This window comes from Cupriavidus sp. GW821-FHT07C08 (assembly GCF_059419025.1).
Genome location: NZ_JBWKQZ010000004.1, coordinates 1 through 57,671 on the forward strand (window position 1 = coordinate 1; position 57,671 = coordinate 57,671).

Consider the following 57,671-nt stretch of genomic DNA (forward strand, 5'->3'; position numbering starts at 1 on the left):
CATCTCTTTCTGCGCTCGTGATTCTTCAAATAACGCTTCTCCTCACGAATCGGAGGACTTAATCAGCATTGCCTTAGTGTTGCGCCACCGCGTCGGCGTCATCCCGAACTGCGCCGTGAACCAACGGACGAACGAGCCATAAGAGGAGTATCCGAGCGACTCGGCAATGCGGCCCAGCGAGAGGCTTCCGTTGTCCATATAGTGGATGACAAGATCGCGCCGCACGCTATTGACCATGTCGGAGAAGACCGCTCCGGTTCTTTCGAGCTGGCGCTGCAGCGTGCGCACGTTCATTCCCACGCCTTGAGCAACTTGCTCGATGGTAGCGCGCCCTATCGGAAGCATCAGATAGATCGCCTTGCGCACCTTGAGCACAACTGACGGCTCGTTAGCCCCCGGCAACCCTTCAAGCAAGCGTTGGGCATGGCGTGCCATGACGGGGTCGGCAATAGGGTTGGGAATCTCCAGGTCGGCAGCTCGGCAAACCAGACCGTTGAACGAGCTTGCGAACTCCAGCTTCCCCCCGAAGATGCGGCGGTGCAGCCGCAGATCAGGTGGGGCGTCATGGGTGAAATGGACACTAAGAGGGTGCCAGGAGGTGCCCAGAAGCGTGCTACACATGCGTGACAGTGTGCCCAGTGCCAGCTCAACTGACTGTATGGATGGGCCGGCGTCATCCGCGACGACGTCCTCCCGGACGAAAACCTTCTTGCCGACCTCCTCGATCCGGATGACCAGGAACTCATTCATCAGGTGCCGAAACTGAATCAACGTTCCGACAGCGTCGCGCAGGGTCCTTTGATGCGTGAGCAAAACGCTGACGACACCGAGATCAGACAGTTGCCACAGATCCGCCATACGCAGCCCGAATGTCGGACATTGCGTGATCCGCGCTGACTCTTCCAGCAAGGTAACGGCACCACTCCCGGAAATCCAGTGGTCCGGGTCCGCAAGCATCGCTCTGCTCAACCGCAATTTCCGTAGCAACGGCTGCGGTTCCAGGCCCAATTGCTGCGCAACCTTGAAGTAGTTCCTGAGCACGCCAGTGCGAATCAATGTGGCCATCGTTTCTCCGTTACCCGGGGAGTAACCCGGATCCGTTCGTTCAGGGGAAACCCGGGTATTCCGAATATTCTGTCATGAAATGAGACATGAGTGTCATGAAATGAGAGAAAGCGACCGCCCCGGGATTACTAGACTAATCCCGGTTCGAGCTCAACAGTTCGTTGCGGCGCCGATAGCTACCCCCCTATAAAGGAGAACGAAATGCAATTTCTGGATGATTCGCTGCACCCGGAGAACATGGACAAGGTCGTGATCACGGTGGCCCCCTACGGTCCGGAGTGGATGCCGGAAGATTTCCCCGAAGACATCCCTGTGACCATGGAAGCGCAAGTCCAGAAGGCCGTCGATTGCTATGAGGCAGGCGCCAGCGTGCTGCACCTGCATGTGCGCGAACCGGATGGCAAGGGCTCCAAGCGCCTGTCCATGTTCAACGAACTGATCGCCGGCGTGCGCAAGGCGGTGCCGGACATGATCATTCAGGTCGGCGGCTCGATTTCGTTTGCACCGGAAGACGATGGCCAGGCTGCCAAGTGGCTGTCGGACGACACCCGACACGCACTGGCCGAACTGGACCCGAAACCGGACCAGGTGACGGTAGCGCTCAACACCATCCAGATGAACATCATGGAGTTGATCTATCCGGAATTCTACGAAGGCACGTCCCTCGCCAATCCGGCTACGTACGATGCCTACCGTGAAATGATCGTTCCGGCAGGCCCGACCTGGGCGGAAGAACACTTGCGCCGCCTGCAGAATGCCGGCATCCAGCCGCACTTTCAGTTGGTTGGCATGCACGCGCTCGAAACGCTGGACCGCATGGTGCGCAAGGGGGTCTACAAGGGCCCGCTGAACCTGACCTGCATCGGCATTGGCGGCGGCCACCATGGACCGCATCCGTACAACCTGTTCGACTTCATCCAACGTGCACCGGATGGCTGCACCGTTACCGCCGAGTCGTTGTTCAAGAACGTACTTCCGTGGAACACGATGGCGTTGGCGATGGGTATGCATGTGCGTTGCGGCATTGAGGACACCCTCATCGATCAGCATGGCAAGCGCTTCACCTCGGTGCAGCAGGTGCAGCAGCTCGTGCGAATCGCCAAGGAGTTGGGCCGCGAGATCGCCGATGGCAAGGAAGCGCGGGAAATCTACCGTATTGGCACCTGGTACGACGATGTCGATGAAACCCTGACCGCCAACGGCATGACCCCGAACCGCAAGCCTGGTGTCAAGAACGTGCCGCTGCGCCGCGCAGCCTGAGTCGACTACGGCACAGACGAGAAGTCGGTCCAGTTGATGTGTGCACTCCAGCCTGGATTGCGACAACTGGATCGATCTGCTTTGTCTTGTTCGCTCCTGCTGACGTCAGTCATGAGGAGCAAGTCTGAGCGCCCCTGCTCATGCCAGACACACCTGTCACTCGCACAGCCACCGCATACGACGCCGTAACAACACATACGCAAAGGGCCAAATGACCTCGAACATCATCCGGCTTGCACGCCGTACCTGCCTTGCAACGCTGTTGTCCGCCCTGCCCCTCTCCAGCGCGCTGGCGGAAGGGGATTGGCCCAATCGCCCCATCCGCATCCTCGTTCCAGCTCCGGCGGGGGGCGCGTCCGACATGATCGCACGTACGATTGCGGAGAGCATGCGCCAGAGCCTCAGACAATCCGTGGTGGTTGAAAACAAGCCCGGCGCGGGCGGCATCATTGCCACGGACGCAATGCTCGGCGCGCCACGCGATGGCTACACATTCGTGCTGTCTCCCAACTCGCTAGTGACGGAGAACCCGTACAGCTACAAGTTCCGCTTCGATCCGTTCAAGGATGTGGTACCGGTCGCTGAAGTGGCCAGCGTGCCGCTGGTGCTGGTCGCCGACCCTCGTCTGCCGGTCACCAATGTCAGCGAGATGGTGGCCTACGTGAAGGCACATCCAGGAAAGGTCTCCTACGCGTCCTACAGCCCGGGTACGCTTTCTCACATCAAAGGCATGCAGTTCAACAAGGCGGCCGGGCTGGACATGGAGCACGTCGGCTACAAGGGCTCGCCCCCTGCGCTCACCGACCTGATGGGCGGCCAGATTCAGTTCATGTTCGACGGCATGGGCACCGCGCTTGCGCTCGTGAAACCCGGCAAGGTCCGTGCGCTGGCGGTGACATCGGCCGAGCGTTCGCCGTTCCTGCCCGATGTGCCGACAATGGCGGAAGCGGGCTATCCAAATCTCAGCCAGATCATGGGCACCAGTGTCTGGTCCACGCCAGACGTGCCGGCTGCCATCCGCAGCAGGCTGCAGCAAGAGCTACTCAAGGCCATCTCATCCCCTTCGGTGAAGAGCCAGCTTGCGGCACTTGGAATGAACCCAGGGAGTCCCACGCAGACGACAGCCGATCTGGAGAAGACGCTCAAGCGGGAGAACGAGCGGACAGGTCAGGCACTACGTGCCATCAACTACAAGCCCTCCTTGAACTGACCGCCATGCACGACGACAAATACACCGGTACAAGCCGCCTGCCAGCCACGCCCATCAGCGACAGCTTGCGCGCGAGCGGCTATTGGAATCCGGAGTGGAACAGCTTTACCGAGCTCGACCCCATCTGGACCGAGAAATTCCTCGACATGGCCATGCATCCGATGACCAAGGGGCTGATAGAGCCAAAGGTCTGGGAGTTCATCTCCATAGCCGTCGATGTATCCTGCACGCACATGTACGGTCCTGGTACGCGGCGCCATATCCGCCGCGCGCTCGAGCTCGGCGCCACCAAGGAAGAGATCGCCGCTGTCCTTCAAGGCGTTAGCGTTCTAGGCTTGCACGCGAACAGCATGGGTGCGCCGATGCTGCTCGAAGAAGTCGCGCGCTTTGACGCGCATTCTCAAAGCAAGAAGTGAATCTCTTCCATCCAAGGCAAAGCATGCCAGTCAGCCTCATGTGCTGACTGGCATGCTTTCGGGTCTTCAGCGTTTTCCAGGAAAGGGTCTCATCTCGTTTGACAGCAACAACACCAGACAAGGCGGCAGGCGCCATGTCTGGCTGCAATAAACACAGCAGTCCGCCCTCGCCAACTGGCACCGGGCTCGCCATTGCAGCGTGCCCGGCTTGCTGACGCTTACTCGACCGCGATGCCTTTGTCGCGGATCACCTTGCCCCACTTGGCATAGTCCTGCTGGATGCGCTGGGCCATCTGTGCCGGCGCCTGGTATTTGGCAATGGCACCGGCCTTCAGCAATTTGTCCTGGACATCCTTGTCGGCCAGGATCTTGCCGACCTCGCCCGAGACGCGGTCCACCACCTCTTTGGGCGTTCCCGGCGGCGCCAGCAGGCCGCCCCAGGACACGGCGTCGTAGCCCTTGAAGCCTTGCTCGGCAATGGTCTTGACGTCGGGCAGCATGCTCACGCGCTGCGGCGAGCCGACCGCGATGGCACGCAGCTTGCCCGCCTGGATGTGCGGCAGCGCGGCGACGAGGTCGGCGTACATGATCGGGACCTGGCCACCGAGGGTGTCGCTGATCGCGGGCACGCCGCCCTTGTAGGGCACGTGCTGCATCTCGAAGCCGCCCATCTGCTTGAGCAGTTCCATGCTCAGGTGGCCGAAGCTGCCCGCGCCGGAGCTGGTGTAGTTGAGCTTGCCCGGCTGTGCCTTGGCCTGTGCGATCAGCTTGGGCAAGTCCGTCACGTTGGGCAGCAGCGTCGGGTTGACCACCACCACGATCGGCAGGTCATAGACGGTGGCGACGGGCGTGAAGTCCCTGGTCGTGTCGTAGCCCGCCTTCTTGTACAGGTGCGGCGCCAGCAGCGTGGGCGTGGCCAGCATCATCAGCGTGTAGCCGTCGGGCGCGCTCTTGGCCACCTGGGCGGCAGCGATGGAACCCGATGCACCGGCGCGGTTCTCCACCACCACCGGTTGCTTGAGGCGCTCGGCCAGCTTCTGGCCGACGATGCGCGACGCCGTATCCGTGGGCCCGCCCGGCGGGAACGGCACGACGAGCTTGATCGGCTTGCTCGGCCAGGATTGCGCGAAAGCGCTGCCGACCAGCAGCGGCACCGCGGCCAGGGCCAGGATGGCACGACGCCGGGAGTGGACCATACGGGTGAAATTTCGAGTACGCACGATTGTTGTTCCAGTTGAATCAGTGCAAGGGAACCCAAGCCCCCCTTGCCGGGCAGGGCTGCGCGGACGTTCATGTGCGTCCGCGCGGCACGAATGCTCAGGCCTGCTGCGGTGTCTCGGGCAGCGTCAGCACGCCGCGGGCCTGCAGTGCCTGCAGCTGGTCATCGCTCATCTGCAGCAGGTTCTGCAGTACCGCCCGCGTGCCCTCGCCCAGCGTCGGCGGCGCGTTGCGGATCGGCAGGCGCTGGCCATCCAGGCGGTAAGGGGGCGCGAACACGTGCGTGCTGCCTGCCACGGGATGGGGCATCTCGCGCAGCAGGCCGCCCTCGCGGGTCCGCTCGCTGGTCAATGCCTCATGCAGTCCCGCCACCTTGCCGCAAGGAATGCCGCAGGCCGTCATGCGCTCCAGCAGCAGGTCGCGCGCAAAGCTGCGGATCAGGCCCGTGATCAGCGGGGTCAAGGTCTCGCGGTTTTTGGCGCGCTCCACATTGGTGGCATAGCGCGGGTCCTCGACGATGTCCGGACGCTCGATGACCTGGCGGCAGAACTTGTCGAACTGGCTGTTGTTGCCCACGGCGATGATCAGCGGGCCATCGGCGGACTCGAACATGCCATAGGGCACGATGGACGGATGGGCATTGCCATAGCGTGCGGGGTCGCGCCCGAGCAGCATGGCGTCCAGGCCGTAATAGCCGGTAACCATCAGCCCGCAGTCGTACAGCGCCATCTCGATCAGCTGGCCCTTGCCCTTGCGCTCGCGGCGGAACAAGGCAGCCAGCACCGCCTGCGCGGCATACATGCCGGTCATCAGGTCCACCACCGCTACGCCGAACTTCAGCGGCGGCGTGTCGGCTTCGCCGTTGAGCGCCATGAGCCCGGCCTCACCCTGGATCACCAGGTCGTAACCGGGACGCTTGGCCTCGGGGCCGCTGGTGTTGTAGCCGGAAACCGCGCAGTAGATCAGCTCGGGCTTGATGGCCTTGAGCTGTTCGTAGCCGAGGCCCAGCTTCTCGGCCCCGCCGGTCTTGAAATTGTGGATGACCACGTCGAACTGCGGCAGCAGGTCGTAGACAATCTGCACGCCTTCCTTGCTCTGCAGATCCAGCGTGATGGACCGCTTGTTGCGGTTCATGCTGTTGTAGTAGGTGGTCTCGGTCTTGCCGATGCGCATGCCCCAGTCGCGCGTGTCGTCGCCGCGGCCGGGGTGTTCCACCTTGACCACCTCAGCGCCGAAATCGGCCAGGACCTGGCCACACAGCGGTCCCGCAAACACACGCGACAGGTCGAGTACGCGCACGCCCTCAAGCGGGAAGTCGATGCCTTGGGATTGGTCAGGCGTCTGCATTGTTTGTCTCCATGGGCTGTTTCGAGGCACGAGCCGTCTGTGAATAATCGAAGCTTATGTCGGGCTGGCGTCACGCGAAGCCGGCAGGGCTGCCGCAGCGCAGCGCCCTGGATGCGGTGCCGGAATCGCGAATGTCGGTGCCGGCGATGAAGACTGCAGTGCATCGCCGACGACGCTGCGACAGAAGGAAGCGGAAGCTTCCTCGGACGTGGGCTGGTCCCCATCGCGGTCAGCCTAGCATTCTTGCTTGGAAAACACCGCTATACAATCCCGATTCAAATTGACAAAATGTTCAATAAAATTTGACAGTGAATCGGGCCCGCTGAGGCGCCCTCCGTCGGCGACCTTGACTCGAAGTTGTGCTTACTTGAGCAAGAAGGCGGTTCGGATTGCACCGTCCTCTCCTCCGCAGGTCAGGGCTGGCTCTTGGGGGCCGACGCTGGGTGGCTACGCGTGGCCGCTGCCGAAGCGCCTTGGCCGCCTGCACGCCCCATAGTACGGTCGACGTCGCCGTGAGCTGCGCTCTTGTCCTTCTTGGCGCTCTCGCCGGAGGCACCGCTGGCGGCCTGCCCAGACGGCTCCGCGCGCCTGCCAGTGTCAGTCCCCGGGGTTGGAGGGGAGCCGTAGCGGCCGCCCTGGGCCCAAGCCGCAACAGCCGTAAGCAAAAGGGCGGCGAGGAAGGCTAGCTTTTTCATTGCTGTCTCCGTTCATGTGAGATAGCGCGCTAAGAGATAGAGGCGTATTGGATTCTCAAACCTTTTTCACGTAAGAGTTGCACCAACCGTTTGCTGCGACCTGCTTATTACCGAAAATGGGACAGGGTCCCCACGCGTCGCCGGCTTTTCCTTGAAACAATTGGCAGTTGCTGCACTTCTGGCTTGCCTCGTGCTTCGGAAATTTGGCCTTATCGACCTTCGTTGTTTCGTGCTTGTATCCTAGTGAGACGGCTTGTGGATCCTTCTCGTCAAGCTTGCCCGCTTGTGCATTTGCCGGGGACTCGATGCCACCCACTGCGGCCGCAACAACGCCCGATATACCCTTCAAAAATGTTCGTCGAGTAGTCATCGCAGCACCTCCAGTCAAGACATCGTTGGTCAGCTTGTATTCGCCTCCCATCCTTTCACGCTAGACGTTCGAGCGGCAAACACAAGCCATGAGGCACGCTTTGCTTCGAACCGAAAAGTGCAGCGCAAGCCGCTGCCACCGGCATGACCCAGCGTTGCCCCCTGGGGACAGCGCCGCGGCGGCAAACTGCATTGCATGAACGCCGGGCCGCGCGGGTGGCATCCGCTCCATCCCTTGCCATCGCCCTGCCCCAGCCGAAACATGGTTCAGGAAAGCACCGCTTGTAAGCCGGAGGTTAAAAAGCCAGGTCTCATACAGACTTAACAATTCGTCATCTTGCCAACGAGACAAGTTGCCTAAGCTGAGGCGAGCCGTCTGCAATTGGAGGAGGTCCTCATGCATTGCAATCACAAGCTTATCCCGTTGCTAGCCGGAACCGCGCTCTGCGCAGCCTTGACGGTCAGCCACCCCAGCCAGGCGGCCACGCTGGTTTCCGGCCCCAGCCCATTTGCCGGATGCACCGTTGGCGGCGGCACCGGCATCAATTATTTGAATGCAGAGGTCGAACCTTATCTGGCCATCAATCCCGCCAACCCCACCAATTTCATTGGCGTGTGGCAGCAGGACCGCTGGTCGGATGGCGGCGCACGTGGTCTGGTTGCCGGTTCCTCCTTCGATGGCGGCAAGACCTGGACGCAGACGGCCCTGCCGTTCAGTGCCTGCGCCGGCGGGCTCGGTTACGAGCGCGCCTCCGACCCGTGGGTGTCGATCGGGCCCGACGGCACCGCCTATGCGATCTCGATTTCGTTCAACCGCTCCAACAACAGCAACGCGGTCGGCGCCGCGGTCTCGCGCGATGGCGGCAAGAGTTGGCAAAACCTAAGTGTCATCATTGCGGATAACGAACCCTCTTCGCAGTTCTTCAACGACAAGGAATCGGTGACGGCCAATCCGGTCACCCCTGGCGTTGCCTACGCCGTATGGGACCGTCTCGAGCAGCCGAATGCCAATCCGTATGCCAATTTGCACACCGCCGCCTTCCGCGGACCCGCGCTGTTCTCCAAGACTGTCGACGGCGGCCTGACCTGGAGCCCGCCGAAAGTGATCGTGAACACCCCGTCGCGGCAGCAGACCATTGGAAACCAGATCGTGGTCAACTCGCAGACCGGCACGCTCTACAACTTCTTCAACCTCATCAGGCCGCCCTTCAATATCACCGCGTCCAAGCTCGCGTTCGTCATGTCGACCGACGATGGCGCCACCTGGAGCAAGCCTGACGTCATCGCCGACATGCGCACGGTGGGGGTGACGGATCCCAATACCGGCGAAGCAGTGCGCACCGGGGACATCATTCCCGAGCCCGCCATCGACCCGGCAACCGGGCAACTCTACGTGGTGTGGCAGGATTCGCGCTTCAATGGCGGGCTGTACGATGAGATCGCCATGTCGACATCACGCGACGGCGGCCAAACCTGGAGCACTCCGATTCGCGTCAATACGCCTACCGGACGTCCCGCATTCACGCCGTCCGTGCGAGTCAATTCTGCCGGAATCGTTGCTGTTACCTACTACGATTTCCGCAACCTGGCCACCGGCAACACCACCACGCTGCCGACGGACTACTGGCTCACCACCTCGGGCAACGGGGGCGCTTCGTTCGGCGGCGAAGTCCATCTGGCCGGTCCCTTCGATATGAAGACGGCGCCGGCGGCATCGGGCTTCTTTGTCGGCGACTATGAAGGGTTGGCGACAATGGGAAATGCCTTTGTGCCCTTCTTTGTCCAGGCGAACTCAGGCAATACGGCGAATCGCACAGATGTGTTCGTGGTGGCTCCGTAACAGTAACCTGCATCATCGCTGCCTGCCTCTCCTGGCCGACGCCAGGTGAGGAGGAGGCGTGGTTGCAACGATGCCTAGAAAGCCGGCGCTGTCAACTTGCTGGTAGTGAGCCGAATCTGAGGCAGGCTGGTACCACTGCACAGAAATCAGGGGCGCGAAGTACGGCCCCCCATTTCTTCGAAGTACTCGCGCCCCTTCACGATGCACTGCTGCTTGGCATCTTTAGATTCTTGTACGCCCTTCTGCCGTCCTATTTCCCGTCAATCCATTGAAAGCTGTGCTTGGGCCTGCTGGCGGATCCCCCATGCTTGCGAATTGCGTTTCCCCGCTTTAGCAGGGGGAGGCTTCCCACCGTGGAGGGAAGCTGTCAGGCTCGCCAATTGCGGCCCACGCAATGCGGATTTGCGAACGCCGGAGCCGCCAATGGGCTTGCGCGCCTTAGCACGGGTGCGGCTGCGCCGGGTATTTATAGGACAGGATTTTTTTAGGGATGAATCAAGCGATCTTGCAATATCTGACCGAGCGCCACTGCTCCTCGCAATGGCGTGACGTGCTGACGGCATTGGCCGAGGAACTCTCGGGGGTGATGGACCCGCCCAGCCTGCGCGCCTTCATGTGGCGCGTTGGCGTGCGGTTTGCCCAGCGGTTTGATCCGGGCAACTGCGCCACGCTGGCCGAACTCGAGCGGGCGCTTGCGCAGATCTGGCTGGACGTGGACTGGGGATGGGCCAGCATCGAGGATGCTGGCGGCGCGCTGGTGATCCGGCATTACTGCGCGCCGCTGCAGGCAGCGCTCGGCGAGTCATCCGGCAGCTGGTCGCCGGCATTCCTGGAAGGGGCCTACCAGCACTGGTTTCGCATGCTGGGTTCGTCCGACACCCTGAAGGTCAGCCAAAGTTCGCCGATCGATGCTACCGGGTGCCTGGAATTCCGGTTTGGCCGTTGAGGCGATGCGGGCCCGCCCTGCCAGGCCGCCCCTCCAGCAACAGCACTCCTCTCCGTGAGTCAGAACCATGAGCCAGTTAGACGACCTGTCCCAGCTGTTCCAGCGCTTTGGCGGCAAGACGGAAACCTATAAAGAGATCGTGCGCGAGGACGCCGCGGCGCAAGCGCGCGAGCGTTGGCCGCTGTTGTCGGCGGTGCGGGTAGACGCCGCCGGCCTCGTGCCGCCAGTCCATGCCACCGCACAGCCTGCGGCGGCACCCGTTTCGCCCGTCGAGCCGCCGGCCATGACGGCCGCAGTAAGGCCGATGGCAAAACCGGTCATGGCGCCCGCGATGGCGCCGCGCTTCCGCACGCCCGAAGGCATGCCGCCCGCTTCAGGGCCGGCACCTGGCCTCGCATCCGGTCTCACGCCTGCTGCCGAGCCTGCGGCAGCCTCCAGTCCGGCCGCCATCTGGACGCCCACACCCCAGCCCGCCGAGCCGGAGCGGGCAAGCCCGATCCAGCCTGCCCAGCCGGTCGCGGCCGGCACCGAACTGTCGCGCGTATTCGGGCGGCTCGAAGGCCGCCCGCAGCCGGCTCCGGCCAGCGAGCGGGTGCCCGCCCGCCGTTCCTTCCTCGATCGGCTGAATCGCTCGTGAAAATCATTGCTGTTGTCTCGGCCAAGGGCGGTGTGGGCAAGACCACGCTGTCGGCCAACCTCGCCGAAGCCCTGGCCATTGCCGGCGAGCACGTCCTCGCCGTCGACCTTGACCCGCAGAATGCACTGCGCCTGCATTTCGGCATGCCGCCGCACGAGGTGTCGGGCCACGCGCGCGCCACGCTGGCAGGCGAGGCCTGGCAGCAGAGCATGTACCGCGGCCGCTCGCGCGTGGTGCTGATGCCGTTCGGCGCGCTCAACGAAGCGGACCGCTCCGCCTTCGAGGCCCATCTCATCACCCATCCTGGCTGGCTGCGCACGCAGCTCGGCACGCTGGGCCTGGGGCGCGACGACGTGGTGGTCATCGATACGCCGCCGGGCCCTTCGCCCTACATGCGGCAGGCGCTGTCGTGCGCGCAGCTTTGCGTGATGGTCTCGCTGCCGGACGCCGCTTCGTACGCCACCATGCCCCTGATGGAAGACCTGATCCGCAACTATTGCGAAGGCCGTCCCGATTACCTTGGCCATGTGCTGGTCATCAACCAGGTGGACGTGAGCCGCCAGCTCGGCAAGGACGTGGTGCAAGTGCTGCGCGCCCAGCTCGGCGAGCGCGTGCTGGGGGTGATCCACCAGGACCAGGCCGTGGCCGAGGCGCTGGCCTACGACCGCAGCGTGCTCGAGTACAACCCCCATAGCCAGGCCACGCACGACCTGCAGCGCTGCGCCGCGTGGCTGCGCCGCGTCATGGCGGCCCATGGAGAAGCCGCGTGAAGCCAGACCAGTCCATGCGCTCGCCCAACGCGTTGTCGGCGGCCTTGCAGCGGTTCGGCAATGGCTTCGTGGAACTGCCGCTGTGGAACAGCAGGCCGGTAAGCGTCCTGGCGCTGGTGCTGTCGCTGTGCATGTTTGCGCTGGTGGTTACGGTGCCGCTGGAATTCTGGCAGCAAGCCGGCTTTGTCACGGCCTGCATCGTGCTGGCCATGTGGCTGAACCGGGTCAAGGGCCATCTCGCCACCCTGATGATGGTGGTGCTGTCGGTCGCGGTGTCCAGCCGCTATATGTACTGGCGGCTGACGGAGACGATAAGCCTGGGCAACTGGGTCGACGCGGCGTTCGGCATCGGCCTGGTGCTGGCCGAGCTGTATGCCTTCGTGGTCCTCCTGCTAGGCTACTTCCAGACGGCCTGGCCGCTGAAGCGCCGGCCGGTGCCGATGCCCGCGGACAGCGCCACCTGGCCCACCGTCGACATCTTCATCCCCACCTACAACGAGCCGCTGTCGGTGGTGAAGCCCACGGTGTTCGCCGCCATGTCGATGGACTGGCCGCGCGACAAGATCAACGTCTACGTGCTCGACGATGGCCGCCGCGAGGAGTTCCGCGCGTTCTGCGAGAAGGTGGGCGTCACCCACGTGACGCGCAACCACAACCGCCACGCCAAGGCCGGCAATATCAACGAGGCGCTCAAGAACACCCACGGCGAGTACGTGGCGATCTTCGACTGCGACCACATTCCCACGCGCTCCTTCCTGCAGATCTGCATGGGCTGGTTCATCAAGGACCGCAAGCTGGCCATGCTGCAGACGCCGCACTATTTCTTCTCGCCCGATCCGTTCGAGAAAAACCTGCGCACTTTCCAGGAGGTGCCCAACGAGGGCGAGCTGTTCTACGGCCTGGTGCAGGACGGCAACGACCTGTGGGACGCCACCTTCTTCTGCGGCTCGTGCGCCATCATCCGCCGCGCGCCGCTGCTCGAGGTGGGCGGCATTGCGGTGGAGACCGTGACCGAGGACGCCCACACCGCGCTCAAGCTGCACCGCAAGGGCTACGGCACGGCCTACCTGGCGATTCCGCAGGCGGCGGGGCTGGCCACCGAAAGCCTGTCCGGCCACGTCGGCCAGCGCATCCGCTGGGCGCGCGGCATGGCGCAGATCTGCCGGGTGGACAACCCTTTGCTAGGCCCGGGCCTGTCGCTGCCGCAGCGGCTGTGCTACCTCAACGCCATGCTGCACTTCTTCTACGGGCTGCCGCGGCTGGTGTTCCTGACCGCGCCGCTGGCCTACCTGCTGTTCGGCGCGCACGTGATCCAGGCTTCGGCGCTGACCATCGCCATCTTCGCGCTGCCGCACATGCTGCACGCGAACATGACCAACTCGCGCATCCAGGGCAAGTTCCGCCATTCCTTCTGGAACGAGGTCTACGAATCGGTGCTGGCGTGGTACATCATGCGCCCGGTGCTGGTGGCCTTCGTCAACCCGGCGGCCGGCAAATTCAACGTGACGCCCAAGGGCGGCGTGATCGAGGAAGCGTACTTCGACTGGGTCATCTCGCGCCCCTACCTGGTGCTGCTGCTGTTCAACCTGCTGGGCGTGGTGGTGGGCCTGCTGCGGCTGTTCGTGTGGCACCAGGAGGCCACCACGGTGGTGCTCAACCTGGCCTGGACCTTCTACAACCTCATCATCCTGGGCGCGTCCATTGCCGCGGCCAGCGAGACGCGCCAGATCCGCGAGGCCCACCGCGTGGCGATGAAGCTGCCGGCCACGCTGCATTTCGGCGACGGCCGCGCCGTGGTCTGCGAAACCATGGACTTTGCCGAAGGCGGCATCGGCATCCGGCTCCCGCACGGCGTCGAGGCCCAGGTGGGCGAGCCAGTGCAGATCTCGCTGTACCTGCAACACGACGAGCACATGTTCCCCGCCAGGGTGGTGTTCCAGGGCGAGTCGCACACCGGACTGGTGCTGGCGGAGATGAGCCCGCGCGAGGAGATGGCCTTCATCCAGTGCACCTTCGCCCGCGCCGACGCCTGGATCGATTCGTGGGGCCGCAAGCGCCCGGACGCGCCCGGCATGGCGGCCGGCCAGATCCTGCGCATCGGCCTGCTCGGCTTCCATAACGTGATGTTCCACCTGAGCCGCGAGATGCGCCGGCTGCTGCGCCGGCCCGAGCCCGGCGCTTCCGCCAATTGACCAGCCAGAGCCGTCACGCGCCGCGCCCCCGTCGGGGCTGCGGCGCACCACACGCAACGGACCACTGGCACAAGAAGAGAATGCGTTTGAACCAGACACCACGCCTGCCCGCACTCACCCGCATGGGTACCCTGTTCGCGCTCGCCATGCTGGCGGTGCACCCCGCTGGCGCACAGCGCCCCGCCCAGCCCGATATCTTGCGCGACACGGTTGCCGCGCAGGCTGCCGGTGCCGGTGCCGGTCTTGCGGCCGCACCCGCCGCGCCGCGCAGCGGCAGCCGAACCGTGCAAATCCCCCTCAAGCAACTCGGCGCCGACGCCCCGTTCCAGTTGCGCGGGGTGGACGCCATCAACGGCGTGCCGTTCTCGATCCGGGCCGACGAAGTGGTGACCGCGGCCAGGCTCAAGCTGCGCTATACGTACTCGCCCGCGCTGATCCCGTCGCTGTCGCACATCAACGTCATGGTCAACGGCGAGGTCGCTGCCACCGTGCCGGTGCCCAGGGAAACCGCGGGCACCAGCCTGGAGCGCGACCTCACCATCTCGCCGCGCCTGATCACCGAGTTCAACCGGCTCAACCTGCAGCTGATCGGCCACTACACCACTGAGTGCGAGGACCCCTTCCACTCCAGCCTGTGGGCCACCGTGGGCAACAGCAGCGTGCTGGAGCTGACGCTCGCGCCAGTGGCGCTTGCCAATGAGCTCTCGCTTTTGCCGCTGCCATTCTTCGACCGCCGCGACGTGGGCCGCCTCAGGCTGCCCTTCGTGTTCGCGGGCCAGCCCTCGGCCGCCACGCTGGAAGCCGCCGGCGCGGTGTCGTCGTGGTTCGGTGCGCTGGCCGGCTATCGCGGGGCGTCGTTTGCCGCCTCCCTCAATCAGGTGCCCGCCAGCGGCAACGCAGTGGTGTTTGTCACCAACGATGAAAAGCCGGCCGGCGTGGCGGTGCCGGCCATCAACGGCCCGGCGCTCGCGGTGGTGCCCAATCCCGGCGATGCCAACGCCAAGTTGCTGCTGGTGATGGGCCGCGACAGCGCCGAGCTCAAGACCGCCGCGCGCGCACTTACGCTGGGCGCGCGCGCTCTCTCCGGCCAGAGCGCCACCATCAGCAGGCTTGACGAGGGCGCGCCGCGCGTGCCCTATGACGCGCCCAACTGGATCCGCAGCGACCGCCCGGTTCGTTTCGGTGAACTCGTCGAGGTGCGCGACCTCAACGTCTCGGGCTACAGCCCCGACCTGGTGCGCGTGAACTTCCGCCTGCCGCCGGACTTGTTCGGCTGGCGCAGCAAGGGCATCCCGATCGAATTGAAGTACCGCTACACACCGCGCCCGGCGCTGGACAAGTCCACGCTCAACATCAACGTCAACCAGCAGTTCCTGCGCGCCTACGCCCTGCGCCCGGTCAAGAACCCGGACGGCCGCGCCAGCCAGCTGCTGGCCAAAGTGTTTGCGGACGGCTCGGTGCCGGTGGATGAACGTATCGAGCTGCCACTGTTCATGCTGCCCGCGCAGTCGCAGCTGCAGTTCCATTTCTACTACGACTATCTCAAGCAGGGCGCCTGCAAGGACGTGCTGATCGACAACGTCAAGGGCGCCATCGATCCCGACTCCACCATCGACGTCTCCGGCCTGTCGCACTTTATCGCGCTGCCGGACCTGGCGGTGTTCGGCAACAGCGGCTTCCCCTTCACGCGCCTGGCCGACCTTGCCGAGACCGCGGTGATCCTTCCGGACAAGCCCGGCGCCGAGGACTACTCCGCCTATCTCACGCTGATGGGCCGCATGGGCGAATCCACCGGCTACCCCGCCACCGGCGTGGCGGTGGCCGGCGCGGCCCAGGTCGGGAAGATGGCCGCGCGCGACCTGCTGGTGATCGGCACCACGCAGAACCAGCCGCTGTTCAGCCAGTGGGCCGAGCGCATGCCGGTCTCGCTGGCGGGCAATGAAAAACACTTTGCGCTGACCGACATCGTCTCCACCGTGACGGGCTGGTGGAACGGAGCCGACGGCACGCGCAACCGTCCCGTGGAGACGCGCCTGTCGCTCACCAGCGCCAGCACGGACGCCGTGCTCAGCGGCTTCGAGTCGCCGCTGGCGTCCGGGCGCAGCGTGGTGGCGCTGGCCAGCAATGCGCCCCAGGGCCTGCAGGCGATGACCGAGGTGCTGCTTGATCCCGAGCAGGTGAAGCGCGTGCAGGGCAGCCTGGCGCTGGTGCACGGCAAGGAGGTCGAGAGCCTGGCGGCGCAGCAGAACTACCATGTGGGCAAGCTGCCGCCGTGGACCTATGCGCAGTGGTGGCTGTCGCGGCGGTCGCTGACCATGGTGCCGATGATCGGCGGCGCCGCGCTGCTGCTGGCGGCCTTGCTGTTCGTCTCGTTGCGCGCGCGTGCTAACCGGCGCAAGCGGGGAGAACCCACGTGAACGTCAACCAGCCGCGCCGCCGCTGGCTGGCGCGCCTGCCGGGGCTTGGCGCGATGGCCCGGCTAGCACCGCTGGCCGCCCTGCCGGCGCTGGGAGGCTGGCCGACGCTGGCGGGCGCCGCTGCGCCCTCCTCCTGCCCCTGGCCGCTGTACCAGCACTTCCTGTCGTCGTTCGTGCAGGCCGACGGCCGCGTGCTGGACCCGTCCACGCGCGAGCAGCACAGCACCTCCGAGGGCCAGTCCTACGGCATGGTGTTCGCGCTGATCGCCAATGACCGCACAACCTTCGACCGCCTCTGGCAATGGAGCATCGCCAACCTCGGCGCGGGCAGCCTGCAGGACAAGCTGCCGGCCTGGCAATGGGGCCATCGCACCGACGGTTCGTGGGGCGTGATCGACGCCAACTCTGCCTCGGACGCCGATCTGTGGTTTGCCTTCGCGCTGCTCGAGGCGGCCCGCGTGTGGCGCCAGCCGCGCTATGCCGGGCAGGCACGCGCACTGCTGAAGCTAGTCGCGCGCGAGGAAGTGGTGTCGCTGCCGGGCTTCGGTGCCATGTTGCTGCCGGGGCCGCAGGGCTTTGCTGAAGGCAAGGAAGACGGCGCGCGCCAGTGGCGCCTCAACGCCAGCTACCTGCCGGTGCCGTTGCTGCGCCGGCTGGCCGGCGGCGATCCGTCCGGGCCGTGGGGCACGCTTGCCACGCAGGCCGGGCGCCTGGTCGAGGCAGTGGCGAGACAGGGCATCGTGCCGGACTGGTCGGCATATCGCACCGACCAGGGCGGCACGGGTTTCCTTACCGACCCCGTCAACGGCGACGTGAGCAGCTATGACGCGATCCGGGTCTACCTATGGGCCGGCATGACGCCGCGTGGCGATGCCGCCGGGCGTGTGCTGATGAAGGTGCTGGCGCCGCAGGCGCAGCGCATGGTGGGGCGCGCCACCCCGCCCGAGCGCATGCGCGCCGGCAGCGGCGCGCTCGAGGGCGAAGGTCCGGCCGGCTTCTCCGCCGCGCTGGTGCCCTTCCTGCAGGCGGCCGGATCGCCGGCCGCCGCGGCGCAGCGCGCGCGCGCCGAGGCGATGCTCGGCGCGGCAGCCGCGGGCAAGCCCGCCGCCACGTATTACGACACCGTATTGGGACTATTCGGCCTCGGCTTTGCCGAAGGCCGCTACCGGTTCGCCCCTTCGGGGCAACTCGAGCTGGAGTGGGGGAAAGCATGCTGATCCGCAAGCGCCCGGCCATGAACGGACGCGCGACCATTTCCGTGCGGGCGCCACGCGCCCGGCAACTGCGCGCGAAAACGCTCGTGCTGAGCCTGCTGACCGCGTTCAGCGCAGCCGCCGCCGCCCAGGAGGACCCGGTCAAGCTGCTGGTGGACCAGGGCAAATACTGGCAGCAACGTGGCCGCAGCGACCGCGCCGCCGAAGCGTGGCAGAAAATCCTTCGCCTCAATCCCAACCAGCCCGAGGCGCTGTACGGCATGGGCGTGGCCGAGGCCGAGTCGGGGCGGGCCGATGCGGCGCGCACCTACCTCGAGCGGCTGAAGCAGGCCCAGCCCGGCTCGCCGCTGGTGGCGCGGCTGACGCAGCTCATCGCCAGCGGCGGCACCGGCCAGCAGCTCGAGCAGGCGCGCCAGCTCGCGCGCAGCGGCCAGAGCGAGGAAGCGGTCAAGCGCTACCAGCAGGCCGCCGGCGGCGCCGCGCCGCAGGGCAACCTCGCGCTCGAGTATTACCAGACCCTGGGCGGCACCGCGCAAGGCTGGGAAGAGGCCCGCAAGGGCCTGGAGCAGCTCGCGCGCGCCAATCCGTCCGACCACCGCGCCCAGCTCGCCCTGGCCCAGCACCTGACCTACCGCGAATCCACCCGGCGCGAAGGCATCCGCGGGCTTGAAGCGCTCAGCAAGAGCCCCGACGTGGCGGGTCAGGCGCGCGAGAGCTGGCGCCGCGCGCTGACCTGGCTGGGAGGGCGCCCGGCCGATGCGCCGCTGTACCAGGCGTGGCTGGCCAGCCATCCCGACGATGCCATCATCCGCGCGAAGCTCGACGCGGTCAGGATCCAGCCGCCGCCACAGCAGGATGGCGCGCGCGTGGCCGGCGCCAGCGTGAGCCCGGTGCGCCAGCTTGTGCAGCAGGGCTTCGACGCCCTCGACGCGGGCAATCTCGAACGCGCCGGCGAGCGCTTCCAGAGCGCGCTGGCGCAGCACGCCGACGATGCCGACGCGCTCGGCGGCATGGGCGTGCTGCGGCTCAAGCAGGAGAAGTTCGCCGAGGCGGTGGACTATTTCGAGCAGGCCACCAGGCGCGGCGCGGGCGGCCGCTACCGTGCAGCGCAGAACAGCGCCACCTACTGGTTGCTGTCCGAGCAGGCCAGCGCAGCGCGCAACACCGGCAACCGCGCCGAAGCGCGCCGCCTGCTCGAACGTGCCATCAAGCTGGACGCGCGCGAGCCCTCCGCTCAGGTCGCCCTGGCCGACCTGATGGCCGAGGAAGGCCAGTACGCGCAGGCCGAGGCCGCCTACCGCCGCGTGCTCAAAAAGCATCCGGACAATCCCGACGCCACGCGAGGGCTGGTGGGCGTGCTGTCGGCGCAGAACAAGAGTGCCGAAGCGCTGGCCATGGTGCAGAACCTCACGCCAGCCCAGCAGGAGAAGGTCGGCTCGCTCGGCAAGCTGCGCGCCGACGAAGCGCGTGCCCAGGCGCGTGCCGCCCTGAAGCGTGGCGACACCGCCGGCGCGCGCCGCGCGCTCGAAGACGCCATGGCGGCCGATCCCACCAACCCGTGGGTACGCCTGGACGCGGCGCGCGCCTTTGCCTCGGTGGGCCAGAAAGAGCAGGCGCGCGGCATCATGGACGGCCTGCTGCTGTCCAACCCCGACATGCCGGACGCACTCTACGCCAGCGCCCTGTTGTCGGCCGAGACCGGCGACTGGCAAGGCGGGCTCGATGCGCTCGAACGGATCCCGCCGCAGAACCGCACGCGCGACATGGGCACACTGCAGCGTCGCCTGTGGGTGCACGCCGAGGCCGCGCGCGCCGCCGAGCTGGCCGCCGCCGGCCAGCAGCGCGCCGCGCTGGCCGTGCTGCAGGAGGCCGAGCGCTATGCCCAGCAGGATGCCGACCAGCTTGGCGCGCTGACACTGGCCTACGCCGATGCCGGCGACGAGGTGCGCGCGCTGTCGCTGATGCGCAGCGTGATGAGCCGCACACCGCGCGCGGACGTCGGCATGCAGCTGCAGTACGCCGCCATCCTGCTCAAGACCAGGCAGGACGTAGAGCTGGCCGGCGTGCTGCGCCAGCTGGCGGGCGCCAGCATGAGCCAGCCCCAGCGACGCGACTACGACGACGTGCGCGTGGCCTATATCGTGCGCCAGGCCGATGCGCTGACCGAAGCCGGCGACCTGGTCGCGGCCTACGACACGTTGGCCCCGGCACTGTCCGAGCGCCCCGGCAACGGCGCCGTGCGCGCGAGCCTGGCGCGCATGTACGCGCAGGCCGGCGAGAACAAGAAGGCGCTCGCGCTGTATGAAAGCGTGCTGGAGAAAGACCCGCGCAACCTGGACCTGATGCTGGCCGCAATCGGTACCGCCGCCGCCGCCAAGGAGTTCAGCTGGGCCGAAGGCACCTTGCAGATGGCGCTGGCGCAGGCGCCCAGGTCGCCCAAAGTGCTGACCGCCGCCGGCCGCCTCTACCGCGCGCAGGGCAAGACGTCGCGCGCGGCCGACTATTTCCGCGCCGCGGTAGCGGCCGAGAACGCCGCCGGCGCCGCGCCCGGCGCCCACCCCGACGCCTCTGGCTTCGACCGCGTCCCTGCGAACCCCTTTGTCGGCCTGCCGGGCCAACGCGGTAGCTCGCAACTGCCGCCCCCAGGCTCGCCGGCACCTTACGTGGCCGTGCCGGCGCCGACCGCAGCAGCGGCCCTGCCCCCGCCGGTGATGATGCATACCAGCGCGCGGGCCTACAGCCAGCCATATATCCCCGCGCCGCTCGGCACGGCGCCGGCCACGGGAGCATTGGCCATCCAGCCGCAGGCCTCCTACCCGCAGCCGGCCAGCGCATCGCCGCGCGCGCCGGCCGCCAGCAGCGCCACGCGCGGCAAGACCACGAAGGTCGTGGCTGCTGCGCCTGCCTATCCTGCCGCGCAGGCGCAGCAGCAGGCCGCGCAGTATCCGGCGCCGTTTCCGAATGCGGCGCCGTACCAGGTGCCACCATACCCGGCAGCGCAATACCCCGCTGCCCAGACAGTGGCCGCAGCCGACGGCTACGGCGCCGCATCCGCCGTGCCCGCCCGCCAGCCGCTCGGCGCCCAGTCGCGCGCGCCGTGGTTGGCCGACACCGATTCGCAGGCCAACCCGACCGGCCCCAGGACAGCCCGGCAGGAGCTTCAGGAAATCGAGTCCCAGCGCACCGCCACGCTCGCGGGCGGCCCCATGCTGCGTGGGCGCAACGGCGATTCCGGCATGAGCCAGCTCACCGAGCTGCAGGTCACGGCCGAGGCCAAGATGGCGGCGGGCAACGGCAAGCTGGTGGCACGCGTGACGCCGGTGGCGCTGGATGCCGGTTCGGTCGGCGGCGATTTCAACAACGCCTCGCGCTTTGGCGGCGGTCCGCTGGCTTATGGCGTGAACGGCGCGGCGGTCAACCTGAACGGCAGCCCGCTGAAATCCACCTCGGCGGGCACGCAGAACGCCTTCGGGGTGGCGCTCGGCGTGGCCTACGAATCCGACCGTTTCAATGCCGACCTGGGCAGCACGCCGCTGGGATTCCGCTACACCGATGTCAACGCCGGTGCGCGCCTGAACCTGCCGCTGACCCAGCGCACCACGCTGTCGCTAGGCGCTTCGCGCCGGCCAGTGACGGACAGCCTGCTGTCCTATGCAGGCGTGCGCGACGAGCGCACGGGCCAGCAATGGGGCGGCGTGATGAACAGCAGCGCGCGTGCGGACGTGGGCTGGGACGACGGACTCTTCGGCATCTACGGCTACGGCGGCTATGGCCTGCTGACCGGCCACGACGTCAAGCGCAACACACGCTGGGAAGGCGGCGGCGGCTTCTACCTGCGCGTGATCGACACCCCGGACCAGCGCCTGATGAGCGGCGTGAACTTTACCTCGATGGGGTACGCGGAGAACCTGCGCTACTTCACCTTTGGCCAGGGCGGGTACTTCAGCCCGCAGACCTACTTCGCGGTAACAGTGCCGATCTCGCTGTCGGGCCGCACCGGGCGGCTGGCCTACAACGTGCGCGGCGCGCTTGGCGTACAGGCGTTCAGCGAGGATGACTCCAACTACTTCCCGACCGACGCGGCGGCCCAGTCGGCGGCCAATGCCGCGGTGGCCACGGCCAACGGCAAGGGCCTGGCCAACGCGACCAGCGCAGTCTACCCGGGCCAGTCCAAGACCGGCCTGGCCTACAACCTGATCGGCTCGATCGAATACCAGGCGGCGCAGCAACTCTATGTGGGCGGCCTGGTGGGCATCGACAACGCGCGCGACTATCGCCAATGGTATGCCGGCGTCTACGTGCGTTATGCGCTGCAGCGCCAGACCGGACTGATCACGTTCCCGCCGGTGCCGCCGCAATCCGCGGTGGGCCCGCTGCCGTTCTGATTGCGCCGCGCGGCCGGCGCGGCGTCAATGATCGGAAAGCAGCCGCAGCCGGACAGACGGCTGCGGCGGGTGCTCAGGCCTCGGGATGGCGGCGTTGGGGAGCCATTCGAGTCCGGGGCAATCGCCTGGAATCCCCTACTTCGAAGGGATCGGCATAGCCGACGAGTCGGTAGAATCAGGTTGCAGCGCACAATAAACCCTTGCGGCTCGAGCGTGGGCCGCTCAAGACAAGGCCTGCGCACCCATTCATGAGCGGAGCCTGCAAATGAAATTTCCATCCCTCTTGATACTCGTGCTGGTTGCCGGGGGCGCCCATGCCGGCCAGCATCTTGGTGTGGCCAGCCACGGCCAGACTGGTGGCACGCAGTACGGCGGTGCCAGCTACGGCTCTGGCCAAATACAAAGCTACTCCGCGGGTGGCGTGAACGCCGATATTGGGAGGCGCTATAGCGGGACAGCAGGCGGTTCCCAGTTTGGAGACACGTCGTCTGACAGAAGCGGAATGACAAATTCCCAGCCGCGTTCACCATCTCTGTACCCGTCCACGGGCAGTTCAACACTCCAGCAGCCAAAGGCTCCGAAATGAAGAACCCGCCCGGCGACTCCGCTGGCCATCTTGCCTTGACCTGCTGCGCCTCATCGCGGCATATGCCGTCGTGCTATATCAGCTTGCCCCAGCCTCCACCGCCCGCCGATTGCTTTGAGCGCAGTTTCTTCTGGCTGCGCTAAGCTGCGCCATCTTCTCTCCCCTAAGAGACCATGTGGAACGCAATCAGCGATGTCGGCGATGCCGCATTGACGCTACCAGTCGCCATTTCATGCGCAGTCTGGCTGGGAATATCAGCTCCCCGCCTGGCCATCCGCTGGATACTGCTTCTGTCGGCCGGCATGGCACTCACCGGCATCACTAAAGTCCTGTACGCGGGATGCGGGTTCGAGATTTCCTCGATCGGATTTCGCATGATCAGCGGGCATACCACCCTGTCGACCGCTGTCTGGACCGTCGCCATCGCACTCCTTTCCCGGGGCATGGGAGGCAACGCGCGCATCGGCGCCATCGCCGGCTTGCTTGTCGGCCTGCTGACTGCTGTCGCCAGGGTCTTCGATCACGCGCACACGGTTCCCGAAGTCATCGCGGGCTGGCTTTTGGGCGCTGCAATTGGCGCGCTCTTTGTTCGCGCTTTCACGCGCTCTGAATTCAGACCATTTCGACCGGTTGCCGCCGCTGCTGCGCTCATCCTCGTCACCACCGCGGCGTATGGAAACCACGCGCCCTTCCAGACCATGATCGAGGCACATTCACGAGGGCTGTGCGCACGTGCATTCCCCGCAGTTTCGGCCGCACGCTAACATCAAGTGGGGAGGGATTTCGGGGTCGGAACTATTCGCTTGCAGTCCCTTACTCAGGGGGGATCTGCGCACCCTACGAGTAGGTAGAATCAGGTTGCAGCGCACAATAAAACAGGGATGCGCTTCGCTCTGGGTCAACCTCACCGGTAAGCCGCGATGCTCTATTTGCTAGCGTTCGTCGCCTTCGAGGCGGCATGGTTCGTTCCATTCCGCATTGTGTTCAGGTCTGCGCGATTCAGCGCGCTATATGCCTATCTTTCCTTGATCCCGATTCTTGGGCCGCTGATCTGTATCTGGATACTCGCCGCGCGACCATGGCCGCTCAAGAGCAAGGTTGTGCGCACGTATTCCTGAAAGGGAAAGCCCCCAAAGGCGCCTTGGCGAAGGGGAAGCCGCTGGTGCGGAGGACCTGGACTTCAGCGCCAGAAAGAAGGTGCCGAGATAGGCCAGTTCAAATCGTCGCCTGCATGCTTTAGCGCCTGCATTACACGAAATTCCGACAACTGCTCGAGGCGAAATGCCAGCGGGCTAGCATCGAACTGCGCCGACGGATCAGGGAGATGCCCAAGCCGATCATTGATGACGAGTTGTGGAAGCTGATTGAACCACTAAACATTCAGAAGGAACACCGGATATGGACAACCGCGTTACCAAGGCCGTCTTCCCCGTCGCGGGACTGGGCACCCGCTTCCTCCCCGCCACCAAGGCGAGCCCGAAGGAAATGCTGCCGGTCGTGGACAAGCCGCTGATCCAGTACGCCGTGGAAGAAGCCATGGCCGCCGGCATTACCGAGATGATCTTTGTCACGGGCCGCTCCAAGCGCGCCATCGAGGATCATTTCGACAAGGCCTACGAACTGGAAGTGGAACTCGAGGCCAAGAACAAGCAGGCGCTGCTGGACGCGGTTCGTTCTATCAAACCGGCCAACGTCGAGTGCTTCTACGTGCGCCAGCCCGAAGCACTGGGCCTGGGCCACGCGGTGCTGTGCGCAGCCAAGCTGGTGGGCGACGCGCCTTTTGCCATCATGCTGGCCGACGACCTGATCGACGGCAATCCGCCGGTGATGAAGCAGATGGTCGACATCTACAACCACTACAACTGCTCGGTGCTGGGCGTGGAAGAGATCGCGCCGGAGCAGAGCCGCTCCTATGGCGTAGTCGACGGACGCGAATGGGACGAGGGCGTCATCAAGATGTCCGGCATCGTGGAAAAGCCCGCGCCGGAAGATGCTCCCTCCAACCTGGGCGTGGTCGGCCGCTATATCCTGACGCCGCGCATCTTCGACCACCTGCGGCAGCTCAAGCCGGGCGCCGGAGGCGAGTTCCAGCTCACCGACGCCATCCAGTCACTGCTCGGCCAGGAGCAGGTGCTGGCCTACCGTTACCAGGGCACGCGCTACGACTGCGGCAACAAGCTGGGCTACCTGAAGGCCACTGTCGAGTACGCGCTGAAGCACCCGGAAGTCGGCCCCGACTTCCGCCGCTACCTGGAGCAGGGTGACCATCATCTGGCTGACAGCTTGGTTGCCTAACAAAGCTGCCTGTCACTGAGTATGGTGAGGGGGCACCCCCTCACCTCTCTCACACCACCGTCCGTGCGGCTCCGCATACGGCGGTTCACAAACAAGACTGCAAGCGTCGCTGTGTATCCAGCAGCGATGCCAGCCCCCATACAATCACGATTCAATACAAAGGGCGCGCGGATCCCGGTCTGCTTCTGCAGCGTCTTCGGAAACATGGCGACTCTTCAGGCGGCTGTGCATAGCCTCGCATTGCTTCAACATCGTTGCCCTGGGCGCCTCTGCTGGGCTGGCAATGCCGGCCTCGGTGGCAACGCGCAGATATGCTTGCCGGAAGACCACGGCCACGGTAACGATGAGCGTACCGATGCCCAAGGCTCGAACTGCAAGCCAGGTGTATTGCGGCATAGCGAAATTGGCTTGGTGACAAACAGGAATCAACACTACTACCTGGCCAAGCTACTCGCGCCTCCCAACCCTTCTATGTCTGTTGAAAGAGAAGGACCGAGTCTGGATCGCGATTTCAGAACCCGGAGAAGCGAATGCCGATCGAGCCGTAGCCGTAGTACCGGTCCAGCTTGCCCGCGGTCGTGGCGTTATAGAGGAACGGGATGGTGCCGACGAAGTTGTACAGCGACGCCTGGCCGCGCAGGAACACCTCCACGTTCTTCACCACCGCATACGATAGCTCCAGCCCCAGCGTATGGTTCGAGCGAATCGGTGAGTAGCCATAGGTTTTAGCACGGCTATCGACATTGCTGCGCAGCAGGTATTGGAACTGGTAGCCCAGCCGCGCGGTGAAGTTGTCATACTTCCAGCGCCATGAGCCGCCCAGGTTCAGGTAGCCGGCGGTGTAGTTGAAATCGTCGTTGAAATTGATCCCGAACTGGCTGGCGTCGACTGCGAACGAGGCCGACTGGAGGGTGGTATTGCCAGCGCGGCACGGTGCGGCCAGCGCGCCGTTGGCGATATTGTCAGAGCCGATGGCGACGTTGAAATTGCAATTGCCCCGCTGCAGCCCGGCATTGAGGTTCCCGATGGTCACACGGCTGATCCCGAGCCCGACGAAACCCGTGAGCTGGTTGCGCTCGGTCAGTTCGCCAGAGAAGATGACGTCGGCCTGGCCCTGGACGTCATTCGCGTTGTTCACCGTGAGGCTGTTGAAGGTCGTGTTGCGAACCGTGACCGGCGTCGAGCGGTTCAGGCTCCCGGCGTGGTCTCCCCATAGCGAGAAGCGCACCATGACGCGATCGCGAGCGCCGGGCTCGGCCAGCGGATCGTAGTGCATCGCCAACATCCAGCTGTCGATCTGGTTGTGGTCTTGTCCGTAATCGATACCGCGGCGCCAGTAGGTGGCCGACCCAGACCAGTACGGCGAGAACTTGTAGCCCAGCATCAGCTTGCCACCGCGATAGTCGCCGGCGTTGTCCGACACGGGGCCCTGCTGCCCGCGCAGGTTGAAGACATCCACGGTGCGATTGACCATGTCGTAGCTGGCCTCCACCCGCACCGAGGTGAACTCGCCCGTGGCGGGCTCGGCCTGCATGAACACGTCGTCCGGAGCGGCGCTGGCCGCGCCCGCGCACGACAGGCCCAGCATCAGGGCGCAGGCTTGCTCCAGCCGGCGCTTGCGAAACAGCTGCATAGAAAACTCCGAGGCCGCGGGGCAAGCCTCATTCGTGGCGCGTCCCCAGGGACTCGACGCAGACACAAAAAGAACCCGGCCACCCATGGCATCGCCCTGAGGCATGCGTCCGGATGACCGGGGGCATGGCCTTCCCCATCCTGGCGGAAGGCAGCACTACGCGCCGGTCACGGGTTGAGCGTAACCGTAGTCTTGAGGCCGTCGCCGGTCACCTTGGCCGCGTCGGTCCTCACCGACGCCGTCTTGGCGTTCTCCACGTTGCCGTCCACCAGCGCGCCCAGCTTCACGTCCTTGCCGCTAATACCTGTCAGCGCAAACGTCACGGGGAACGTGCTGGGCGACTTCGGCGTGAGGGCGTCAACCTGCGCCTGGCTCAGCGCGCCGGCAGACTTGAGCTTGCCGAGGAACACCGTGAACGGCAGGTTCAGCGAGCCGCCGTTGGCGCTGTCGAACAGGTTGTCCGCCACGCCATTGGTCAGGCTTGCGGCAGCCGACACGTTGCCGCTGATCTCGAACGAATAAGTCGTGTTGGCCGGCACCACCACATCAACCAGTTGCGACCCGTTGAACGTCAGCGTCACGTTCTCGATGATGACGTCGACCTGGTTGCCGCCGTAGGTATAGCTCAGGCCAGCGCGCACTTGCGACGGGTCGCCATTGAAGGCATCGCCATTCTGCGTCAGCGCGACCTTGATCGAGCTCAGCGTGCCGCCCGTGACCGAGATCGTGTCGGTGATCGGGTAAGCCTGGCCGTTGATCGTCAGGTTGGACAACAGGACGTAGTTGGTCAGCTTGACCGCGTTCGCCACGTTGTTGATCGCGGTGCTGTCCACCGCGCTGCCCAGGTTCGAGGCTGCCTGCTGGATCTCGGCGGTATTGCCGGTCGACACGGCATCGCCGAGCGCGGCCAGCTTGGCCGCGTTCGACGCATCGGTCAGCGCGGTTGGCGTCACGGCCTTGACCAGCGCCGTGGTCGTGGAGGACTGGGCGCTCTCGGTCACGACGTTGATCGATCCGCTTGCCTTCAGCTTCGACAACGTATCGGCCGGGCTGCTGCTCAGCGCGATGTCGTTCAGCGCCGTGCTCACGCTCGACACCTGGCTCGTGATCAGCGGGGCGGCCAGTGCGGCCACGTTGGCTGCCACGGCGGTAATGTTCGACTGCAGGTTCGCGGGCAGGCCGCTCTGGGCGTTCTGCACAGCGCCCGACACCACGCTCGTCACCAGCGCGCTGCTGGCCAGGTCAGCCGTGCCCGACGCGCCGGCCACGGCGCTGGCGACCGCCTTGGCAGCTGCTGCGGCCGCAGCCTCGGCGGTCAGCGTGCCACCCGTGGCAAGGCCCGTCAGCGTCTTGGCGACCTGGTCGACCAGTTGCTGTACCACGACCGCCGCCCTGAGCGTGGCCGCGTCTTGCATCGGGTCCAGCGTGGCCAGGTCCTTGCCTGCCAGGCCGAGCTTCTCCGCCAGTGCAGCGGCCTGGGTCGGGCCGAGTTGCGCCACCAGCGTGGTCAGCGGCGAGATCACCGGTGTCACGCCCTCCTTGTATGTCACCGCCGGTGCCTGCAGCACCCCGGTGAACGGCTGGTTAGTACCGATATCGGTGCCGCCGGTCACCTTGAGCGCGCTCGTGGCGCAACCTGCAGGGAAGGTGAAGTCGCCGGTTGCATTCGTCGTCGTGGTCTTGTTGCTGCAATCGAGGAAGGTGACCGTCGCGCCAGACAGGTAGAAGTCCACCGCCTTGCCGCTCACGGTGACGGAAGGCTGGGACGGCGTCGGCGAATCGTCGCCGCCACCGCAAGCAACAAGCGTTGCCGCGGCGGCAGCCATGATGCCGAGGGTGAAGATGTTCCGGGTTTTGGTTTGCACGCTTCTCTCTCCTGAGATCGATACTTCGGTACGTCGATACATGGTGGGTAATCCTGCGACGGAATACTGCCGCACACAGTCTCCGGCGCCCTACGCTGCCCTGTCGTGCCACGCTTCGGCTCGCAAGCGGTTTTTTACTGCAGCAGCTTGCAGATCGCGCCAGCACACAGATAAACAAATCCCCAAATCTGTGTCACCCCTACTTGGCGGGGGATAGCCTGTCCTTGCGCGCAGCCTCGTAAGCCGCACTGCAGCATCGCCGACGCACGCCCGCCGTGACTCACTACGGTCTCGCTAACAGGCGTCTGCACCAGAGCAGAGCGCAGGGAAATCGCCCGGTCCCAGCCAGCCGGCAATGTATTGCCCCATTGCGTCAAGCAACACGTCAGACGTCAGTCCTGCTGCGCCGGCCAGTGCCGGGCAGATGATCCACGTGGTGCCGTCGTGCTCGAGCACGCGCAGAGTCTTGGGCAAGTCAGCGGGCTGCAGGATGTGGTCGGCGCCGCGCACATTCCCGAGCGCGAACGCCTGCACGAAATCGTCGGCGTGGCGCTCGCCCAGGCATACCACCACTTTTGGCTTCCAGAGCCGGCGGATCCTGTCGATGAAGGCGAAGCGCTGACCGTCGCGGCAAAGCTCGAGGTAACGCTGCCTGGGCACAAGCTCCGGCTGGCCGCGGAACGCCGTCGACCACGGTGTCTGGTTAATCAGGCGCGCTGGCAGCGGAAACAGGCTGAGCTTGAACTCCGCGCCGTGCGGCGCGTACAGATGATGTTCGAAGTAATGCTTCCAGTCCCGCTCGCCCAGGGGCGTGTTGAAGAAATGTGCGCGCGCTGCGGCCATGATCCTTGCAATCTTCTGGTGAGACTGCCAGCGCTCCATGTGGTCGCGGTGCTTGTGGCGGTACGCAGCGTCCCACGCACTGGCTTGCGCGTGCGGAACTAGCGGCGCCACCATCGACACCGCTCTCGGATGCGGTGAACTGTCGCAAAACCATACTGGCGCGTCCGGATTTCCGCCTTCCATCCCTACATACGACGCGAAATACTCTTCCAACTGTTCACGCGTAAACACTGTATTCGGTTCTGTTTTCATGCCTCTACCGCGTGGGTGAGTAAAGGATGCCAAAAGGCTGAGCCCCCGCTCAGCGATTTGTTGCACCACACAAACTAGGCAGCGGCCGGATTCTGCGCGCGAATCAGCGTGTTTTCTCCCCCCATTCGAGGGATACGTTGTCATCTCGTTTCCCTTCGTGAGCGGGGTAACGTTCAACGCAATATCACGGCAATCACGCGCGCGAGGCCTCAATAAACTCGTAGCAAATCAAGCTACAAGCGTGCCCGCCTGTCACACGTACGTCGTGCGTTTGGGTTAAAGTCGCCCTCGTGTGCCAATGTTCTGTTCTGTACCGGCCGGTAACCAGTCACCAAGCTTCGCGTCATCGATAGTGTCAAACGTCCCTGCCTCACCGCGCCACGCTACCCAGCTCACGCGCGCCGAACCCGAACGCTTGCCGCACAGCCACTTCGATGTAGGTGCCGATGGATCGCAGGCCGCCAGGGGTCAGATACTTGCGTGGCGACAACGCGTTGGGCACGTCATGGACCTGAAAGTCACGCGCGATAGCCTCCTTGCGCGCTTCCACGCAGCCATCGACCGCTACCTGATCGCGGACATGTCTTTCACGGACTGCCGCTGTGACGGCGTCACACTGCAACGCAGCCTCGCGCGTATCTCGACTGACTCGGCACGGCATCACGCGATACAGGTCTTCGTCGAAGGCAGCGCCGGCGTAGTGGTGGGTGAGCGCCGCAATCCGCAGGCGCGCCAGGGAGGTATTCTGCTGACGGACCTTGGGCAGCCGATTGAGATGCGGCGCGAGGCAACACGCGCGCTCTCATTCTTCGTCCCGCGCATAACGATGGATGCCATTTTCATGGAAGCCGAGGCCGCGCACGGACGTATCGTGGAGACCGACACACCGTTGAGCCGACTGGCCGTCGCACACGCCGTCGCGCTCAGTCGCGATCTGCCAACCATGACACCCGAGTCCGCCGTGCACGCCATGAACACCGGCGTGGAGCTGCTGGTCGGGGCCCTGCGGCGAGGCGTGGGCCTGGACGGCAGCACTCGCGCCGCGGTACGCAGCGCCGTACTGGCACGCGCCCGTCGGCTGATAGACGCCGATCCCGGCCAGGCCGGGCTGTCGCCCACCAGGCTGCTGTCAAAGCTGGAAATCTCGCGAGCCACCCTTTACCGCTTGTTCGAACCCGAAGGCGGCGTGCAAGCCTATATCCGCAAGAGCCGGCTGCGGGCCGCCGCGCAGGACCTGGTGCGCTACCCTCACCTGGCTGTCAACGACATCGCCTACGGGCTGGGCTTCAACAGCCCGTCCGACTTTACGCGCGCATTCCGCCGCACCCTCGGCATGTCACCGCGCGACCTGCGGGCCTACGCGACTGACGCCGGCAACCGTGCCTTCTGGCAAGCCGCGAACGCAGTCCAGGGCAAGGATTATCAGCAATGGATGCAGCGTCATGCCGCGTGATGACACCGCGGCCGCAGTCGCCAAACGGTGTCACACCGAGGCTTCGGGCTCTTCCTGTCGGTGCCGATCGGGCTCTTCTGGCCGTATCTGGAAATCGGCGATCGTCAGCCACTGGCTGATGAAGTGCCCCATTGCATTTAACAGGACGTCTGATCCCAGGCCGGCAGCGCCGGCCACCGCCGGGCAGATAACCAGGCGCGTGCCCTGGTCCTGGTAGACGCGCAGTACCCGTGCCTGGTCAGCCGGCTTCAGGACATGCTCAGTGTATGGCTGGCCGCGCATGCCAAACGCGTGCAGGTAGTCATCCTCGTGACGCTCGCCCAGGCAGATCACCACCTTGGGGCGCTGGCGCCGGCGCAATGCCTCGATGAAGCGGAAGCGCCCGCCATTGCGGCACAGTGACAGGTAGTTGACCTTGGGATTGAGTTCGGGCTGCTGACCATACAGCCGCTTCCAGGGCAGCCCGTTGTCCGCGCGAGTCGGCAGCGGAAACAGGCTCAGCTTGAATTCCCAGCCGCGCGCACGGTAGAGATACTCGGCAAGATAGCGCTGCCAGCTGCAGTTATCGCGCCGGGCGAACAACACCATTTCCCAGGCCGCCGACATGATGCGCGCGATGCGCTGGTGCGTCTGCCACCTTGCCATATCGTGTGCGTGAGCGACCCGAAAGTGCGCGTCCCAGGCGTTCGGCGCTCGCTGCGGAGCCAGCGGCGCCGCCAGCGGCAAGCCCGCCGTGGTAGGTACATGATCGCAAATCCAGACCGCTGCCGCCGGATTGCCGCCCTCCATCCCCACGAAGGAAGAAAAATAGGCGTCCAGCTCATCGCGGGTAAAAACGTTCCCTTTCATGTCGTATTGCATCCTGCGGAAGATTGCCGTGATACCGGCTCGAGATCGGCACTACCGCGTTGCGCAATGCCGACGCAAGACTATAGCCGTGGCGGCCCCTCGCACTTGACCATGCGTCTCAAAACGGAAGAGAGCGACGTAAAGGTGCCACACAAACATCGCCCCACTTTCCCTTCTTACGCAGGGTACCGACGGGTCACGCTGCACCGCACTATTCGCACCAGAAACACGAAGCACACCGGCGCCACCAGCGCGCCGGCAGGAAGAGAGCGTTGCAGTTCCAGGGACGGCACTCAAGGATGCGGCCAGTGGCCGGTCACTAGCTGACCGCAGCCACGCCATGGAACCGACTGCCGCAAGGCAGTCCCGCACGACTCTGCTTTGTCCGCGCCAAGAGCATGCACACCAAGATGCATGCCAGCGACGAGCCTGGGCCGCCACTGTGCGCAGCCTGCAAGTTCGGAGGAGAAAAAAAGGGCATGGGCACTCGCTTGAGCGCCCATTACGCGAACGCTTCGGGGGAAGCCATGGGTATCTATCGCGATATGTTTGCCAGGCATCACGATCAGCTCGCGCTGATGGTACGCCTGCTCGACGCCGGTGCCATCTGGCTTGCAGCAATACTGGCCAGCGAAGTGCGCTTTGCCAGCGCGCACGCCCCGATCCACCTGTTCGTGCAGTATTTCGGCTGCGCGATCGCCTTCATCGTGTTGCCCGGGTTCGACCTCTACAGCTCATGGCGTGGCCGCAGCCTGTTCTCGCTCGCCACGCGCCTGCTGTCCGCCTGGAGCCTGGTCTGGCTGATCAGCATTCTGCTGACCTACCTGCTGCACCAGGCCGACGCCCTCTCCCGCTTGTGGATGGTTTACTGGTACGCCTTCTCGCTGGCCGGCCTGCTGGGCCTGCGCGTGGCCAGCCGCGTCGTGCTCAACCTGTTGCGCATCACCGGCGCCAACAGCAAGCGGGTGCTTATCGTTGGCTATGGCCGTACCGGACAGGAGATGTACCGCCGCGCGACCGCCAGCCACGCCACCGGATTCAAAGTCAGCGGCATCTACGCCCCCGAAGGCGAGCCCACTCCGGAAGGACGCCGGCGCATCACCGATAGCGCCCAAATCCCCGAGTTCGCACGCGACCAAGGGATCGATGAGATCTGGCTGACCCTGCCGATGAGCGAGTTCCGCCTGATGCAGGAGATCAACTTCTCCCTGCGCAATGACTTCATCGACATCAAGTGGATGCCGAGCGTGCTCGACTTCGACCTGCTCAACCACAACGTCGGCAACTTCCTCGGCATGCCTGCGGTTGAAATGAACAGGCCGCCCGCGCTCGGCGTGCGCGGCACGATCAAGGCCATCTTCGACCGAACCTTTGCCGCGCTCGTACTCATCGCCCTGTCGCCGCTGTTCCTGATCATTGGCATCCTGATCAAGCGCGACTCCCCGGGCCCAGTCTTCTTCAAGCAGGAGCGCCTCGGCATGGACGGCCGCGTCATCCACGTCTACAAGTTCCGCAGCATGAAGGTCCACGCCGAGCATGGCACCGTCACGCAGGCCACCAAAGGCGACAGCCGCATCACGCCGATCGGCGCCTTCCTGCGCCGCACCAGCCTGGATGAGCTGCCGCAGTTCATCAATGTGCTCAGGGGCGAGATGAGCGTGGTTGGCCCCAGGCCGCATGCCATGGCGCATAACAATATGTACAAGGAGCAGTTGGACTTCTACATGATGCGTCACCGCGTCAAGCCCGGCATCACGGGCTGGGCGCAGATCAACGGCTACCGCGGCGAGACCGACACCCTGGACAAGATGGCCAAGCGGGTGGAGCACGACATCTTCTATATCCGGAACTGGTCGTTCTGGATGGATGTGAGGATTATTTTCTGGACGGCGTTCAAGGGGTGGACGGGGCGGAATGCGTATTGAGCGCACAACGCAACAGCTCAAGTTCAACTCATCGCTCCGAGCGCCAGACCTGTGACACTTTAATGGCTAACGTCGATCGATTAGCCACCCAGTGTGGTTCGCCCCCGTCTCGCCTCATTTTCGCAGAGTCCATCTACGGGCTCGCTCAACGCATACACGCCCCGTCATTGCAGCGGATGCTCGCGGACTTGCTCAGCATCAGTGGGGCTCACTTCTTCAATTTCCACAATTACGGCTATGAAACGCACAATTGGCCTAAGCTCTGATCCCGCGACAGCATCCAAAAGCTTCCGTGCCTGGCATCGTGCCTGCCGCCAAACCATGCTCGCGAGGGCAGCCAGCGTGCCATACGCCAGGTCGTTGGGAGTCGTGCGATGAAACCCCTGACAGGAGGCAAAGTTATCGGTGCATTCATACACGCAATTACGTGGGATGATGCTATTGAATCTATTCGCAGTTGGGCAAAGTCCAGAGAATCAAAGTACGTCTGCATATGTAACGTCCATTCAGTCGTCAGCGCGCGCTCCAATCGTGAGTTTGCGCGTGCAATTCATGATGCGGACTTAACGACCCCAGACGGTGCACCAATCGCCTGGATGCTCCGGCGATTGGGATTTCGTTCGCAGGAGAGAATCAACGGCCCGGATCTAATGCTCCGCTATTTCGCATCTGCCAAAAGTCCAAGTGAATCCATTTTCCTATATGGTGGGCAGCCAGAAACACTGCGACTTCTCGAAGAGCGAATAATGCGCGATTTTCCGGCCCTAAAAATAGCGGGAAGCTACAGCCCGCCATTTAGAAGACTATCTAAAACCGAAGACCACGAAATCATCGAACGCATTAATAAAAGCGGAGCGAACACCGTATGGGTGAGTCTCGGATGTCCGAAACAAGAGCAGTGGATGGCGGATCATAAAGGCCGGATCCATGCCGTGATGATCGGAGTAGGCGCAGCATTTGATTACCACGCCGGCACCATCACCCGGGCTCCAGAATGGATGCAAAAAAACGGCCTTGAGTGGCTCCACCGCCTCTGCAGCGAACCGAAGCGCCTGTGGAAGCGCTATCTGGTCACCAACACCCTCTTTCTAGGCTTCGCTTTAGGGCAACTAATACGCGGATCCCTGGGGGCGACCCTCAATAACCAATAGGCGCCGGGGCTCGTCTCATGAAGGCCCGTCCAACATGATCGATCCCGTACAGCCTGCCCCCCGCTTGGCTCCTCAAATTCGCACTTGCAGTTGACCCATCATGGGTACCAGGCCGAATCGATGAATCTCCCCGGGGTTGCGAACAGGACCGCGACTTCTTGCCAAGAAGACTATACCGAACCAAACAGAGCATTTGCCGGATCCCAGCGGTTCCATCAGCTCGCACAATATCCGGCAAGCCTTTTCCATCCCGCGCCTAGCAGGGTGCACGCCTTATGGTGAACTTGGTAAATATGGAATCCAAAATGCGCCCGCCACAGAGTGTCAAGATGCTCGGATCGGGGAAAGTCGCGAGTCAAAACGGCCCCAGCAATATGCAGGGCGTGCAATATGTTCGCGCAATCGCCGTATGCTCTGTCGCTCTATTTCATGCTTCAATGGTGCTGAGTTTCGATCGGTATTTTGGAGAGATACTGCTTAACGGCTGGCTCCATGTCGGCACCTCAGGCGTCGATATGTTCTTTGTTGTAAGCGGTCTGATTATAACTGTGGTGTCTCTAAACAGCGACATGAAAACCCCGCGCATGACTATATCAGATTATTTCGCGCGTCGATTTGCGCGGATCATGCCGTTTCTATGGGCCTGCATTCTTATTTACGCTGCGGTACGTTATCTTGGGGCTGGGAAATTCGAGGCGGCCCCATATTTGAATGCTATGTTTCTGTGGCCGCTCGGCGAGGTGAGGCCGAACGTTGTTTGGACCCTACGGCATGAGGCACTTTTCTATATCATTTTCGCCATCGCATTTCTTGGAAGCAAGAGAAGGCTCTACGTCCTTGTTGCATGGTGCCTATCTCCAATGTGGTTCATGATCTTCGGCTACCCTGAGCGATCTGGCGCAACGGCCGAATTGGCAAAATTCGCCTTCAACTCCGTCAATCTAGAGTTTGGCTGCGGCGTCATCCTCGGGGCAATATATTACAAGATCAGTGAGGCTAAGAACCAAGGCTACCGTGTGGCACCCCTAGTAATGGCCATCGCTCTCATGGCTGCGGTTGGTTTGATCTATTGGTCGAAATGGCATGCCAGTGTTTTCGCCGTAATGTTGTCGTCGTCGTTGCTGGTTGGAGTCTCCATGCTCGCACCTGAATCGGATGGCCGCTTTGCGAAAATCATCGCGTCTATCGGGGACGCATCATACTCGATATATCTAGCCCACAACTTGGTTTTTTTGATTGGCAGCGAGGTATGGATTCGCCTGCTAGGTCGTAAATCTTATATGCCTGCGTTTATTATTCTTTTCATTTCTGCGATCGCAGTTGGCGTAGCAATCCATTATTTAATCGAACTACCAATAGTTAATAGGGCCCGCGCCATCACAGATAGGCTACTTCAAGGGAATCGGCCGCGTGCAGCAGCATAACACCGCCTAGAGAAGCCGAAGCCGAGAAGTCTTGTGCCCCAGCCCACTTATGCATAGCCACTTCCGCTAAGGAATCGCTGATCAATGAGGTTTGCGCTTGATGTTGCACAAGCCAATGACTTCGGCTTTCGCCATGCGGGAGAGATGGGAACCGACTCAAGCCGTTTTTCTCTCTTTTCGCGCCTTTCCTGGCGCGCGTTGCGCGCTCAGGACGGATTGCGCCCCTCTGAGGCCAGCAACAGCTTCCTGGCGAGCACAAGATTCGCCAGACCAAACAGGCTGAACAACTGCGCCGTGTTCTTGACCAGGCCCTTGTAGCGAACCTTGCGATGACCAAACAGAATTGAAATGAACGCGTCCCCACCTGTGAGGCGGTGGTTAAGATGGATCCTCACGGCCAACGGCATTGAGGTGGCCAAGTGCGAAGATGTGCATATTTCCCAGGCAACCGGAGGATCGAGAAATGAACTGTACGGCCGTGGGTGTGGATATCGCAAAGACCGTGTTTCAGGTGCACTACATCGACCAGGCGACAGGGGAGATTGTGAACAAGCCGATCAAGCGAGCCAAATTTCTCGAGCACTTTTCGAACCGTGCTCCCTGCCTGATCGGAATGGAAGCATGCGGCGGTGCGCACCACTGGGCAAGACGCCTCATAAAGATGGGCCACCAAGTCAGGCTGATGCCAGCAGAGTTCGTTAAGGCGTTCAACATCCGCAACAAGAATGATGCTGCTGATGCTCGGGCGATTTGGCTGGCGGTGCAGCAGCCAATCAAGGCGGTTGCGGTGAAGACTGAGATGCAGCAGGCGATGCTGGCACTGCACCGTATGCGTGAGCAGTTGGTGAAGTTCCGCACCATGCAGATCAACGCGTTGCGCGGACTACTGACAGAATACGGAGAGGTGATGGGCAAAGGACGAACTGCCTTGGATAAGGCGATACCGGAAGTGCTCGCCCGAGTGGCCGACCGCTTGCCGGCGGCGCTTATCGACACATTGCGCGAGCAGTGGAACGGGCTCGCAAGGTTAGACGGACAGATAGCCCGGCATCGAGAGGCGAATGCGCGAATGGGTCAAAGAGGACAAGGCAGTGAAGGCGATTAGTGAGATCCCCGGCGTGGGCCTTCTGACCGCAACTGCGGCGATTGCGATGATCGGTGATGCGAAGACCTTTCAGTCAGGGCGTGAATTTGCGGCGTGGGCCGGCCTCGTGCCCAAGCAGACAGGATCGGGCGGCAAGGTGAATCTGCATGGGATCAGTAAGCGGGGGGACACGTATCTGCGCACCCTCCTGATCCACGGTGCACGATCGGTGATAACGCACGCAAAGAAGCCCGGCGCATGGGTCGAGCAGATGAAGAAGCGGCGGCCGGCGAATGTGGTGATCGTGGCGTTGGCCAACAAGATGGCCCGGACGATCTGGGCGGTACTGGCTTATGACCGGCCGTACCAAAAGGAGTACGTGAGCTTGAAGCCGGCTTGAATGAGTGGAAGCGCCCAAGTCAAAGAGTAGCGTTTAACACAGGATGACGTCGAAAGGTTGCGTTGGCATTCGAGTGTGATGACAAACCAGGTAGGACCGGGACTCGCTAAACCTGAATCAAGAAGAGAGCTTCGAGCTCGCTAACAGAATGAGGTGTGAGTCTGGCATATTTCATAGGGGCCCGCAGTGGGCAGTACCGACTGCAAAAGGCTGATGGTATGGACTCCCGCCCCCTCCGGGGCGCACACTTCCGGGGCCACTTTTGGGAGATTCGAGATGCCTACGCTCACCGTCGGTCTTGATATTGCAAAGAACGTGTTCCAGGTTTATGGCGTCGATCGCAGCGGCAGACCTGTCATACAGCGGAAGCTGCGCCGAGCAGATGTGTTGAAGTTCTTCTCGAAACTGGAATCGAGCCTGATCGGTATCGAAGCGTGTCACGGTTCACACTTCTGGGCTCGTGAACTTACCTCACAGGGACATACGGTGCGCTTGCTGCCAACGCAATATGTGAAGCCCTTTGTGGTCGGTGGCAAGAACGATGCGAACGATGCTTCAGCCATCTGTGCCGCGGTGTCACGACCGGGCATTCATCCGGTCCCGATCAAAAGCGCCGAACAGCAATCATTGCAGTCGGTTCATCGTATGCGTGAGCGGCTCGTTCACGAGCGAACAGCGAAGTCAAACCAGATACGGAGCATGTTTGCCGAAGAGGGGTTCATCTTTCCGATAGGCATTGTCCAGTTAAGGCAGGGTATCGTGGCTTTAATTAATGACGCCGACGCCCACATCACGATACTGCTTCGGCGACTTGGTTCAATGTACCTCGAACAGTTGGCAGCGTTACAGCGATGGATCGACGAACTCTCTTCTGAGATTGCCGAGATATTCAAACGCAATGAAAGCTGCCAGCGTCTCGCTACGGTACCTGGGATCGGACCGCTCGTGGCGACCGCATTATTCAGCGGGGTCGGAGATCCACTGCAGTTCAAGAATGGGCGGCAGTTCGCAGCGTGGTTGGGTCTGACGCCCAAGCAGAGATCAAGCGGCGGCAAGTCAAAGCTGGGCGGCATTACAAAACACGGCGACACCTACCTCCGCACTCTGCTGGTCCAGGGAGCGCGGGCGGTGATGCGCTTCGTCGGGCGTCGTGACGACCGGCACAGTTGCTGGATCAAAGCCGTGATGCAGCGCCGCCATGTGAGCGTCGCTGCAATCGCTCTCGCGAACAAGATGGCGCGAATAGCGTGGGCAATATTGACCAGTAGTGACAGCTTCAAGTTGGCGTAGCCGTCCTGTAACACATCGAGATACCTTCACTCCATCCACGATTGCGCAAGAAGCGGCAAGCATGGCGAAACGGTCAGACCGGCGCTTGCAGATCCTGATATATCCGGCGGCTGCGTTACGAAGCCAGGAGGCCGATGAGGGGCAAGCGCGCAAACTTCCATGATGGCTCGTGCCGATGACAGGCACATCAAAAGCCGAATGTACGGACGCAGTCGAGACCTTCAAAATGCACACCGATCTTGCTCATAGGCGGGAGTCCATGTACGGATATAGAGCAGCAGCCCATCCTGTCTGTCAGAAGCACACGAAGAACTTGCGCAAAAGGGGACGCGTTCATATAGATTCTTGATGACGTGGAACGGATGTTCGACTCGCGCCCGAATCTGGGCCTTGGCCCGCTCGACGGCAATCAGCAAGTCCTTGACCGCTCCGTCACTCATCGCCTTGATCTTGCCGCGCTTGACGGCCACCTGCCACTTCACGGTCTTGCCTTGCATCTCCTCGCGCTTGTCCACGCCCGTGTAGCCCGCGTCGCCAAACGCATGCTCCTCGTGGCCATGCAGCAAGGCATGCGCCTGCGACACGTCAGACTCGTTGGCCGCGGTGCCCACCACGCTGTGCACCAGCCCAGAGGCCGCATCCACGCCGACATGGGCCTTCATACCAAAATGCCATTCATTGCCCTTCTTGGCCTGGTGCATCTCCGGGTCGCGGCTCTTCTCCTTGTTCTTGGTCGACGGGGGCGCCTCGATAATGGTGGCATCCACAATCGTGCCTTCCTTCATCATCAGCCCCCGCTCGCACAGCATGATGCCGATTTCGTCGAACAGCTTTCGCGTCAGTTCATGCTCGACGAGCAGGCGGCGAAACTTCAGCAGCGTGGTCGCGTCTGGCACCGCCTCGACTGCCAGGTCGATCCCGGCAAACGCGCGCATTGCCATGCTGTCGTACAGCGCGTCTTCCAGCGCCTCGTCCGACAGCCCGTACCACTGCTGCAAGAAATAAATGCGCAGCATCCGCTCCAGGCCGATCGGCGGCCGTCCACGTTTGCCCTTGGGGTAGTACGGTTCGACCGCCGCAATCAGACGCGACCATGGCACCACGCTTTCCATCTCCGTCAGAAAGCGCTCGCGGCGCGTCACCCGCTTCTTGCCGTGGCTTTCCTTCCGCAAAACTGATCTGTCGCTTCATCTCCGACTCATATCGTGGGCATGCACATGACAACGCTTACACGTCACTCAACGATGACCGCCGCGCTGATTTAATCAGTCTTTCCCTAAAGCTTCTATCGTCAAGCCGGTCTCGAGGTTACTCCCTCAAATAGCTAGACATCGCTAATGACGCCTCGACATTCTTGGATGAATCAAAAGCCATCAGCGCGTGGCACAGATAGGAGGCGGAGATACCCACCTTCGCTGAGCCTCGCCAGCCGCCAGACGCCACATTAGTAGAAAAAAAACGTTGCCATGGTCGCTGCAAGGCAGATATGCAACTGGACCTGTCGCTAGCAAACTTACACAACATATCCGCCAGCCTCATCGCGGGTTGACGGTATCTCGTCAACGATCTCTAGGCTCGCGACTCCATCACGTCCTTATAGATTGCATGCAGCAATTCAAAGTTGCGCTCCTCCGAGTATTTCTCCACGTACTCCCGCCGCGCTCGTCTCCCCATACGAATCATTTCATTCGGATTAGTGGCAGCCCACCTCATCTTTTTTGCCAGATCTTCGTGGCTATTAGGATCAAAGAGTAGACCCGTCGTGCCATCCTCGATCAGATCCGCCAGCGCCCCAATCCGACTGCCAATAACCGGGGTGCCGGAAGCAAACGCCTCAACCAAAACACGCGGAAAATTCTCATACCAAATACTTGGCAATAATAAGGCCACGGATCTAGACATCCAATGTACTACGCGCGATGAGTCCATGCTGCCAAGCAGCTCGACTCCGCCGCAATCCTGCAATACGGCTCGTTCAGGCCCATCGCCAATTACCCGAACGTCAATGCCATTGCAGGCGCGAACCGCTTCCGCCAACACATTAACGCCCTTTTCCTCCGACAATCGCCCAGCGAAAAGAAGTCCTCTACGGCTCTCACTTCGAACTCCAGGGTCTTCAACGAAGTTCGGTTTGATGATAATTTTCTCGCGCGCGACCCCACCTTGAATCAATTTGTTCTTACAAAATTCATTGAGTGCAATATATCGCCTAACCCCATGCCCTCGTCTTTCAATCACTGTTCCGACTAGCGTCGAAGTGGCATTCAAGAACGTTTGCGCACTAGACCCTCTGTAGCAGCCCCGTACTACCCCGCGCCATGGGAATCCTCCAATGCATTCCTCGCATATTTTTCCATTTCGCAGAAGCATTGCCTGTGGGCACAACAATCGAAAATTGTGAATGGTCTGGATGACAGGAACATTGGCAATTGAACAAGCGAGAAGTAAAGAAGGCGAAATCACCGAAAATGTATTGTGGATGTGCACCACATCAGGACGGACCTCGGATAAGACCTTCGAAAATTCACTCGCTGTCTCATTCGACCATATGGCATTCCTCGCCGCCTTTAGCTTTCCGATATATTTTATCTCGTCGTTGGATCTAATGTATTCGGTCACTTCGATACCGCGATTGCGTAGCATCCGTACTTCCGATTCCACGACGCTATCCTCACCCCCACGTAGTTGGTAACGATTGTGAGCAACCACGACTTTCATATTACTAGACCTCGCCGGTTCGGCCTGCCGTTCCAAATTCTGTCACCCTCAGACTCCGGCGCTACCGACAACGCACAGCAGGCCCCAAGGAAAGACCACAGAACCATCGCGGAATTAGGAATATTTAAAACTGGATTAAAAGCACAGACCGTAAGTGCACTGATCATCACAGCAAGTCCAAGCCCCATGATACTAGCCACGCGCGAGCGATTCTGCTTCCCGACGAGCATACCTCGTAAGATCATATTCAAGACTTGAAACTGGCAAAGCAAGAATGTCCCCATTCCAATTATTCCGCCCGCCGCTAATATGTCCAAAATATCGCTATGCGTTGGCAGCGTCTGCGTTGTCGCGTTGACGGTATATAAATCGAATTCTATAGTTGAACTCGATGAAAAGGCATCCCCATATATTGGCGAGGCCATAAATTTCGACAAGGCCAGAATGTACATATGCATGCGGTATTCTGCATTTCCAGTCGGCGCAGAGTCGGGGCGATATGCCAGATATGCGAGAGCAGCCATTGCCACGACAGTTATTACCGCTGCGCAGTAAAGGACTAAAACAACTCTTCTATTTCCCCTTCCTGCGAAAGCGAGCCGTCCGTATATCCAACTAAAGTAACCCAAGGCTACGGTGATTCCAGCAGTCAAATACGCAGTATTCTTTGCTAGCAGTATTCCCAAAGCGAGAATGCAGGCGGAAGAAAGCATGATGACCGGAATTCGTCTCGATGCAAACATGGGAAACGCGAGAAAAGGTATTATTAAATGCTCGTGATTATGCAGTTCCTCGGCACTAATCAATCCTACAACCACTCCCAACACCATTAAAATCGCCACGACGAACTGAGCGGAAATCATCTTTCTCACAAACCGCACGGGCGACCGACAACATCTCACGAGCTGAGCATAGGCAATACCCACAAGCGGGAATAGTCCGAGATTCAAGAACGTTGTCTCAACATGTGAGAATATACGAGCGTATAGGCTGCCAACAAGCACAAAAAGCGAAAAACATACAACGGAGAATATCAGTCTTTTGCTTTTTCTACCCATTCGGCCTGCACCTGGCCTTATAAGAAACCCCAAGGCCCACATCCCTAGCGCACCGACGAAGACCACTGCAGGGACGTGTTTCAGTCCCCCTGCATTTTCGAGGCCAAGCTCGAGCGGGTCGAGAGCCCAGATTAAAGCAAGCACGTAAGTGGCCAGAAATACGTTCTCCCAAGTCCGAGGACCGCGACCAGTTCCAACAATGGCCTGGATAAAATTAGAGGACATGCTGTTCCACCGCACGATAAACCCGCCCAACTTGTCCCCGCCAAGAGAGTGATTGAGCTCTATCCAACGCGCCGAGTTTTAGCGCCGCCCTCGCGTCAGTGTCCAAAGAATTGAGTCTCTCTATGACGTTCGCAATCCGCGCTGATAGCTGAGCCACAGTTAGTCCCTCTGTATCCACCACCTCGCCACAAGTGCTGTCAACGATCTCGGCTGGTCCACCAAGGTCGAGGCAAACGACAGGGACTCCTGCACTCAGGGCCTCTAAAATCACCGTTCCACTCGAATCGTGCAAGCTCGGAAACACGAAGTAGTCGGCATCACGATACACAGACTGGATTTCCGAAAACTTTACGCTACCCCGAAATTGAATCTCATGCCCCAAACCTAATGCTGCCACCTTCTTTGACAAGAACCCGCGCAGTGGCCCCTCCCCCACGATATCGAGACGAATCGGAATTCCTTTATTCCTTAGAATATTGACGGCATCTATAAGGAAATGCACTCCTTTCAATCCAATTAGTCGCCCAACGTACAGCAGTTGGACAACTTTACCCCCTGAGGGCATCGGATTTCGATCCTCCATTGTCTGAGCTTCAGCGCCAACTTCGAGTGCAACGAGACATCTCCCAGGTGATCGGGCCGGCAAACTCAATGCCGTCTGCTTCGTCTTACAGACGACCAACTTAGCTCGTCTTAAGCAGAGGCGCACCAGCGGATCATATTTCGCCACCCACACCCAAGCGTGACGGAGATACTCCACGATTCGCTCTCTGAGGGGGAGTCCGGCGTAGAGCCGGAGTGGTGCTGTTTCTCCACCACCTACTGGCCCGAATACAAACGGGACTCCCGTGCGCCACATAAAACTAGGTAGTCGAAAGTTTCCCCAAGTTAGATGGTGAACGACATCAAACTTCCTCTCCCGAACCAATTGCTTCGCGCGCCCAGATGCACACCATTGCCACAAATAATAATACCACCTCGAATTGAGCTCCCCCTTCCTTCGACGCTTCTTCAATCGTGGAACCTCGTAATATACAAATCGAATATTCTTGGGCGATATCGAAATTACGCGTTTGATCTCCTCCTCAAAGAACGGATGCGTCAACACTGTGACGTCGTGATCTTCGGATAGCTCACATGCCCAGCGCCAACCGACACCGGGCTCCGAACCTTGAATAGGTGAACAGCCGTATGCTGATAGGAGAACTTTCATAAAGTCGCAGCCACTTTTGCGGTCAAATGTAGTGGATCAATTGAGAGTTCACTGCGAATAAGATCAGAGAACGTAGATTGGATCTCATTTCTGAATCTTTCCACCGCCGCGATGAGATTCGTCGTCAACAATGCGCGATTATCCAGCACTTCGTCCAATGAGCGTTTTAGCTCCCCAAAGCTAACGCTACCGATATCGTGGACAAATCGCTCCATTCCAAGCTCTGCCATCACGCCCTCCGTCTTGAAGCCTTGGTAACGTATGGCTACAATTGGACACGCCGAGACTGCGGCTAGAATGCAGGAATGTAGGCGGGTACCAATCAGCGCCGTACAATGACCATACAGATTACTGAGTTCACCGGGGGAGAAATCTTCCGTGGGCGCGTGAGCAGTAACTCCTAGGTCCGCAAGTTTCTTCTTGATTTCCCCTATTAGCACGGAATCACTCCCTCCGTGATGTCGCACGATGACTTGCGGAAATAGGGCGACTCCCATTCCGAGTTCATTAAAGGCGTAAACAGCGAGCTGAATCAACGCGTCGACATACCTTTCGCGGTCACCTTTCGGATCCTTCGAACCGGGAAATGACCAGTCAACCACTGTCATTCCAAGCGTCCGCTGCTTTTGAAACGCGGCAACCAATGCCGACGTCCGCGCCGATTCTTCGGGCCGTACTAAAAATGCAAGGTCAGGCGATCGCCTCGTGCGAGCGCCCAGTCCCAACTGCGTCATCAACTCTTCACTGAGCTTCTCGCGCACAATGATGGCTTTGCATTTCTTCAAAGCTCGCCTGGTCATTTCCAGGGCAAGATCACCTGCCAACGGTCCAATACTCTGCCCCAATATCAAGACTGGCTTGCCCAGGCGCGCTGCGAGATTAATCGTTGACAAGATTCGCCATAGATACAATGCTCCACGTAGCCCGCCTTGGTCGTTGTAAATATATTGGCCGCCCTTCAAAACAACCAGGTCACAATCTCTAATATTATCTAGCGCGTCAGAATCCACTCCAATGAAACGTGCTAGCAGTTTCGATCGCTCCGCAATCAACTGCGCCGCTGCCGAGATGACTAATCTCAACGCTGCTTTCAAGTTTCTCGTCCGAGTGTGTTTGTCGCTATCGAGGTATGGCGACGGGATCATATGGGATAGAACACGAATTCCTCGCTTCCTCATGAAACGATGATGAAAATCAAAATCAGGATCGGCTCTAGAATAAACTGACTGTAGAGTAATCTGCGGGCGATCGAATATTTCCTCGAAGAGGCGAAGTGTACCCAGCACAATCGCCAAATCGCCCTTATTGGAGTCCGAATAGCCGTGGAGTAGCGTTATCTTCATATATTTCAGCTAACGAAATTACTATGAACCGCCCGCGAGAAATTTTCCAATGTGCACGTTGCGGCAAACCTCGATAAATTATCTCTGCGCATCTGGAGCGTAGCAGGTGGATATTCTGAAATCCTCGAGATTGCCCCCAGAAATTCCCAATCTGAATCGCAATTAAATGTCTCCCCCAACTGATATTCCGCAACCCTATAGCCAACGAGCCCGTGCTCTACAGCCACAACGGGGACGCCACTGGCCGCAGCCCGAGCTAGCGTGCCACTGGTCGCAGTGAATGTCTTAGCATATGGAAGGAGAAAAGCATCTGCCGCAGAAAAAATGTCCGGCAACTCATCCTCAGCCACAAAATTGTTGATGTGAATAATATTGGCGGGATACGCCTTCTTTAGATGGTCAAAGTCCGACCGATACTTTTCGTCTATCTTACCGACCACGAATAGTTTAAATTTTGGTATCTTCACCATCTCCGGAAATAGTCGAATTAACTTATCGATACCCTTCCGACTATCCTGACGTCCGATCGTCAAGGCGACGAAGCATTTCCCCAGAATCTGGAATTTGTTTCGTGCAGCTTCACGTCTGAAGCAACCGAAATCTCCGAACCAAGGGTCTGGAAGCAGTCCTATCGGCCTAGATCCAATCTTCCGCTTTTCGCCAATTCGTTCGTCAAAGCAGATAAACTTTGCACGCCCTGCTACGCATGGAATCTTCGTTAGAGCGGTCAGCACCATCGAGCGAACGGTCTCGAACGGATGCAAGAGATACTCGACCCTATACTTTATGAAGTAGACTCGACGCGCTTTCAGCGCCCGTAGTTTCAGACTATTCGCCGCCATTGCAAGGAGGTATTCGTCGATCGCCATAAATATCACTGTTGTTGCGCCGTCGGTGCTTTCCTCACTGACAGCGCGCAATAGGCGATCAAACTGCCCGAAGTTTAGCGTTGAAATCCAACTATCACTTAGGCCAAGCTCAACGTCCCTGATTGTAATTCCGCGGCTATCGCCCATTAGTTCCCGAAAATGGTCGGTATGATAGTCCCTCCTGGTAACAATGACCAACTCACATTCTGATACCTTTCGAATCGCCGAGATGACATTAGCAAGTACTTGCAGTCGACTCCCCCTGCAAATAGGTTCAACAAGGACTATCCTACTCTCAGATCTAGGGATTGGAGCCACGGTGAACCTCCAAATTCTTGAGCCTCGCAAACGCGATCAATTGAAATGCCATCGGAAAGAATGCGGACACTGCAACCCCCAGAGCTACTCCCGTTAGCCCCAATTTTCCCACTATCTCGGGTCCAATAGCCAAGGAGAAGATCGTCCCAAATAGATTCCCGAAGAAAATTTGCTTCGTGTCGCCAACCGCCATTGAAACCGAGTTCAGAAAAAGGGATATAAACGATGGGAGTTGCGCAAACAGCAACAATGGAAAAAAGGAGGAAGCCCCCGTGTATTTATCACCAAAGAGAAGCGAAAATATTGTTGGCGCCAGGAAACAGAGAACGATATTTACAAGAATGAGCCCGAAGACAGCCAGAAACGTCACCCTTCCCGCCAATCCTTTGAATTCCGCAACACTCAGCTCGCTCTTGCGTGCTGAAAAATATGCTGGCAGGTGATTCGCAATGGCCAATCTTGCAACATTAATAATATTCACGATTGATCCGCATACCGCATAAATTGCCACACTGCGAGCGTCAAGGACATCGCTTATGATGAATGGGTATATTTGCGTTGCGCCAAAGAATACGAGCTGACTTAGTACAAGCCATTTTGCATACTTTATATATTGTAAGCGCCCTCCACTCGCATTTTTAGTTTTTATTCCGGATATTAAACTCGTGGATATCTTGTATATCGACTTATGTTTTATGGCATACGCAATGCAAATACCTGAGAATCCAGCGGCAAATACCAGATGTGGACCTTCAATTTTCAGATACCAAACACAACTGACCAATGCAACGCAGATCAGCCCACTGATTGCAAATATGGAGGTTGCCTCCGCCGCGCGCCCGGTAGATATCAATATTCTCCGGTAGAACTCCATTGATATTGTCACCACGAAGTAGATCGACAAGGACAGCAGAATTCTTACATCCGGAAAATACACAAAGCCAAATGCAAATATTGCGGATATCCCAAGCAACACGAAGATCGTTTGTGTCGGCAATGCTCGCGAAAAAACCGACATATCCCCACGATATTGCTGCGAGACGAAGAAGATCGATGCCGGCTGAATGATCAGCACCCTATTTACTGACAGAAGAAATAGGAGGACCGTATTGGCGAGTGTGTATGCTGCCAATGCTTCTGGAGATAAGACTTTCGCCGCCAGGTATAGAATGAGGAAATTCGTTCCAGACATTAATACCTGATCTAGAAGCAAGGGTAAACCTCGATTTTTCAGCCTGGATCTCATAAAAGCCAGCATAATCGCAGCCTTCAAAATCTACAGTAACAATTGGAAGTTTTCATATATTCCCTAGCCGAGGGAGGCGACAGTGGATGGCGTCCGCTCGCCGAAAGGAATCTAGAGAGCGGACGATTACGAGAATCGTCCGCTTTTTGTCTACTACTCGACAGCAACGGGAATCTTGTATCCATGAGCCTTGAGAAGCGCAAGCTGTTTTGCCTGCGCTAGGTCATGCTGTACCATCTCCCTACACATTTCTTGCGTGGTGATTTCGGGAACCCACCCAAGTTTCTCTCTCGCCTTTGTCGGGTCTCCTAGCAACGTCTCCACCTCGGCTGGTCGGAAATAGCGGGGGTCTACGCGAACGATCGGACGATCACCCCAATAACCGACTTCGTTGACACCGCGGCCTTCCCATTGAAGAGTCATCCCCAATTCAGAGGCAGTCCATTCGATAAACTGCCGCACGCAATACTGTACGCCCGTCGCAATTACGAAGTCTTCCGGAGTCTCCTGCTGCAGCATCAACCACTGCATACGGACGTAGTCCTTTGCGTGTCCCCAGTCGCGCAGCGCGTCCAGATTTCCCATGTACAGGCACTCTTCTAATCCTTGCTGAATATTTGCTAACCCTCGTGTAATCTTTCGAGTAACGAATGTCTCCCCTCGCCGCGGGCTTTCGTGATTAAAAAGAATACCATTACACGCGTACATACCGTACGCTTCCCGATAGTTAACGGTTATCCAATACGCATACATCTTGGCAACTGCATAGGGACTCCTAGGATAGAACGGTGTTGTCTCCTTTTGGGGAATTTCTTGCACTAACCCGAATAATTCGGAGGTAGATGCCTGATAGAATCGTGTAATTTTCTCTCTACCCAGAATGCGGATTGCCTCCAGAATCCTAAGTGCCCCCATCGCGTCCACATCTGCGGTGTATTCAGGACTTTCGAAACTCACCGCGACATGACTTTGCGCCCCAAGGTTGTATATTTCGTCGGGCTTTGTTTGCTGAATGATACGCACCAAGTTGCTCGTGTCGCTCAGATCACCATAATGGAGCTTGAAGCGAGCATTTTCCACATGTGGATCTTCATATATATGATCGATCCGGTCTGTATTAAAGCTAGAAGCGCGACGCTTAATGCCGTGAACGGTGTAGCCTTTCTCCAAAAGGAACTCGGCGAGATAAGATCCGTCTTGGCCAGTAATACCAGTAATGAGTGCAACTTTCTCTTGTGCCATGGAAAACCTGCTCATCCAAATTTTATAATCGGATCACTGCCGAAATGGGGCAGCTTCATATGCATACTGAATACCATCTCGCAAGGCCGTTCGCGCACGCCAACCGAGTGAAGCCAGTCTGCTCACATCCAGCAGTTTGCGGGGAGTGCCGTCTGGCTTTGAAGAGTCGAAGATGATGTCACCAGAGAAGCCAATAACGCCCATTACTGTCTCTGCCAGTTCCCTTATGGTTACATCCTCACCGGTACCGATATTCACCAGCGGCCCGTCATAATCTTGCTCAGCCAGATGCACACAGGCATCGGCCAGGTCATCGACGTAAAGGAATTCTCTTCTAGGCGTGCCAGTGCCCCATACTACGTACTGCTTTTCACCATGAAGCTTCGCTTCGTGTGCCTTTCGAATTAGTGCTGGCAGTACATGACTATTTGCCAGATCGTAATTGTCGTTGGGACCATATAGATTGGTCGGCATGACGCTGACGTACTGGCGTCCGTATTGCTTGTTATAGCTTTCGCAGAGTTTGATACCGGCGATCTTTGCAATCGCGTACGGTTCATTTGTTAACTCTAGTAGCCCCGTCAAAAGATACTCTTCTTTGATCGGCTGAGGGCATTCTCGCGGATAAATGCAGCTAGATCCAAGAAACATCAGCCGCTGAACCCCGGCCAAATGGGCGCCGTGGATGATGTTCGCTTCAATTTGCAAATTTTGATATAGAAAATCTGCACGATACTGATTGTTTGCTTGAATGCCGCCGACTTTTGCCGCAGCAACATATATGTAGTCCGGTTTCTCGGCCGCCAGAAAATTCTGAACAGCGTTCTGATTAAGCAGATCGAGTTCCGCTCGTGATCTCGTGATCACATTCTTATAGCCTTTGGCAAGGAGGCGCCGAACGATTGCACTTCCTACCATTCCACGGTGACCAGTTACGAAGATTCTTGATTCACGATTCATAGTGGTAGTCATTTTCGGCCATAGGTATCTTCGAAGCGAACGATATCGTCCTCACCCAAGTAGCTTCCGCTCTGCACTTCGATCAGCTCGAGAGGCATTTTCCCGGGATTTTCCAGTCGATGAACTGTACCTAGAGGAATATAGCTCGATTGGTTTTCGGTAAGCAGAAAGGTTTCATCGCCGCATGTCACCCGCGCCGTTCCCTTAACTACAATCCAGTGCTCTGCGCGATGGTGATGCATTTGCTGGGATAGCTTCGCACCGGGCTTCACAGTGATGCGCTTGACTTGGTAACGCTCACCGCTGTCCACCGAGTCATAGTTTCCCCATGGTCGATAGACCTTCCGGTGTTCAACAGCTTCGTTGCGCCCCGTGCTATTTACCAGGTTCACAAGTTCCTTCACGTCTTGCGCCTGATCCCGATGCACTACTAGGACAGCATCCGGTGTTTCTACGACCATCACATTATCCAGGCCAGCAACTGCAACAAGCCGGTGCCACGAGTGAATCAAGCAATTGTTAGCTCGGTGGGTAACAACTTCACCGACAGTGACGTTTCCAGCATCGGTCTTTTTCCCCATCTTCCAGACGGCATCCCATGAGCCCACGTCGCTCCATTCGGCTACCAAAGGAACCACTCGGGCACGTTGAGTGTGTTCCATCACTGCGTAGTCAACGGAATTGCTGGGGCAGCGCTCAAGGGATTCAGGGTGTAGCCTAAAGAAATCCTGATCCTGCTGGCCTAGTTTGACGGCATCGCGCGCAGACACGAGTATCTCCGGTGCGAACTTCTCGAGTTCGGACAGATACGTCGACGCGAGAAACATGAATATCCCGCTGTTCCAGAAATAGTTGCCGTCGACAAGGTATTGCTTCGCCCGCTCCACGGATGGCTTCTCCACGAAGCGCTCTACTTCAAACCCTGCTCCCTCTAACGGCACCCCAGCCTTGATATAGCCGTACCCGGTAGCCGGCTCCGTGGGCGCCACGCCAAAGGTGACTATGGCGCCCTCACGCGCCGCCGAAACTGCTGCTCCGACGGCCGCGACGAAGGCCTCCGGGTTTCCGATTAAATGATCTGACGGCAAGAGCAAGAGAATCGGGTCCCCACCATCAAGCATCGCTTGGACTGCCGCTGCGGCCGCCGCAGGCGCCGTATTTCGACCATGCGCCTCAAGCATCACTTTGCCGTGAATACCCAGATCATGGACTTGCTCCGCCACCATAAAGCGATGAGCATGATTGGAGACTAATATAGGTGCACCGACCCCTGCTATTCCTTGCACTCGTAGTACAGTCTCCTGAAGCAGGGACTGACTACCACTGAGCTTTAGAAATTGTTTTGGGTATCCTTCGCGGGAAAGGGGCCAGAGGCGCGTACCAGTTCCACCGCATAGGACTACCGGAATAATGTCTACTGGCTCGTCCATCCGAATTCTCCTTTTTCGAATCCAAATTCCAGCACGTCGGCATGTTATATACCAACGCGTGTAGGCACACCGCCTGGCGGCGGCGGCATAGCCCTGTAAGGGAGAGACCCCATGGAGATCGGATCCACCGACATCGCAGTCGGCGATCATGCTGACTCTAGGGGCTGTGGAGGTCGGAGCAGACAGCTTGCGTTGCATCACTGAGACCAACCCACCACAGAATTGCCAGCTTCATTGGCTTGGCTATTTTGACCCGGGTCTAACGATGGCTTTATAGAGCTATCTCTTATAGGGAACTTTTCTTAATCCCAAGGAGATATTGCTTTCCTCACTTTGTTTTGGCCGCCTCTTGCGGGATAACATCTTGAGTGTAGCCGTAGTACGCATAGCGATAACGTCCGTATTTCGAACCATAGCCATAGCGGTATGCGTTAGGATCCAAACCATTAAACACGACGCCATTCACATCGGCATTTGTCTGGCGCAGTTGCTTGGCGGATTCAGTCACTTCGCCGATGGTGGTTTTCTCGAACCGCGTCACCAGGAGCACCGAGCCGCAGCGGGCAGCGAGGATCGCGGTATCGGAGACGGCAAGAACGGGCGGCGTATCGATTAGGACAAGGTCGTACTGGTGATCCAACTCATCAAGAAGCTTCACCATCCGCGCGTTGAGCAGCAGTTCAGCCGGATTCGGAGGCAAGCCGCCGGTACTGAGAAAGTCCAGGTTTTCAAGTACTTCGCGGTGTACCGCCTGGTCAAAACTCGCTTTGCCGAGCAGCACGTCCGCCAGGCCGTTGTTTCGGGACTTGCCAAAATACTGGTTCAGGTGGCCCTTGCGCATGTCGGCATCGATCAGCAGCACGCGCTTGCCGCTCGAGGCCATCACCGCGGAGAGGTTGGCCGAGATAAATGACTTGCCGACACCTGGCGTGGGGCCCGTGAGCAGCACGCGCTTGTTGTCCGCATCGAGCATGGCAAACTGCAAAGCCGTGCGCAGGCTGCGCAGACTTTCAATCGCTGGCTCATTGGGATTACGTTCTGCGAGCACGAAGTTGCCGCGCTTGCGCTGGCGGATTTCTTCGGTGAGAAAATTCTGTGCGGTCGATAAAGGCACGGTCGCGTAGACACTCAGACCCGTATGCTGCTCAATGTCCTGCGAATCGGTGATACCACCGTACAGCGCATTGCGCACGAAGGCCACCACGACACCAATCAGAACGCCCAGAATAGCAGCCAGCGCTATGACCAGGCCCTTTTTGGGCTTGATAGGTTCCTCAGGAACCGGGGCATTATCAAGCAGCCGCACATTTCCGACCTTGCCCGCCTTGACGAGCTTGAGTTGCTGCATATTGTTCAGCAATCCCACGTAAAGGTCGTTGTTGACTTGCACGTCGCGCATCAATCGCAGGGTGTCCTGCTCCACATTGGGGAAGGCCTTCATGCGGGCAGCCATAGCAGCGACTTTCGTGTTTAACGCCACTATTTGCTGATCGATGGCCTGCACGCCCGGGTGGGAGGCAGCAAAACGTGTCGATAGTTCGGTGCGCTTTTGCTTCAACTCGAGCAGCCTCGTTTCGGCCATCACGTTTTCCTGCAGAAACGCCTTACCTTCCTCGCTCAGGTTGAAGGTATTGCGCTTGTTGCGCATGTCGTTGTACTTCACCTCGGCCCGTTCCAGCTCGCCCTTGAGTTGTGGCAGGAGTTCTCCCAGGAAGACGAGTGACTTCTCTGCCTCGGCGGCTTTACGCTTGATATTCTGCGTAACGTACTCTTCACCGATCTCATTCAGGATGCTTGCCGTAACCTTCGGGTCGGCGCCATCGAGCGAAGCGCCAATGATGCCGCTCTGCTTCCCCTTCTCGGCGATCTGGAGTTGGTCCTGGAGTTTCTCGACGGTTTGCAGGTGCGAGTTCCGCACGAGCTTGAACGCGATGCCCGGCTTTGCCTTCATATCCGTTACCAGCAGCGTGAAGTCGCCCACGCTCTGCTGCGCGGTCAGCCGCTGGCCCACACGCCCCTCGAGGGGCGCGTCCAGGCTGGAATGCTCCACACGGTAGCGGCCTTCACCCAGGGCGAACAGCTTGAACTTTTCACCCTCAAGCGATTCAGGGACATCGAACTGCTCAACATTGATAGATTCCCTGGCCCAGGCGAAGCCACCGAACCCGAATAGTCCTGGCTCCGACAAACCCTTGGCGCGGTTGGCGATGCTGGCACCGACAAAAGGAAAATAGTTGGGCTTCGCCGAAATATAGAGCCGCAAATTGTCCACCGCCTTACTGACAACCATGCGCGAGCGGAGGATCTCGATCTCCGCCGTGGCCTGCGCCTTGACATCGAACAGACTGGAGACATCACCCAGCAGGCTGTTGGCGCTGTTCGGATTGTCCTCCACCTGCACCAGGATATCGGCCCGATAGACTGGCCGAGCCAGGAATGCGTACGCCACCCCTAGCGCCAGCACTACACCCGCAATGGATGCAATCAGCCAACGACTGGCAAGCAGCACATCAAGGTACCGGACGAGGTCAATCTCGTCGTCCGGAGGCGCAGCGACAACAACTGGAGGGGGAGTCTGGTTCATCTGCATTGCTGAATCGGTTATCGAAGCGCCTGGATGCGCGGCACCCAGGCTTCCACGCCGCGTTGGATCAACCGCAGCACGTTTTCGAAGGCGGGACGTGCTTCGCGATAGGGATCTGGCACATCGAACCTGGCAAGCTCACCGATGCGAAAGACACGACCGGTGGTGGCCGGGTGCAAGTGCTGGATGTCCTGCCGCTGGTCGTTGTCCATCACGAGAATGAGGTCCGCACGCGTCGTCATGGCTCGACTCAGTTGCTGGGCTCGATGGCCGGTGATATCCACGCCAATCTCGTGCATGACTGCGATGGCGTGCGCATCGGCCGGCTTGCCCGTGAGCGCGCCGAGGCCAGCGGAGATGATGTTGGCATCCGGCAATGCCTCCTTAAGGAGCCCCTGCGCCATAGGACTCCTGCAAATATTGCCGATGCAGACCACGAGTACAGTCTTGATCATTTGACCGCGTTCGCCGTGGACGTGAAGAAGTTGCCGCTCGGCAGCAATTGGTTGATTACGCGGCTCCAGCGGACCACACCTGCGGCATCCACGTAGACAACGTCCCTCGGCTTCAGCTCAAACGACTCGGCCAGGGCAAAGGAGACAGGGGACTTGCCGTCGAGGTGAAACACCTCGGCTTCGCCATCGATGCTCTTGCGGATAACATAGAGTTCCTTGGCGTTGGCCGAGTTGGGGTTGACACCGCCAGCTTCACCGATGGCCTCGCTGAGTGTCAGGCGCCCGTTGCGCGGCATGACGGCGACAGGACGCAAAACTTCGCCGGTCACGAATACCTTGCTGTCCTCGCGTTGTTCCACGCGAACGATGTCGCCGTTGCGCAGCAGGATTTTGGCGGGGTCGATGCCTTGCTGCAGGAGTGCAGGCAGGTTGACGACGTAGGTCTTGCCCTCACGGGAAACGCGGATGCGGCTGTTGTCGCCCGTCAGGACGTTGACACCCCCGGCGCGGTTGAGCGCTTCGACCAGGGTCATGGGTACGTCGTCGACGTTCTGGGGGCCAGGCGTCTTGACTTCGCCGTCCATGTAGACGCGCTTGCTGCGGAAGGCGAGCACGCGTACGGTGACCTGCGGCATGTTGACGACAGGCTTGAGCTGGGTGCTCAACTGTCCGCGGATCTCGTCCGGTGTGCGACCGAGAACCTTGAGCACACCGGCATATGGAAACTGGATGGTGCCCGCGGGACTTACGACGTAGCCTGGCACGTTGGCCGCGCCGCTGTAGTTCGGGATCTCGTATGCAGTACCAATCGAGTACGTTTGCGTGGGGAACACCAGTTCCGGGTGGTCCCACACAACGATCGAGAGAATGTCGCCCACGCCCACGGTATAGGGCCTCGGGTCTGCGAACAGCTCCTCCACCCCAGCGTTCGCTGGCTGTGTGGAGGCCTTCAGCGTGCGCACCAGCGCCGGCGTGATCCGGGTGATTTTGGGCACCGATTCCGGGTCCTCCGGATCGAGCGGTCGCTGCGGGTCGAAGCGCATCCCTGGTGCGAGTGCACAGGAAGCCAGTAACGGAACGATCCCCAGGCACATTACCGCCCTGCCAAACGTCAGCCTGCTTGAAAGCTTTAGCACGTCTCGATTATTCCCTTGTTACAAGAAGGCCCGCGTTGTCCGCCGTCTCCTGAGCGGGCTGTGTTGCGGGGATTCCGCTTGTCCGACATGGCACACGCTGGTGCCTTTCCGCTTGTTTGCGCTGCCTGCGGATTTGAACCTGGCGGTGTTGGCTTCGTGCTGCTCGGCGCGGTGGCGCGCTCTTTTTGCACTGCGTCATTACGCGAATGACCGGCGAAGTGTATGGCTCCAGCGGCTACATCTTCAAGGCACAAATGGCGTTTTTAGCGAGTTATCTATCCCCACGTAAGAGTGGACCCGCAAAAAGGAGGGATGTGCGCGAAGCGATATCGAGCGAGAATGCGTGCCTCGTCGAGCGTGGGAAATTCCGTCATGCCGCTGCGCGTTTCGTCCCGGGCCAGCCAGCTTGCTGCGGTTCTTTCGGCCGTGTTCCTGGCCTGCAAGATCGTCTGATCCGCGCATCTTGCCCACCGGATTTCCGGACGCTTCTATACGCCCTTCTTCCCGCAATTTGCCAAAGCACAAAAAAAGAAGGGTGTAGGCACAGGGAGTCCTACACCCTAACGGGTCAGGCAAGGGGTCAGGCTTGCCGGGGTTGATTATTGATGGGGGTCGGACCGGGTCTTACCCTGCTTTAGGGGGCCCCACGCTTAGGTGGGGAAAGTCATGAATTGGAGCATTGACGGTTGAAGATGGGGGAAGGAGACACTCAGAAAAGCGAAAGCGAACTCCGAAAGACTGTCGTCGCAACGTCTCTCGTCAGTGGACTGGAAACGTTTGACTTCACCGTGTTCGGATTCTTCGCGGCGATGATCGGAGACCAGTTCTTCCCGGCGGAAGATCCTCTGACTTCGTTGCTGATGGCAGTGGGCACCTTTGGCGTTGGCTTTCTCATCCGGCCGCTTGGCGCGATGATGATCGGTGCCTGCGCCGACCGTGTCGGGCGCCGCGCGGCGATGACGAGAACCACCGTCCTGATGACCATCGGGACGGCAGCCATCGCCCTCTGCCCGCCATTTGCAATGATCGGTGCGGCTGCGCCGGTCATCATCATCATCGGTCGGGCGCTGCAAGGTTTTGCCGTCGGCGGCGAAATCGGCGTTGCCTCGGCATACGTGATGGAAACCGGACCGGTGTCGAGTCGTGGCCGCGTGGTCAGCTGGCAGTCCGTGAGCCAGGGCGCGGCTGCGTTGCTGGGAGCATCCCTGGGCGCCCTTCTCACGAAGGTGATGTCGCCGGAGGATCTGGCTTCCTGGGGCTGGCGTGTTCCGTTCCTGTTCGGACTTCTGATCGCGCCCGTCGGCATCTACGTTCGCCGCCAGCTTCGCGAGGCGCCGCTCGTCGACACAAAGGACAGAGATGCCGCCACGCCGCTCGCTGAACTGTGGCGCGAGCATCGCAGCACCATGCTCCTGGCGATCCTGATCAGGATGGGGTCAACGATCCCGGTCTACGTCATCGTCTACTACATGCCAAGCTACCTGCATCGCGTGATGCACGTACCTGCCAGCACGGGATTTTTGGCAGCAACGTTGTCCGCGCTGCTGCTGACTGTCATCCCGCCGCTGTCCGGCCTGCTCATCGACCGACTGCCCCGCCGCAAGCCGCTGGCCCTCTTCACGGCGGGATGCAAAGTGCTTCTGGTCTTCCCGATCTTCCTGATGATTGTGCGTGCAGACGGCACGCTGCCAGTCCTGGTTGGCGTCGGGCTGATCAGCGCTATGGTGGCACTTGGCGCCGCCGTTGGCACCCTGCTTGTGCTCGAAGCATTTCCCGCACGGGTGCGCGCCAGCGGCGCCGCGATTTCGCATGCGCTGAACGTTGCGCTGTTTGGTGGCACCGC

At 60.5% G+C, this 57,671-nt stretch carries 41 protein-coding genes and 2 pseudogenes (1 of these 43 running past the window's edge); 20 read left to right on the forward strand and 23 right to left on the reverse strand.

Annotated elements, in window-relative coordinates; translation table 11 throughout:
- Positions 1 to 42 precede the first annotated feature (42 nt).
- On the reverse strand, positions 43 to 1,065 hold the full coding sequence (locus AC07UK_RS06995; RefSeq protein ID WP_494685489.1) for an AraC family transcriptional regulator: 1,023 nt from the start codon (positions 1,063 to 1,065) through the stop codon (positions 43 to 45).
- 201 nt (positions 1,066 to 1,266) lie between these two features.
- On the opposite strand from AC07UK_RS06995, the gene AC07UK_RS07000 reads away from it, so the two are divergent.
- The 3 genes from AC07UK_RS07000 to AC07UK_RS07010 all read left to right on the forward strand — a co-directional run bounded on the left by AC07UK_RS07000 (position 1,267) and on the right by AC07UK_RS07010 (position 3,951).
- Positions 1,267 to 2,325, forward strand: a complete 1,059-nt coding sequence (locus AC07UK_RS07000; RefSeq protein ID WP_494685490.1) for a beta-keto acid cleavage family enzyme — start codon at positions 1,267 to 1,269, stop codon at positions 2,323 to 2,325.
- A 211-nt stretch (positions 2,326 to 2,536) separates the two neighbouring features.
- On the forward strand, positions 2,537 to 3,535 hold the full coding sequence (locus AC07UK_RS07005) for a Bug family tripartite tricarboxylate transporter substrate binding protein (protein WP_494685491.1): 999 nt from the start codon (positions 2,537 to 2,539) through the stop codon (positions 3,533 to 3,535).
- Between the two features lie 5 nt (positions 3,536 to 3,540).
- Positions 3,541 to 3,951 carry a carboxymuconolactone decarboxylase family protein gene (locus AC07UK_RS07010; RefSeq protein WP_494685492.1) on the forward strand — a complete coding sequence of 137 codons (411 nt, stop codon included), beginning with the start codon at positions 3,541 to 3,543 and terminating at the stop codon, positions 3,949 to 3,951.
- A gap of 218 nt (positions 3,952 to 4,169) precedes the next feature.
- Here AC07UK_RS07010 and AC07UK_RS07015 read toward each other — a convergent pair whose 3' ends face one another.
- The 3 genes from AC07UK_RS07015 to AC07UK_RS07025 all read right to left on the reverse strand — a co-directional run bounded on the left by AC07UK_RS07015 (position 4,170) and on the right by AC07UK_RS07025 (position 7,581).
- Positions 4,170 to 5,147 carry a Bug family tripartite tricarboxylate transporter substrate binding protein gene (locus AC07UK_RS07015; RefSeq protein WP_494685629.1) on the reverse strand — a complete coding sequence of 326 codons (978 nt, stop codon included), beginning with the start codon at positions 5,145 to 5,147 and terminating at the stop codon, positions 4,170 to 4,172.
- Positions 5,148 to 5,268: 121 nt separating this feature from the next.
- Positions 5,269 to 6,516, reverse strand: coding sequence for a CaiB/BaiF CoA transferase family protein (locus AC07UK_RS07020; RefSeq protein ID WP_494685493.1), 1,248 nt, complete (start codon positions 6,514 to 6,516; stop codon positions 5,269 to 5,271).
- A gap of 750 nt (positions 6,517 to 7,266) precedes the next feature.
- Positions 7,267 to 7,581 (reverse strand): high-potential iron-sulfur protein, encoded by a 315-nt coding sequence (locus AC07UK_RS07025; RefSeq protein ID WP_436223335.1) that lies wholly within the window; start codon positions 7,579 to 7,581, stop codon positions 7,267 to 7,269.
- Positions 7,582 to 7,977: 396 nt separating this feature from the next.
- Here AC07UK_RS07025 and AC07UK_RS07030 point away from each other — a divergent pair, with 396 nt between their 5' ends.
- The 10 genes from AC07UK_RS07030 to galU all read left to right on the forward strand — a co-directional run bounded on the left by AC07UK_RS07030 (position 7,978) and on the right by galU (position 24,862).
- Positions 7,978 to 9,420: a sialidase family protein gene (locus AC07UK_RS07030; protein ID WP_494685494.1), complete on the forward strand. Its 1,443-nt coding sequence runs from the start codon at positions 7,978 to 7,980 to the stop codon at positions 9,418 to 9,420.
- Positions 9,421 to 9,910: 490 nt separating this feature from the next.
- Positions 9,911 to 10,366, forward strand: coding sequence for a cellulose biosynthesis protein BcsD (gene bcsD, locus AC07UK_RS07035; protein WP_494685495.1), 456 nt, complete (start codon positions 9,911 to 9,913; stop codon positions 10,364 to 10,366).
- 67 nt (positions 10,367 to 10,433) lie between these two features.
- Complete coding sequence (bcsP, locus tag AC07UK_RS07040) at positions 10,434 to 11,003, forward strand: cellulose biosynthesis protein BcsP (RefSeq protein ID WP_494685496.1); 570 nt, start codon at positions 10,434 to 10,436, stop codon at positions 11,001 to 11,003.
- Positions 11,000 to 11,773: a cellulose biosynthesis protein BcsQ gene (gene bcsQ / locus AC07UK_RS07045; RefSeq protein ID WP_494685497.1), complete on the forward strand. Its 774-nt coding sequence runs from the start codon at positions 11,000 to 11,002 to the stop codon at positions 11,771 to 11,773. The genes bcsP and bcsQ overlap by 4 nt, the downstream gene beginning before the upstream one ends.
- A 14-nt stretch (positions 11,774 to 11,787) precedes the next feature.
- Positions 11,788 to 13,965: a UDP-forming cellulose synthase catalytic subunit gene (gene bcsA / locus AC07UK_RS07050; RefSeq protein ID WP_494685630.1), complete on the forward strand. Its 2,178-nt coding sequence runs from the start codon at positions 11,788 to 11,790 to the stop codon at positions 13,963 to 13,965.
- A gap of 80 nt (positions 13,966 to 14,045) precedes the next feature.
- Complete coding sequence (bcsB, locus tag AC07UK_RS07055) at positions 14,046 to 16,382, forward strand: cellulose biosynthesis cyclic di-GMP-binding regulatory protein BcsB (protein WP_494685498.1); 2,337 nt, start codon at positions 14,046 to 14,048, stop codon at positions 16,380 to 16,382.
- The gene (bcsZ, locus tag AC07UK_RS07060; RefSeq protein WP_494685499.1) at positions 16,379 to 17,599 is read left to right on the forward strand and encodes a cellulose synthase complex periplasmic endoglucanase BcsZ; all 1,221 of its coding nucleotides are present in this window, start codon (positions 16,379 to 16,381) and stop codon (positions 17,597 to 17,599) included. The genes bcsB and bcsZ overlap by 4 nt, the downstream gene beginning before the upstream one ends.
- Positions 17,593 to 21,981 carry a cellulose biosynthesis protein BcsC gene (locus AC07UK_RS07065; protein WP_494685500.1) on the forward strand — a complete coding sequence of 1,463 codons (4,389 nt, stop codon included), beginning with the start codon at positions 17,593 to 17,595 and terminating at the stop codon, positions 21,979 to 21,981. The genes bcsZ and AC07UK_RS07065 overlap by 7 nt, the downstream gene beginning before the upstream one ends.
- Before the next feature lie 759 nt (positions 21,982 to 22,740).
- A complete protein-coding gene (locus tag AC07UK_RS07070; protein ID WP_436223329.1) occupies positions 22,741 to 23,331 on the forward strand; it encodes a phosphatase PAP2 family protein in 591 nt (196 codons plus the stop codon).
- 634 nt (positions 23,332 to 23,965) lie between these two features.
- Complete coding sequence (galU, locus tag AC07UK_RS07075; protein WP_494685501.1) at positions 23,966 to 24,862, forward strand: UTP--glucose-1-phosphate uridylyltransferase GalU; 897 nt, start codon at positions 23,966 to 23,968, stop codon at positions 24,860 to 24,862.
- A 144-nt stretch (positions 24,863 to 25,006) separates the two neighbouring features.
- Here the strand turns inward: galU and AC07UK_RS07080 are convergent, their stop codons facing one another.
- The 4 genes from AC07UK_RS07080 to AC07UK_RS07095 all read right to left on the reverse strand — a co-directional run bounded on the left by AC07UK_RS07080 (position 25,007) and on the right by AC07UK_RS07095 (position 29,455).
- Positions 25,007 to 25,258 carry a hypothetical protein gene (locus tag AC07UK_RS07080; RefSeq protein ID WP_494685502.1) on the reverse strand — a complete coding sequence of 84 codons (252 nt, stop codon included), beginning with the start codon at positions 25,256 to 25,258 and terminating at the stop codon, positions 25,007 to 25,009.
- A 115-nt stretch (positions 25,259 to 25,373) separates the two neighbouring features.
- Positions 25,374 to 26,495, reverse strand: a complete 1,122-nt coding sequence (locus tag AC07UK_RS07085; RefSeq protein ID WP_494685503.1) for a hypothetical protein — start codon at positions 26,493 to 26,495, stop codon at positions 25,374 to 25,376.
- A gap of 167 nt (positions 26,496 to 26,662) precedes the next feature.
- Positions 26,663 to 28,360 carry a hypothetical protein gene (locus AC07UK_RS07090; RefSeq protein WP_494685504.1) on the reverse strand — a complete coding sequence of 566 codons (1,698 nt, stop codon included), beginning with the start codon at positions 28,358 to 28,360 and terminating at the stop codon, positions 26,663 to 26,665.
- Between the two features lie 294 nt (positions 28,361 to 28,654).
- Entirely contained in the window at positions 28,655 to 29,455 is an 801-nt protein-coding gene (locus AC07UK_RS07095) for a transcriptional regulator (RefSeq protein WP_479942839.1), read from the reverse strand.
- A gap of 505 nt (positions 29,456 to 29,960) precedes the next feature.
- Between AC07UK_RS07095 and AC07UK_RS07100 the strand changes: the two genes are divergently transcribed.
- Positions 29,961 to 30,908 carry a helix-turn-helix domain-containing protein gene (locus AC07UK_RS07100; protein ID WP_494685505.1) on the forward strand — a complete coding sequence of 316 codons (948 nt, stop codon included), beginning with the start codon at positions 29,961 to 29,963 and terminating at the stop codon, positions 30,906 to 30,908.
- 30 nt (positions 30,909 to 30,938) lie between these two features.
- Here AC07UK_RS07100 and AC07UK_RS07105 read toward each other — a convergent pair whose 3' ends face one another.
- Complete coding sequence (locus AC07UK_RS07105; protein ID WP_494685506.1) at positions 30,939 to 31,757, reverse strand: transcriptional regulator; 819 nt, start codon at positions 31,755 to 31,757, stop codon at positions 30,939 to 30,941.
- Between the two features lie 545 nt (positions 31,758 to 32,302).
- On the opposite strand from AC07UK_RS07105, the gene AC07UK_RS07110 reads away from it, so the two are divergent.
- From AC07UK_RS07110 to AC07UK_RS07120, 3 genes are all read left to right on the forward strand, one after another.
- Positions 32,303 to 33,682: an undecaprenyl-phosphate glucose phosphotransferase gene (locus AC07UK_RS07110; RefSeq protein ID WP_494685631.1), complete on the forward strand. Its 1,380-nt coding sequence runs from the start codon at positions 32,303 to 32,305 to the stop codon at positions 33,680 to 33,682.
- A gap of 374 nt (positions 33,683 to 34,056) precedes the next feature.
- On the forward strand, positions 34,057 to 34,833 hold the full coding sequence (locus AC07UK_RS07115; RefSeq protein ID WP_494685507.1) for a WecB/TagA/CpsF family glycosyltransferase: 777 nt from the start codon (positions 34,057 to 34,059) through the stop codon (positions 34,831 to 34,833).
- A 305-nt stretch (positions 34,834 to 35,138) separates the two neighbouring features.
- Entirely contained in the window at positions 35,139 to 36,257 is a 1,119-nt protein-coding gene (locus AC07UK_RS07120; RefSeq protein WP_494685508.1) for an acyltransferase family protein, read from the forward strand.
- 206 nt (positions 36,258 to 36,463) lie between these two features.
- Here the strand turns inward: AC07UK_RS07120 and AC07UK_RS07125 are convergent.
- Positions 36,464 to 36,607: pseudogene (locus AC07UK_RS07125) on the reverse strand (IS5/IS1182 family transposase); the annotation flags it as partial.
- Positions 36,608 to 36,720: 113 nt separating this feature from the next.
- On the opposite strand from AC07UK_RS07125, the pseudogene AC07UK_RS07130 reads away from it, so the two are divergent.
- Positions 36,721 to 37,741: pseudogene (locus AC07UK_RS07130) on the forward strand (IS110 family RNA-guided transposase).
- A gap of 276 nt (positions 37,742 to 38,017) precedes the next feature.
- Positions 38,018 to 39,031, forward strand: coding sequence for an IS110 family RNA-guided transposase (locus tag AC07UK_RS07135; RefSeq protein ID WP_494685509.1), 1,014 nt, complete (start codon positions 38,018 to 38,020; stop codon positions 39,029 to 39,031).
- Between the two features lie 221 nt (positions 39,032 to 39,252).
- Here the strand turns inward: AC07UK_RS07135 and AC07UK_RS07140 are convergent.
- The 13 genes from AC07UK_RS07140 to AC07UK_RS07200 form a co-directional block, all read right to left on the reverse strand.
- Positions 39,253 to 40,222 (reverse strand): IS5 family transposase gene (locus tag AC07UK_RS07140; protein ID WP_494685510.1). Its coding sequence is split into 2 segments (ribosomal slippage): positions 39,253 to 40,195 and positions 40,194 to 40,222, totalling 972 coding nucleotides; the frame shifts between segments, so codons are not numbered across the junction.
- 378 nt (positions 40,223 to 40,600) lie between these two features.
- On the reverse strand, positions 40,601 to 41,749 hold the full coding sequence (locus AC07UK_RS07145) for a glycosyltransferase family 4 protein (protein ID WP_494685511.1): 1,149 nt from the start codon (positions 41,747 to 41,749) through the stop codon (positions 40,601 to 40,603).
- Positions 41,746 to 43,032, reverse strand: a complete 1,287-nt coding sequence (locus tag AC07UK_RS07150) for an O-antigen ligase family protein (RefSeq protein ID WP_494685512.1) — start codon at positions 43,030 to 43,032, stop codon at positions 41,746 to 41,748. The genes AC07UK_RS07145 and AC07UK_RS07150 overlap by 4 nt, the downstream gene beginning before the upstream one ends.
- Complete coding sequence (locus AC07UK_RS07155; RefSeq protein ID WP_494685513.1) at positions 43,022 to 44,245, reverse strand: glycosyltransferase family 4 protein; 1,224 nt, start codon at positions 44,243 to 44,245, stop codon at positions 43,022 to 43,024. The genes AC07UK_RS07150 and AC07UK_RS07155 overlap by 11 nt, the downstream gene beginning before the upstream one ends.
- Positions 44,242 to 45,588 carry a polysaccharide pyruvyl transferase family protein gene (locus AC07UK_RS07160; RefSeq protein ID WP_494685514.1) on the reverse strand — a complete coding sequence of 449 codons (1,347 nt, stop codon included), beginning with the start codon at positions 45,586 to 45,588 and terminating at the stop codon, positions 44,242 to 44,244. Before AC07UK_RS07160 ends, AC07UK_RS07155 begins: the two co-directional genes overlap by 4 nt.
- A gap of 5 nt (positions 45,589 to 45,593) precedes the next feature.
- Positions 45,594 to 46,604, reverse strand: a complete 1,011-nt coding sequence (locus AC07UK_RS07165; RefSeq protein WP_494685515.1) for a glycosyltransferase — start codon at positions 46,602 to 46,604, stop codon at positions 45,594 to 45,596.
- Between the two features lie 154 nt (positions 46,605 to 46,758).
- A complete protein-coding gene (locus tag AC07UK_RS07170) occupies positions 46,759 to 48,033 on the reverse strand; it encodes a lipopolysaccharide biosynthesis protein (protein ID WP_494693868.1) in 1,275 nt (424 codons plus the stop codon).
- A 141-nt stretch (positions 48,034 to 48,174) separates the two neighbouring features.
- Entirely contained in the window at positions 48,175 to 49,263 is a 1,089-nt protein-coding gene (gene gmd, locus AC07UK_RS07175) for a GDP-mannose 4,6-dehydratase (protein WP_494685517.1), read from the reverse strand.
- A 33-nt stretch (positions 49,264 to 49,296) separates the two neighbouring features.
- A complete protein-coding gene (gene fcl / locus AC07UK_RS07180) occupies positions 49,297 to 50,223 on the reverse strand; it encodes a GDP-L-fucose synthase (RefSeq protein ID WP_494685632.1) in 927 nt (308 codons plus the stop codon).
- Positions 50,224 to 50,231: 8 nt separating this feature from the next.
- On the reverse strand, positions 50,232 to 51,653 hold the full coding sequence (locus AC07UK_RS07185) for a mannose-1-phosphate guanylyltransferase/mannose-6-phosphate isomerase (protein WP_494685518.1): 1,422 nt from the start codon (positions 51,651 to 51,653) through the stop codon (positions 50,232 to 50,234).
- A 328-nt stretch (positions 51,654 to 51,981) separates the two neighbouring features.
- Positions 51,982 to 54,243 carry a polysaccharide biosynthesis tyrosine autokinase gene (locus AC07UK_RS07190; RefSeq protein ID WP_494685519.1) on the reverse strand — a complete coding sequence of 754 codons (2,262 nt, stop codon included), beginning with the start codon at positions 54,241 to 54,243 and terminating at the stop codon, positions 51,982 to 51,984.
- Positions 54,244 to 54,254: 11 nt separating this feature from the next.
- Positions 54,255 to 54,692, reverse strand: coding sequence for a low molecular weight protein-tyrosine-phosphatase (locus AC07UK_RS07195; protein WP_494685520.1), 438 nt, complete (start codon positions 54,690 to 54,692; stop codon positions 54,255 to 54,257).
- Positions 54,689 to 55,828, reverse strand: coding sequence for a polysaccharide biosynthesis/export family protein (locus AC07UK_RS07200; protein ID WP_494685521.1), 1,140 nt, complete (start codon positions 55,826 to 55,828; stop codon positions 54,689 to 54,691). Before AC07UK_RS07200 ends, AC07UK_RS07195 begins: the two co-directional genes overlap by 4 nt.
- A gap of 692 nt (positions 55,829 to 56,520) precedes the next feature.
- Here AC07UK_RS07200 and AC07UK_RS07205 point away from each other — a divergent pair.
- Positions 56,521 to 57,671: the 5' portion of an MFS transporter gene (locus tag AC07UK_RS07205; RefSeq protein ID WP_494685633.1), read on the forward strand. Its footprint extends 130 nt past the window's final position; the window shows 1,151 of its 1,281 coding nt (coding positions 1-1,151); it begins with the start codon at positions 56,521 to 56,523; the stop codon falls past the right edge of the window.

Coding starts and splice junctions, on each gene's coding strand:
- AC07UK_RS06995 (WP_494685489.1), bottom strand. CDS start 1,065: ATGGCCACATTGATTCGCACTGGCGTGCTCAGGAACTACTTCAAGGTT.
- AC07UK_RS07000 (WP_494685490.1), top strand. CDS start 1,267: ATGCAATTTCTGGATGATTCGCTGCACCCGGAGAACATGGACAAGGTC.
- AC07UK_RS07005 (WP_494685491.1), top strand. CDS start 2,537: ATGACCTCGAACATCATCCGGCTTGCACGCCGTACCTGCCTTGCAACG.
- AC07UK_RS07010 (WP_494685492.1), top strand. CDS start 3,541: ATGCACGACGACAAATACACCGGTACAAGCCGCCTGCCAGCCACGCCC.
- AC07UK_RS07015 (WP_494685629.1), bottom strand. CDS start 5,147: ATGGTCCACTCCCGGCGTCGTGCCATCCTGGCCCTGGCCGCGGTGCCG.
- AC07UK_RS07020 (WP_494685493.1), bottom strand. CDS start 6,516: ATGCAGACGCCTGACCAATCCCAAGGCATCGACTTCCCGCTTGAGGGC.
- AC07UK_RS07025 (WP_436223335.1), bottom strand. CDS start 7,581: ATGACTACTCGACGAACATTTTTGAAGGGTATATCGGGCGTTGTTGCG.
- AC07UK_RS07030 (WP_494685494.1), top strand. CDS start 7,978: ATGCATTGCAATCACAAGCTTATCCCGTTGCTAGCCGGAACCGCGCTC.
- bcsD (WP_494685495.1), top strand. CDS start 9,911: ATGAATCAAGCGATCTTGCAATATCTGACCGAGCGCCACTGCTCCTCG.
- bcsP (WP_494685496.1), top strand. CDS start 10,434: ATGAGCCAGTTAGACGACCTGTCCCAGCTGTTCCAGCGCTTTGGCGGC.
- bcsA (WP_494685630.1), top strand. CDS start 11,788: ATGCGCTCGCCCAACGCGTTGTCGGCGGCCTTGCAGCGGTTCGGCAAT.
- bcsB (WP_494685498.1), top strand. CDS start 14,046: ATGCGTTTGAACCAGACACCACGCCTGCCCGCACTCACCCGCATGGGT.
- AC07UK_RS07065 (WP_494685500.1), top strand. CDS start 17,593: ATGCTGATCCGCAAGCGCCCGGCCATGAACGGACGCGCGACCATTTCC.
- AC07UK_RS07070 (WP_436223329.1), top strand. CDS start 22,741: ATGTGGAACGCAATCAGCGATGTCGGCGATGCCGCATTGACGCTACCA.
- galU (WP_494685501.1), top strand. CDS start 23,966: ATGGACAACCGCGTTACCAAGGCCGTCTTCCCCGTCGCGGGACTGGGC.
- AC07UK_RS07080 (WP_494685502.1), bottom strand. CDS start 25,258: ATGCCGCAATACACCTGGCTTGCAGTTCGAGCCTTGGGCATCGGTACG.
- AC07UK_RS07085 (WP_494685503.1), bottom strand. CDS start 26,495: ATGCAGCTGTTTCGCAAGCGCCGGCTGGAGCAAGCCTGCGCCCTGATG.
- AC07UK_RS07095 (WP_479942839.1), bottom strand. CDS start 29,455: ATGAAAACAGAACCGAATACAGTGTTTACGCGTGAACAGTTGGAAGAG.
- AC07UK_RS07100 (WP_494685505.1), top strand. CDS start 29,961: ATGGACCTGAAAGTCACGCGCGATAGCCTCCTTGCGCGCTTCCACGCA.
- AC07UK_RS07105 (WP_494685506.1), bottom strand. CDS start 31,757: ATGAAAGGGAACGTTTTTACCCGCGATGAGCTGGACGCCTATTTTTCT.
- AC07UK_RS07110 (WP_494685631.1), top strand. CDS start 32,303: ATGTTTGCCAGGCATCACGATCAGCTCGCGCTGATGGTACGCCTGCTC.
- AC07UK_RS07115 (WP_494685507.1), top strand. CDS start 34,057: ATGAAACCCCTGACAGGAGGCAAAGTTATCGGTGCATTCATACACGCA.
- AC07UK_RS07120 (WP_494685508.1), top strand. CDS start 35,139: ATGCGCCCGCCACAGAGTGTCAAGATGCTCGGATCGGGGAAAGTCGCG.
- AC07UK_RS07135 (WP_494685509.1), top strand. CDS start 38,018: ATGCCTACGCTCACCGTCGGTCTTGATATTGCAAAGAACGTGTTCCAG.
- AC07UK_RS07145 (WP_494685511.1), bottom strand. CDS start 41,749: ATGAAAGTCGTGGTTGCTCACAATCGTTACCAACTACGTGGGGGTGAG.
- AC07UK_RS07150 (WP_494685512.1), bottom strand. CDS start 43,032: ATGTCCTCTAATTTTATCCAGGCCATTGTTGGAACTGGTCGCGGTCCT.
- AC07UK_RS07155 (WP_494685513.1), bottom strand. CDS start 44,245: ATGAAAGTTCTCCTATCAGCATACGGCTGTTCACCTATTCAAGGTTCG.
- AC07UK_RS07160 (WP_494685514.1), bottom strand. CDS start 45,588: ATGAAGATAACGCTACTCCACGGCTATTCGGACTCCAATAAGGGCGAT.
- AC07UK_RS07165 (WP_494685515.1), bottom strand. CDS start 46,604: ATGGGCGATAGCCGCGGAATTACAATCAGGGACGTTGAGCTTGGCCTA.
- AC07UK_RS07170 (WP_494693868.1), bottom strand. CDS start 48,033: ATGCTGGCTTTTATGAGATCCAGGCTGAAAAATCGAGGTTTACCCTTG.
- gmd (WP_494685517.1), bottom strand. CDS start 49,263: ATGGCACAAGAGAAAGTTGCACTCATTACTGGTATTACTGGCCAAGAC.
- fcl (WP_494685632.1), bottom strand. CDS start 50,223: ATGAATCGTGAATCAAGAATCTTCGTAACTGGTCACCGTGGAATGGTA.
- AC07UK_RS07185 (WP_494685518.1), bottom strand. CDS start 51,653: ATGGACGAGCCAGTAGACATTATTCCGGTAGTCCTATGCGGTGGAACT.
- AC07UK_RS07190 (WP_494685519.1), bottom strand. CDS start 54,243: ATGCAGATGAACCAGACTCCCCCTCCAGTTGTTGTCGCTGCGCCTCCG.
- AC07UK_RS07195 (WP_494685520.1), bottom strand. CDS start 54,692: ATGATCAAGACTGTACTCGTGGTCTGCATCGGCAATATTTGCAGGAGT.